Origin of the sequence: Mycolicibacterium doricum, assembly GCF_010728155.1 — a bacterium.
Lineage (GTDB): Bacteria > Actinomycetota > Actinomycetes > Mycobacteriales > Mycobacteriaceae > Mycobacterium > Mycobacterium doricum.
In genome coordinates this window covers 1,082,404-1,137,889 of record NZ_AP022605.1, presented here as the reverse complement: position 1 = coordinate 1,137,889, position 55,486 = coordinate 1,082,404, and the positions used below count along the sequence as shown (strand labels likewise).

The window sequence follows — 55,486 nt, the reverse complement described above, 5'->3', positions numbered from 1 at the left end:
CTCGAGCAGGACCGTCATGCGCATCACAGGGTGCCGCCGGTGTAGTCGAGTACGCGCCGGGCGGTCGCGACGACCAGCCCACGGCGGCCAATGCTTGGAAGTTGTCCGTCCCCGGCAGCCGATGTCGATGAGCCGTCTCGCCGACCTTCTCGGCGTCGAAAACTCGTCAATCTGGAAGCAGCGGCCCCAAGAGTGCACGGGTCGTCGGCTTGCCTGAGCCGTTGGGCGCCGTGGCGCCATACGATCACCGCCCCGACGCCAATGACTAGAGCACCCAGAAGCATCAGGATCCTCACCGCCCGCAGGGCAGGTAGATGAGCTGTGCATTGACACCTGGATGACCTAATCGCTGACACAACGAGCTGCGGCCTCTCACCGAGGCCCTACTGACATCGACTGGGAAAGTCCACTGACACGGTTCGGGAAAATCAGCTCACCGCACTGACATGCCGGTGGGAAGTCTCACCCACCCGCCGAAGCCGAAGCCTGCTACTACGATCAACTAGACGCCAGCCAATCGGCCGGCTCACACAACCCCGGGGGTGCATGAAACTCGGGACGGTTCACTTCCCATGTGCACCCACGGGCAGTCTCAGCTGTCCGTTGCCACGCATGGCGTGCTGCGTCGACAGACCAGCTGAGATGGAATTCCGTGGCGGCTGCGGTCAATTCGTGAGAACGGCTCCGTGGGTGGTGAACAGCGGCGCCTTGACGACGAACAGGAAGGCGAGCAGACCGATGACGGCGATCGCTGGGGTGAGGCCGATAGCGGCGGCCAACGCGCCGATCAGCACGCCTTCGAGCGCGATTCCGGTGTAGGCTATTCGGTTGAGTTTGCCCAGTGCTCGTTCTTCGTCTCCCGCGTTGACGCCGTGGCCGACAGATCCGGTGCAGAAGGGATGAAGGTTGGCCAGGCCCAGACCGGTGACGGCCGAAGCCACCGCCAGAGCGACGCTTCCGGTGACAGAATGAGTCACGATTCCGGTGATTCCGGCGATAACGAACAGGCCGCTGATACGGACCAACCATACCCGGTCCAGGTGTCGGCTCAGCGGCCCGAACCCGAGTCGTCCGGCGCAGACGGAGCCGATGAACAGCGTCAGCGCGAGGCCGGCCGAGGTCAGCGACGCCCCGGAGTGCACGGCGAGAATGGCGAGCCAGTTGGTGAGCATTCCCTCCAACAGCAGCGCGGAAAAACTCATCGCCGTCAACCAGCGCAGCGACGGCGGATACGCCACCCTGATCCGCTCCAGCAACCCAGTCGCCCAACTGGTTCGACGCGGAGCGACGGATGGGTGTGGTTGCGGGGCCGGCTCCACACCCATTGGCGCCGTAGCCAAGTGGAAGCGGCGGAGTATGACGAATACTGAGGCGGTGCCGACGATCCCGACTGCGGTGAGCGTGATGAAGCTGTGCAGCAGCGGGATACGCCCGGCTGTCAGGAGCCCGAAGCCGGCGCCGAGGGTGCCGCCGACTGCCTGGAATCCTTCCAGCGGTGAGAGCAGACCGTTCGCCCGGGCGTGTGTGGTCCCGGCCATGTGGATCTTCTCCAGGCGGACCGCGAGGACGTTCTGGCCGATATCGAGCAGAGCATTGAATACTCCGGCCATCAGCAGCCAGGCGACGGTCGCCCACAGCCCGATTCCCATCCCGGCCAGCCCGATACCGGCCAGATAGAGCCCGGCGGCGATGGGCGCGGCGCGGGCCGCTCCGACACGGCGCACGATTTGCGGGGCCACGAGCATCGTCGCGGTGAGCCCGACGACGAATCCGATGCGGGCAAACCCCATCTGCGCGTCCGACAGGTCGTAGCGTTGTTGGAGTTCGGGCAGCCGCGACGCCAGTGCGGCGTAGCCGAGCCCGTTGAGCAGGAACAATCCTAGTGCGGCCCACACCGTCGGTTGCCGCCACAAGGCGCCGTTCATTCTGTGGCCCTTCAGGAGGCGTAGCGTCGCTTACCGACAGCGGTGCCGAGGTTTTCGATCGGAACGGCGACTCCACGCCACGTCGCGGAAGCTTGTGCCGCAGCGACGGTTCGAATCAATGTCATCTCCGCGGCCTGCTGTTCGGCTGGGGCCGACCCGGCTGTCAGGGCATCGATAACCGCTTGAGCCTGTAGCAGGTGGCACTGCTGTGTGGACGGCAACGGGTCGAGCTTGCGCGCAGGCGATCCGTCCCGAGAGAACAGCGTGGGTGGATTTCGGTTCGCCCACAACTGATCGTGGGTGGTCGGGAGCTGGACATGGATGGAACCGAGGGTTCCGTAACATGCGATCCCGCAGTCGTCGACTGCGTCGACGTGCGGTTTGTCGTAGGCGACGTGCGCCTGCAATTCGACGCCCTTATCGTCTCGAACGGTGAGCCGGGCCACGTCCTCGCTCCTCCAGCCCGGACTGATCCGCCAATCACGCGCCTGAACGACAAGCTGGCCAGGATCGAGGAATTGCAGTGTCTGCGAAAGCAAGTGTGGGACAAGGTCTCCGCGAACACCTAAGCCGCGACGCGTGAACTCCCGTCGTGAGGCGGGATGCCCGGCGCGCCGCAGCCACCATGCGTCGACCCAATACAGGTCTCCGATCAACCCGTTGACGATCTGTTCACCCAACTTCGCGAGCATGAAGCGGCGCTGATAACCAACAGCCAGGAGCAGCCCGACCTTGTCGGCGTGCGCGAATAGGTCTTCGGCAAGCGCCACGTCGTCAGTCAGCGGCTTCTCGCACAACACATTCCAGCCGCGATCCAGACATTCGACCACCACCGGTCCGTGCGCGAAGTCGGGAACACACACCACCGCCAGGTCGATCCCATCCTGATCGATATCCGCGGCCTGCGGATACACGGCGATCTCGGGATGCGCAAGCCGGAGTCGTTCCGCCTTGTTCGGGTCAACTTCGACCAAAGCGACAACCTCTGTCGAGGGCAGCGCCAGTAGAGCTTCGAGATGCCGGGGAGCCACGGCCGAGGAAGCCCCCACGATCGCGACCCGCCTGATTGTGTCGGTCACTTCTTCTCCTCGATGGCCGCACATACCCCTTGCAGCCCTTGATGTTTCGGGTAGAGAACAGCCACGGGCCTCAGGGCCACAGGCCGGAGAATCAGCGTGTTACGGCCAACTGAGGGGCTCGCATTCGCAGAACGTCGGTAGCCCGACCGAAGTGTTCCGGGAAGTCGCGATCCAGAAGCACCGCATGCTCGAACGCGATGGTGCTGTTGAAGAGCGCATGCGCATTGGACAGGTCGAAGCGCCGCGGATCCAGCGCCTCGTAGAACTCCTCCGACCAGCGATTGGCCGGATCGGCCTGTGGCTGATAGACATCCGTCTGGTCCAGCGGCTCGTACAGCCTGGTCACCTCGCAGTTCACCAGATACCGGTAGCCGTCGATGATCTGCGTCAACGACAGGCCGCCGAACCCGGCGAGCGCGATCCGGCCCAAAACCTTGTAGGTCACCTGCTGATCCACAAACGGTTGCGCCGCCATCGGAATCACGCCGTCCAACGTGGCCATCGTGGCCTCGAGTTCGATCAGCACGTCTTGTTTGACCGGCAGCTGCTCGAAATAGAAGCGACGCAGCTGTGCTCGCAGCAGGGCGGCCTGCACGGAGCTCAGCCGTTCATTGCCGGATTGGAAGGGAACTGACTCGCCGAGTCTGCGGCCGCAGGTCGTGATCGAGACCAGCTGGTCGACGAGCCATGGGTGACGTGTCGTCACCATCCCGCCTTCGCCGGAACCGATCGACTTCGATGATTGAAACGACCAGGTTCCGAAGTCGGCGACCGACCCCGCCGGGTATCCCCGGATCACTCCGCCGTGTGCATGCGCACAGTCCTCGATCGAGATCACACCGTAGTCGTCACACAACGATCCGATCGCCGGCGTATCAACCATCCGGCAGTACAGATGCGGAAGGATCACTGCGACGATCTCGCGGCCCTGATCAGCCGCCAACGCCTGCTCGACTGCGGCAGGGTCGACCACGCCGGTCAGCGGGTCGACATCGACCATCACCGGTATCAGTCGACGGTCGATCGGCGCGCCCAGCGTTGCCTGCCACGTCATGCTGGGCACCAGCACCTTGCCGCCCGGCACAATCGGGCGTTTGCCGAGCCGCTCCGCCCCGACGGCCGCGGCCATCAGGGCGACGACGATCGCGCGGGTGCCGTTGGCGACCGGCACCGCATGCGACGCACCCTGGAAATGCTCGAACTCCGCGGCCAGCCGTGCCTGCTCCACCCCCAGGCCTTCGCTGACGGCCGTCCGCACCTCGACGCCTGGCAGCACCGGTTGCCCACCTGTGCTGTCGAGTCCCCATCGACCCGACCGCAGCACGGGGACAACGAACTCTTCGTCGAGTTCACCGACGACCGGCGTGCTCGGGGAGGTCCCTAGATCGCGCACCGGCGGCCCGAGAACGGACGAGATATCTACTGATTCAGCCAAGACAAACCCCTCCACCGCGATGGTCGATCGACAGCACGAACTCCCAGCCGGGAGTTGACAACCCGGGCCATCAACCGCGAAACCTGTTGAACAGCAGCACCTTTGGCGCGATCTTGGACACGCTTCCCACGAGCGCAGGGTGGGCACACTGAAACAGCGGGTTAACAGTATGCGTACGTTCTCGTTACCTGACCGAACAGTCGCGCCCATCCTCAAAGGCCGATGCGGTCGGTTTCGAGTGCGGGGCTGTCGGCAAGTTTGAGCCAGATGACGCCGGCGATGATGACGGCCAGGAACACCGCCTGGATCAGGGTCAGCGGTTGATCGAACAGGTAGACGCCCAGGACTGCGGAGCCGACCGAGCCGATGCCGGCCCACACGGCGTACCCGATGCCCACGTCGATGGTCTTGAGAGCGAGGCTGAGGAAGAACAGCGTCAGCAGGAAGAACACCACCGCTACGAGTGACCAGCTCAGTACGGTGAACGCTTGGCTGCCTCCCACGCTGAGCGCGTAGCCTATCTCAAACATTCCGGCGAGCAGGAGCATGAACCAGCCGAAGCCCTGTTTCGTGTCGTTCTCGCGTGTCGATGCCATGCCGTAAGCCTTTCTGCATGATAGGACTTGGGGAGTTGACTAGCGGGGTCTAGGCAGCGCCGCTAAGGCGCAGTCCAACGACACCCCCGATGACGAGGACGATCCCGAGAACCTTCTTCCAGTTCAGCTTTTGGCCGAACAACACCGCGCCCAGGACGACGATTCCGACGCTGGCGATGGAAGTCCAGATCGCGTAGCCGACGCCGACGTCGAACGTCAGCAGGGCGAGGCTGAGGAAGTAGGTGGCGATGCCGCCGCTGATGAGGGTGGCGACGGTCCAGCCCGGTCGGGTGAAACCGTGCGCGTTGCTTGCCGAGATGGCCACGGCAACCTCGAAGATCACCGCGATCCCCAAATAGAGCCAGTGCATCGGAGTTCTCCTTTCGTGCTTTTGCAGGCAGGTTGTCAGCCGGAGCTGTGTCGGTCCAAGCTGTGTCGGTCGAGGTAGCGTTCAAAGGGCTCCAACGCGGTGCTGACGGGAAGGGGCGTGACGATGTCGGCGACGTGGGTCCGGTCGATGCCCAACGCGGAATAGCTGCGGCGGTAATCGAAGCCCCATCTGGCGACTGTGTCACTGTCGACAGCAACATAGATCCGTCTGATGCGATGCTCGAGCGCGAACTCGTAGCACAGCCCGCAAGGCTCGCCGGTGGCCAGCAGCGACATGCCGTTCAGATCGGCGAGCCCGCGCTGCCGGAGCATGGCTCGCATCGCGACGATCTCGGCGTGCGCGCTGGGGTCTCCGGTTTTCTGAACCTGGTTGACGCCGTAGTCGGAGACGTACCCGTCGTCGGTGAAGACAAGGCCGACGAAAGGTAGTCCGCCGGAGCGGACGTGGGCAATGCTGAACGCGACCGCGTCCTCCATGAGCCGGGTCAGCTGGTCAGGCGACCAGCTCATGAGATGGCCGCCGTGCGGGCAAACTCGTCCACCGCGGCTTTGAGCTGAGTCGCGTCGTGGACGCCGGACAGCAGACGGTCACCGATCAGGAAGCTCGGCACCGCCTGGACCCCAACCTGCCGGACTGCGTAGGTCAGGTCGTCGGCGTGGCGGTCGGCTCGTTGCCGGCTGGTCAGGGCGGCCTCGACGTCCGACCGGGCTAAGCCCACCGAGGCCGCCACGTCGATGATCACCTCCTCTCGCCCGACGTCGCGATCGTCCTGGAAGAACGCCGCGAACATCGCGTGCGAGTACGCTTCGGCGAGCCCGCGCTCGGCCGCCAGCTGCAACACAAGAAACGCCTTCTCCGTGCGCGGCTGCGGGGAGATCGTGGGCAGTGAGATCGGCACCCCCAACCGGCGCGCCATCGGATACACCGACCTGTTCCACACGGTCGGCAGGTAGTCGTCCTCCGGCCGAAGAGTCGGTACCGGGTCGGGCCTCAACTCGAACGGCCGGATGTCGGCCACGACGTCCCGGTCGCGCTTGAGTTCCTCGATCGCTCCCTCAGCCAGGAAGCAGTACGGGCACACGTAATCCACGAATACGCTCACCTTGGTGGTCATCGACCTCAACTCCTAATCACAATATTTATGTACATGCATGTTCTTCACTGCATGTCATTGGCATGTTTGCGTTACCGTTCCTTGGTGTGATTACGCCCAGAGGTGTGCACCGATGGCCGCGAAAGCCATGCTCAGCTGCCGAGGCTCCAATGCCGGGCCGAGGGCGGCCACGTCGTCGAGAGTCTCCACGACCTTGGCCTCGAAGGGCTCGCGCAGCTCCTGCACCAGATCCAGACCCTTCTCGGTGATCACCGCAAACACGCCCCGACCGTCGTCAGGGCACGTGTCGCGGTAAGTGAGCGACTTGGCCTCCAGCCGTCCGAGAAGCCTGGTCACCGAACTCTGGTTCAAACCAACCTGCTCGGCCAGATCGTGGATCCGCAGCTCGCGCTCCGGCGCTCCACTGAGCAGAAGCAGGGCCCGATACTCTGTCAAGCCAAAACGGCAGGTGTCTGCAAGCCACTTGCCGAGTCTGGCATCCACGGCCGCGGCGAACATGCTGATCTGCGACCAGGACAGACTCACGTCGCGGGCTGACGACCCCACCCCGCTCAGTGACTCCATGTACATACAACAACCCTAACATAGGCGGGGCCTCCCGTCACGCGCTAGCGAAGAGGCGGCCGTAGCCGGCGATCCGTCCCCGAATCACCGACCCTTGCAGACACGACCAGACAAGGACTTGGTTGGCGGTCAGGACCGTGACACCCAGCTTCCGCTCGGCCTGATTGATCGCACCGACGGCTCGCTGACCGTTGCCCGCGACGAACACCGCGCGCGCTCGCGTACGCTCTACCAAGCCGCGGATCGCTCCGGCCATCTTGGCAGGCGTGATCGCCTGCGGCCCACCCTCCGGCCCGCAGGGAGTTACCGAGATCACGTCGAGGCCCTGATCGGCGAAGTACGCGGTGCCGGCCTCGCACAGTTCGTCGTCGAACCACGACGGGGCCATGACCGCGATTCGCTCGAGTTGCAGCGCCTGACTCGCCGCTACCGCCGCGGTGCCCGTGGTGGCGAGCCTGACCCCGTGACTGATGTGGGCCAAGCGGGCGAGGAGTTCATTCTCGCCGGCGGCACCTACCTTGAACGACGAACTGGTGAACGCCAGCCCGATCGCGTCAAGGGGGGCACTGGAAAGGCTGGCGACGGTCTGATCGATCACCTCGGGCTGGATGAACTGCAGAACCGGGTCGTGGGCAATCTTGTCGTCGATGTGCCCACCCGGATGCATCGGCGAGAAATCCACTCGGGCCCCGTGAACGGTGGCCGAGTGCCCGGCGAGAATGGCTTGAGCCTCGGCTTCCGGACCGATGTCGGCGTGCGGGGTGACGAGCCCGAGTTTGAACTTCGCGTCCCATCCGTCGGACTTCCACATCAGTCGGCGCTCCTTGCGCAGTCCTGCCCCGCCGGGGCGCGCAGCGCGTGCGACGCGGGTGTTCTGCCCGACGCCACGACCATGCGCGGGTGCTTCTCCCGGATCACCCTCAAGATCTCACGCATGTCCGGGTTCGGATACCAGCGTTCCCTCCCGCGGTACTGCATCCGAGAGCCACCGCGATAGGGCTGGCGCACCGAATCCCTATGCGGGTCGAAACGCAGCACCTCGATTCCGTACAGACCGCACAGCAACGCGTTGAAGATTGGGGCGGCCTTAATCCACCGCCCGTTGAGGTAAATCCGGGCATACCAGTGCAGGAATTCCGCGCCACCCACGAGCTCCAGCATCGCGCTGTCGGCGACGTGATTGGTCACGCTGTCCGAGCAGAGGATCGCCGGCACGCCAAGCTTGCGGCAACCGGTGACGAACAACAGGCTCTTGTGCAGGCAGAACCCGACCCCGTGGGTGGCCACAGCCGAGGCGCTGAGCTGCTCATGCAAGGGCACGTTGAAGACGTTGTAGTCGATGCCATCCCGCACGGCGTCATGGAGCCGTTCGACCGCCCCCGCCATATGCGGTGCCCGATAGCAGCCGGCATCCTCCACAAACAAGCGCACGGCCGAGTGGTGGTAGTCGAGCACGGCCGACGCAGCTGTCGCCTCTTCGATGTCGAGCGTCATGTTTTTACCCCCATGATGGTTGCAATCTTGGTGCGCAGGACGTCGTTCGAACCGGAGTAGATTGCCCCCGGAACGGCGTCGAGAAGGTCTGCGCAGTAAGGCTCGGTGGTGAGGTAGCCGTTACCTCCCCGGATGCGGATGCTGTCAAGCGCGCACACCGCATGCGCCTCGCTGATAAAGATCTTCGCGGCCGCCACGGGTATCGTCACGTCGCAGAACCCGTCGATTCTGGCGGCGACTGACTCCAACAACGCTGCCCCCAGCTCGATCGCGATCTGGGAATCCACGAGGCGGTTGGCCACCAGCTGGTTCTTCCCGATGGGCGCACCGAACTGTGTGCGGTGGTTGACGTAACTGACCGACTCCTGCACGGACCGTTCCATCTCGCCGATGTTGGCCGCGAACGCCAAGAGGGTCTCCCGCTTCATTACCTGGTCCATGATCAGCATCCCGGCTCCGGGGTGCCCGACGCGGTTGGCCTCGGGCACCTCGACCTCGTCGAAGCGCACCTCTGCGATCGGCGAGCTGCGCAAGCCCGCGGTCGGCATCGGCGCAGACACCTCGACCCCGGGCCATCCCGTCTCCACCAGCAGCGCCGACACGCTCTCCGCGCGTCTTTCACTCTCTGTCTTGGCGTACACGACCAGCGTGGAAGCGATCGGGGCGTTGGTGATGAAGCGCTTGGCCCCGCTGAGAACATAGCGATCACCTCGCCGGGCGGCCGTGGTGGACATGCTGAGCACGTCCGAGCCGGCACCGGCTTCAGTGATCGCGTGGCCGCCGATCGCCTCCCCGGATAGTGCCGCAGGCAGGTAGCGTTCTTGCAGCTCCGTTCCGGCGAATGCCTGGAGGGCGAAGATCGTGCTGGCCAGTTGCGTCACCGCCGAAAAGGTCAGACCCCGGTCGGGGCTGGCCTGCCCGAGTTCACGCAGGCGGGTGGTCGCCTCTACGAGCCCGTGGCTGCGTGCCGACGGTGCAAGCACTCCGAAGAGCCCGGCAGCCGCAAGCTCCCTCCACACTTCGGGACAGAACTTCTCGCGTGCCCCGGCAGCTCGGTCCTGCTCGCGGAGATGTTTCAGCAGATGCCGCCACCGTTCTTCCTCCATCGCTGCCACTCCCTCAGTACGAGCTGAAGCTGGCGTCGGAGAGGATGTGCTGCTCATCTCCGCGGATGGGCGGGGTGAACACGCTGATCAGTTCCATATCCTCGTGCTCGCACGCGCGCAGATAGTGGCGATCGTGTTGGTCGAGGGCGTAAAGAACGCCGGGCCTGAGCTTGATGATGTTGCCTTCGAGGTCCGCGACGCTGCCAGACCCCTTGATGCAATAGCAGGCCTCGAGGTGACGGCGGTACTCGAGCTTGGATTCGGTGCCCGCACGTACCAGGGTGTGCGCAAGCGCAAATCCCATGTTGTCCGAATCGACCAGCAGCCGGTGGCTTGTGCCGCTTCCCCACTCTACAGGCGTGACGTCGTCCTTGGATCTAGCGAACATTTTCTTATTCCCCTTTCTCCAACTGTGTGTCCGTTCGGTGTGCATCGATGAACTCCGCGATACTGAGCGGGGTTCTGAGTTGTTCAGGATCGATCGCCAACGAATTGATCGGAACGCGAAATGTCCGACCACACCATCCGAGCAGCTGCACGGTACTGACGCTGGTAAGAATCCCGGTAGCGTTGAGATCGATATCCTCAGGGAGCTCGTCCGGTCCGATATCGGGGGCAAAGGTTTCCGTGATGTACCACTTGACATCATTCAACGTCGCCATAGTCATGCCTTTTCAACTTCGGCCATAATGCGCTCAAGATTCGGTTTTCCATTGCCGTTGAGCGGAAAGGGCTTGTCGAGCAGGTGCAGCCGATTTGGGATCGCATAGGGAGGTAGTCGACGGCTCAGCGCGAGACGTAGTGCCATCCCGGACACCTGCAGCCCATTGACGGGTTGCGAGCAGGCCAGGTGAAGTTCGTCGCCCGCGACTGAGGAGCTGATCCAGGCGCACGCGGCCCGCACGGGGCCGATAGCCGAGGCAACCTTTTCGATCTCGTCCAAGTTGATGCGCTGGCCACGGAGCTTGACCGTGCGGTCGGTGCGGCCGAGATACCGCAACTGATCGCCAACACGCTCTACCCGATCTCGCATGGGGTAGAGCGCTCGCTCGCCCCATGCCTCAGCCAGCGGTTCGATCTCACCACCCGAGATGTAGCCCTCGGCCATCCACGGGGTTCGCACCAGCAGCTCGCCGGGTAATCCGTCCGGGCAACGATCCCAAGGTTGTACCGAAACCCCATAATCCAGAAAGACCTCACACCCTGCGATGGGGAGCCCCAAGGGCACGTCGTCTGCGGTCGCGAACGTGGCCGCCGCTGCTGTGTAGATCAGGCAATCGTTAACCTCGGTCGACCCGTAGACATTGTGGAACCGCGCCTTGGGAAACAGAGTGGCGGCAGCCCGACGCGTCGCGGCTGCCGCCACTCCGCCCGTGACGATGACGTCGCGGACACCGCCGAACGACCTGCCCTCAACGGCGTCGACAACGACATCAAGCGTCGAAGGAACCGTCTGGAGGAACGTCACGCCGTGATCGCTCAACAGGCCGGCGACGTGCTCGCGTTCTTGAAACCGTCGCGGATCTGCGGCGACCACCACACCGCCGGCAGCGAGCACAGCCCACGTGTCGAGCAAGGAGACATCGAAATTCCAGGGGCTCAAACTCAACGACACCGTGTCGGCCCCGAAACCGAAAAATCCGGCACCCCAGCTCATAAACCGCTCGATCCGAGACACCGCAAGGGCAACGATCTTTGGATGGCCCGTCGACCCCGACGTCGGCAGCGCGAGAATGCCTTCCCCTCCATCGGCTCCTGCCGTGCGCGCCCGAGTCACCAGGCCGAGCTGTTCCCGTACCTCGTCGACATAGTCGCCACCGCTGGCCTCCGGGACCAGCGCCACCACCTCGCCCCGTCCCAACCGACCCACAGCGAAGCTGAGCAGCTCAGCATCCTTGGCCGCCCGCAGAACCACTGGCCCCGACTCGGACCCTAAGATCCGCTCACCAGCGGCGAATCCGCCGATGACGCGGTGTACCGCACCACTGACGTCACCGATCACCAGACCTGCGCCGTCCAAACCCATTCTGATTCCCCCATCGCCGACACAGCCGCGGTCTACGGGCGGTCACGGCCACTGTTCCGACTGCGAATCGATCCAAACGTAGGTTAACCGCATGCATGTGCATACAAGGGGAAGCCCAGTTTAAGGGTGGGTGCATTGTGCCTTGATTGCCGTAGTTGGCCCCGCGCGCTCAAACCACACCTCGCCGCCCATCTCTGGCCTGGAGAGTCGTGCTCGCCGACGAAGACCGCACCGCACCGCCCGAGAGCCCGCGGAATCAGCCGCAAATACCTCTTGTGGCGATGAAGGGGCGGGGCCTCCGCTCTCGTAGCGTTCCCGGCGGATGCGGGGGTGTTCACGTTCCACAAATCATGGGAGGCCCCTATGAAACGAGTATGACGGCAAGCAATTCGTTGGGATCGATCTGCATCGGCAGCGGTCGGTGATCGTGCGTCGGACACTGAGTCCGGTGAGCACGTCTCGGCGGTCGAGGACGCCGGCGCGCCTCCTCGCGGGCGATGCTCGACGCCTTGCTGGCCGGCGAAACCGATCCGGCGGCCATGGCCGAGCTCGCCAAGAAACGGATGCGGGTGAAAGTCCCGCAGCTGACCGAAGCACGCGTTTCTGACCCGCATGCACCTGGACTTGATCGACCAGCACACTGCGGCCATCTGAAGTCGAAGTCACGCCAGACCCGGCAGCGCAGGAAGGATGATCGTGGCACAGTCAGCCCGAAGTTGTGAGAAGCCCGCTACACCAACTGGATCGCTCTGCACCGAATGGGAGGTGGACCAAGGCATCGCATCTCGGGTCGTCTACAAGCCGGAACGGCATCCTGTCGGATGCACGGCTTGCGTCCATATCAGCGCGATTCAGGTCGAAGACGGCAGCTTCGAAACCGCTCACGAAGCTCCACACATATACCTCGATTGCCACCCCGACTCCGGACTAACAATTGAAAACGCGCGTGCTCTCGCGCCGATACTCATCGAGTCCGCCGCTCAGCTCGAGGGCTGGATTGAGATATTCGGTGCCGTCACCAATCCCGGAGCCAACCGATTATCGATCCTTCGCTGCCGCGCATCAGCATCACCGAACTGCGCCGACATTTCAGCCGGATCATCGGTGAAGCGGGGACACTGCCCGGCATAGACCACCCGGTCACCGATCCGCAGCACGCTGCGCTGGCCGTTCACCGGACCTCACCCGCCGCTACTTCCGCCAGATCCGCCGCCACTCGCGCCACTTCTGAGGATTCCCGCGGGATTGTCAGTAGCATTTCCCGTTTCGATGTCAGTGCTTGCTTCTTCGTGATCGAATACATGCGTTCGAGTACCCAGCGAGGTGTTGGGAGGCCAGCTGGTGGTCGATGCGGGCGCACGGGCGCTGCGGCATGCTGCTGCGAACCGGCTTGCGGCGTTGGACGAGCGCGGTGAACTGACGAGCGATCATGTGCGGTTGAGCGCGCAAACATTGGCCGTCGCCGAACGAACGGTGTGGCGCTGGTTGGCGACGCGCCGGGCCGGGGTCGGGCCGGTGCCACGACGACGGTTCCGACTCGATGATGAACTACGGGTGCGCCTGGCGTACTGGCACGGCAATGTAATGGCGCTGCATCGGGAGTTGGTGGCCGCCGAGAAGGGCGGTGGCTCACCGGCACCGAGCAAGTCTGCGTTGTATCGCGCGGTGGAGGCCGATATCAGCGCGGGCGATCGCGCCGGGCTCCGTGCCGGGGAACGGGCGCGCAGGAGATTCGACGTACAACGGCCCCCGTCGCACCGCAATGCGGCATGGGAGGCCGACCACGTCGAGGCGCCCGTCCAGGTCGACGCGGACGGGCGACTGGTCAAACCGTGGGTGACCTGGTTCATCGATGCCGCCCACGACGTGATCCTCGGTGTGGCGGTGACGCCGCGAACCCCGAACCGGGAGAGCGTGCTGGCGGCACTGCGGGCAGCGGTGATGCGGCGGGAGCCGTACGGACCGGCCGGGGGCCTGCCTGCGGCGGTGCGCATCGACCGGGGCAAGGACTTCCTGTCCCGCACCGTCACCGACGCACTGGGCGCGTTCGCGGTGCGGGTGGACGACCTACCGGCCTACGGTGCGCATCTGAAGGGCACGGTGGAGACGATCAACGGTGCAGCCGAGAGGATGCTGTTCGCAGCCCTGCCCCGTTACACCCACCGGCAGACACAGGTCAGCGGCGCCCCGGTCGATCCCGACCAGCCGCCGCTGTCGTTCGAGGCGTTCACCGCCGAGGTGCTGGGCTGGGTGCGGTGGTGGAACACCGAACACACCATTGCCGAACTCGGTGAACGAACGCCGATGCAGTCCTGGGACAACGACCCGACCCCGATCCACGACGCCGACGAGACCCGATTGTGGATGTTCACCCTCGAAGACGACCGGAGAAACCGCACTATCACCACCAAGGGCGTCGCGTTCGGCCGCGGCCGCCACTACATCGCCGACTGGATGGTCGGGTTGGTCGGGACCGGGGTGCGGATCCGGTACATGCCACACCACACCGGCGAAATCGAGGTGTTCGACGCCGCCACCGGCACGCATCTGGGCACCGCGGTACTCGCCGATGCCGCCTCTGCCGAGGACCGCGCCCGGGTGTTGCACGCCCGCACCCGCAAGGCGCGCCGGTTGCGGTCGGATCTGGCCGCGGCTGAACGGGAGCGGCGGGTCCGGTATGCGGCGTCGACGGTGCCGGAACCGGCGAAGCGGCTCGATGCGCTGACGACGGCCGAGGCCGCCGCGGTCCTGGCCGACGAACACGATGCCGACATGGTGCGGTGGGCGCGACCGGATCTGATTCCCCTCGACCCGCCGCCGGCGAACTGGCGACTGCCGGTGGACCCGAACGAGCATGCACAACCCAACCGAAACGGGGACCGCCGGTGACAAGGACACCCCGCAACCCGGGCCCGGATGTCGATGGCGCCCAGGCCGATCACTTCCTCGGGCTGCCCGGGGCGCATATCGTGGCCACCGACGCGCTGATGTTGACCCGCGACAACATCGCCGACGTCATCGAGGCCAAGGCGATGATGTGCGTGCACGGCGACGCCGGCGTGGGAAAGACGTTGTCGGTCAACGCCTCGCTGCGGACACGGTGTGCCGGGTGCAGTTCCGGGCACGGCCCACCCCGCGCGATATCCGGCATACTCTCTTCGACGCGCTCGGCGTCGCCGGAGTGCCACCGCTGCGCCCAATCGAGTTCGACCAGACACTCAAGACCGTGTTATCTGAGCGGTTTCGGGTGCTGGTCTGCGACGAGGCTCAGTGGATGTCGCGGGAATGCTTCGAATACTGGCGGCACCTGTGGGACGACCGGCGCACCGACATCGCGATCGTGTTCGTCGGCGGCGGCGATTGCTACCACGTGCTCTCCCGCGAACCGATGCTGTCCAGCCGGGTGTACGTGTGGCAGGAATTCCGTCGCATGACCCCCGAACAGGTCCTGCGGGTGATTCCGGCGTTCCACCCGGTGTGGGACCACACCGATCCGGACGTCCTGTCCTTCGCCGACGCGCACGCCGGCCACGGCAACTTCCGGTCCTGGGCCAAGCTGACCGCGCACACCGTCCGCGCACTGCAACGCCTCGACCGCGACCGAATCGACCGTGAGGTGCTGGGCTCGGTATTCGCGAAAATGTCCGGCCGCAGTGGGTGACATCGCCTACACCGACGTGCAGGCCGGGCACGGCAACTTCCGGGCCTGGTCGAAGATCACCTCCCACGTCGTGAGGGGCCGGGCCCGCCTGCAGCGCGACGTCGCGGGACCGGGACGTTCTGCGTGGGTGTTGCGCCGGCTCGGCGGCAGTGCCTGACCGGCCTGACCAGGCTGACCGGCCGGGCCGGCCGGTGGTGCGGGTGCTGCTGGATCCGGGTGATGAGGTGCGGGTGAGCGTGGGCCTGCTGCAGCGTCACGACCCGGCCGGGGGCCTGGTGGTCGTGCATCCAACCCCGGGGCTGTGCGGCCTGGCCGCGCTCGCCCATGACGTGCTCGCCGCGCTGGGGCGATCGATCTGCCGGCTGAAGGCCGAACGGCTGGTCGGGTCCGCGCGGGCTGGGCGGGCGGTGGTGGCGTGGCTGCTGGCCGACCAGATCGAGGACCTGGTGGTGCTGCGCGCCGACCGGCTCTCGGCGGCCGGCTGGGACTGGCTGCTGGCGGTGTGCCGGCGCAGCGGCACCCGTCTTGTGCTGATTTGCCACGTCCACGCCGTCGCACCGGCCCTGGCCGACGTCCTGGAGGGCACCAGCCACGAGATCCTCACCGACCTGGGCACGACCCTGCCGGGCCGGCCGGGCCGGCCGGGTCGTGCGCCGGCGGCGATCCACTCCGTGCTGGCGCCGGCGCCGCAGGCCGTCGATCTGCCGCTCTACGCCAACGAGCAGATCCACACCTACCGCAGCGCGGCGCCAGCGGCGATCGGCCTGCGGGGGTTCCTGCAGACCGACGCGGTGTACCAGCAGGGGCGGGCCGCGGCCGGCGCCTGGTTGGACACCCACCTCACCGGCGCGTGGAAGGTTCTCGACATCGCGCAGGTGCAGCTGTTTTTGACCGAGCTCGTGCAGGACAGCCCGACCCGCAATCACAGCCTGGCGCGGCTGCGGGGCGCCCAGGGTGGTTTCCGGGCCCGCAGCTTCGACCTGAAGCTGCCCCCGGGACAGCTCATGGTCACCGGCCAGCTGACCGGCCCGGGCCTGGACGGCGGCGCCGCTGGCCTGAGCGTGGCGGTCCTGCAGCGGATCCGGGCCGGTGTCGCCCACCCGACGATCGGGGCCGGGATCGCGCTGAGCCTGCTGACCCAGCTGCCGATCCTGTTCCTGCACAGCCTGCCCTGGGAGGCGCTCTCACCGGACAACCACGCGCTGCGCCTGACCTGGTTCCCGCAGTACGCCACCCTGGTTCCGAGCAAGTTCACGATTCGCCGGCATCACCCGATCACGGCCGTCTTCCCCGTCCCGCCCGCCGTCCGGCCGCTGCTGCAGGCGGTCCGCTGCTTCGCCGCCGAGTCCGACAACACCACGGGGCGGCTGTTCGCCTCGACGAGTTTCACCTTTGAGCGTATCGGCGCGGCCGCGGCGCACTGCAAGATCACGCTGCCCGATCAGCACCGCCACCGGGCCGCGAATCTCCTCCAGACCTGGCAGTCACACGTTACTTGCACGTACACCCCGTACTTGGGCAGCAAGTTCGACACCAGGTTCATCGCGGATCAGGCCTTCGCTCCCAACCCACACGTGCAGGCCGCCTCGGCGTAGGGCTCGAGCAGGACGGTCATCGTCATCACCAAGGGTGCCGCCGATGTAGTCGCGTACGCGCCACGCGGTCTCGACGACCAGCCCACGGCGGCCAATGCTGGAAGTTGTCGTCCCGGCAGCCCATGTCCATGAGCCGTCTCGCCGACCTGCCCCACGAGTGCACGGGTCGTCGGCTTGCCTGAGCCGTTGGGCGCCGTGGCGCCATACGATCACCGCCCCGACGCCAATGACTAGAGCACCCAGAAGCATCAGGATCCTCACCGATCAAAAAACCGAAGAGGTTCAGACTTTCCTTGGTGATCGATGGGTTGCTATGGAGAGCATCCTTCCTTCCGAAGCCGGCAGGTGGATTCCACCGACAGACCTTGTCGATATCCTCGAAAAGTAGTATTTCTTCGCCAACTAGACTTCATCCTCGGGTCGATCGAGTCCGACGATCCGGTTGGAGAGCACGTCCTTGATCGCAAAGGGGCCGAGCTTGCCTTCACGGTGCGATGCCCAGTGCTATCGCTGAGCCACAACCGATTGGCAGATCCCTTCAGCGGCGCGTTTTCACTTGCGAGCGGGTGGACCCTTTCCGGCAGATAAGCCGTCAGCAGCCGGACGAGAAGCGGAGGCGGCGAGGCGGGCGGGCATCAAGTAAGATCAACCACGATCGGGAAGGGAATCCCGTCGGTCGCGATTTCACCGGGAAAACATGGAGACGAACCGCTCAGGGTAGGTGCGTAGGCCGGGCGCCCGGCCGCCACGATCTGCAGTCGGTAACCGTCTGGGCCGTAGCCGAACTCGTTCGGCGTCCTGAAACCCTCGCGCTCGTAGACGTACCAGCCCCAACTGCGCCAGATATCGCCCGTGCGCCTGATCATTGCATCGAGGTTCGTCCCCGGCGGAAACTTGAGATCGCCCGAGGTGTGAAACCGGGTTGGGGCGCTCTTTGGATCTTCGGGCTCATCTTCGCACCAACTGTTGTGACCGGCGCTTCCGTAGCGTGTCGCGTCGAGCACCGTGCCCGCCGGAAGTTCACGCAACGTGCGCGTCAAGTAGTCCATCAGCGCGTCTTGCGCCTGCTGTTGGCTTTGCGGCACAGCGTCTTTCGGATTCCATCCGAGTGGCGGCGGCGGAGCAGATGTCACAGGCGGACCTCCAATATCGGTAGCGCCGGTGGGCACGGGCGGGCCGAGCGGGCCGAGCGGGCCGTCGTCGCTGCAACCCGCGAGCAGTGCGACCAAAAGCACGAGGTTTGAGACACGTCGAAGCGCATCGGGGAATCGCTTGCCGGTACCAGGACGTTCGCCGGTCATGGCACGACCTTTGGTGGGGGCATCCCGGCAATGATGGCACCCATGTTGGCGAGTGCGGGATTGCCCTCGTCCCAGTAGCTGTTGTGTGCGCCCACAGACGGCAGATTCAGAATGGGCGGTCCAGTTGAAGGGCCTGGTGCGGCTGCCAGCTCGACGGAACCGAAGCCGTCCCATGTCGGATTCGGCCCCAGGGAGGCACCGGCGACGAGGTGAATGATGTCGTGCTGGGCGCGCGTGGCGTAGACCTGGCCGCCCGGATCGAGGTTGAGTTCCGAGGCATGGCCCACCATCATGCCCGGACTGCCGACACCGATGACGTTCTCGACGGCCAGGTGGTGATCACTGGCACCGGCGGCGCCGACCAGGGTTGAGCCGTAGCTGTGGCCGATCACCGTATCGATGGCAGGTGGGACGCGGTCACTGTGGGAGGCCTGCACGCCGTCCAAGTAGGACTCGAGCGCACCGGCGCCGCCGGTCGCGTAGCTGGAATCGGCGGCTTGGCCGAGGTCCATCGGCCGGTCATAGCCCATCCAGGTGGTGACGGAGACATCAGCGCTCGTCAGGCTCGGATCGGCGTCAAGGGCGGCGTTGAACATATCGAGGGACTTGCCGTCACTGCCCGTGAAGGCGACCATGTCCTGTCCGGTGCCGGGGACCAGCGTTGCGTTGCGGATCGCGGTATCCGGGTTGCCGATAGACACGGCGGCATGGCCTTGGTCGTCGATGAGGCCGAGGAAACGCGGTACGCCGTCATTCCGGTTCAAGGTGTCCGTCACCGCTTGGTAGCCGTCGAGTTTGTGGGTAGCGCTGTCCCACTGCTGCTTCCAATCCCGCCACTGGCGGTAATTCTGGTAGTCGCCCTTCGGGTTGGGCACCGCGCCGCTCGCCCAGGCGGGGTGCTCTGCCCGTAGCCGGTCAACCTCGGCTTGCGTGGACTGCGTCAGCTCGCCGAGGTGCCGCTCGTTGAAGAGGTTCCGGTCAACAAACGGCATGCCCGGATGGTTGCCGATGCTGTGGTCCTGCCGGTACAGGTACTCCTTTTGTTCCAGCGACAGCTTCTCCCACAGATCGTTGAACTGCTGCGGGTCTTCGGGAAGTGGCCGCGAGAGCGCGTCCTGCAGTGCCGGGTCGTTGGTGTGCGGAGAGTCAGGTATCGGCGCATCGCCGGTCGCCATGGCGATCGCCTGGCTCAGTTCCTGGTCGGCGCGCACCGCGTCCGCCAGGATGGCATCGAGCCGCGGTTGCAGCTGCATTTGCTTGAGCATGACTTCCATTGGGTCAGCGCCTGCCGCGCCCGGCCCCGGCTCGATGGTGTTGCTTACCGGAACGACCACCATGCCAAGGCTTTCCGCCTCTGCGCGCAGCTGCGCGAGGTCCGTCTTGACCTGCTCGTCGTCGTCGGCGGCTCGGCCCGCCGCCTGGGCAACCGCCAAAGCCTCTTGCCCGTGCGCGTCGAGGTCCTTGCGCACCCCATCGACCGCTTCCTTCGCTGCCGCCGACGCATCGCCGCCCCAGGTGCCGAACGCAGGCAACTCGGCAATGCCGTCGGCCGCCTCGAATGCCGCCTCGGCCCGGCTACGAGTGGCATGGAAGACTTCGCGCACGTCGCCGGCGTCCCAGCGGTCAATCTCCTCGACAGAAATGGTCATGGTCAGGGCCGGCAGCTACAGACCGAGATTGTCTGCGGTCACCTGGTCGCCCACGCCAGCGATACGTGCTGCGTTGTGCGCATCGGTTTGCGCGTAGCCGAGCGCGGCCGTCCGCATCGCCTCACTGAGCTCGACGAACCGGCCGAAGAGCGCCGTCGTGTCAGCTTGCCACTTGGTCAGCGCACCGGCGAGTGCCGTTGCGGCCTGCGCCGGTACACCGACCTGCGCCGCCTCGACGCGGCTATCGGCGGACCCATGCCGTAACCATAACTCGTCGCCATGGGCATCGACCGTGGACGCCGACACGTGAAGGTCCTCGGGTACTACGCGAACTGCATTCGGCAATTGACCCCTCCCTCATGCCGAGCAAACCGTAACTTCAAGATAAGAGTACCGGCGAGCGCACGGTAAGAAGTACGACAATATCCGGGTGCCTTACCCCAGGACTCCTGACATGGAGCCGGTGCCCGGTCGGTAATTCTGTGCTCTGATCTGCTCATTTCCGGTGTGTCACGGCGCGGTTCCCGCCCGCGATGTCCAATAATAGATAGACCGATTCGGCGACTTCGAGAGTGGTGGATGATGGCCGTGATGACCACGCAGCCGCCCCTGCCGTTGGCGCCGGGCGACGCGCGCCCGGTCGGCACGGCCGCGGCGATGGTCGAGGACGACGACGGCGGCCGGGTGTTCGTGCACGGCAATCTGGCCTACGCCTGGGACGCCGGCGACACCGCGGCGCGCCGGTTCGCGGCGGTGTCGCTGATCCGGATCAAGGCCGCCACCCAGCTCGAGGCCGCCGAAGCGTTCGCGGTGAAACCGGCCACCGTGCGGCGCTGGGACACCCAGCTCACCGATTCCGGTGTGGCCGGGCTGCTCGCCGAACGCAAAGGGCCCAAACGCAGGTCGAAACTCACCGCCGACACCGTCGCGGCCATCCACCGGCTGCGCGGCGGCGGGGCGTCCTACCGCGCCATCGCCGCCGAAACCGGCGTGTCTAGGGGCAGTGTCCGCAACGCGCTCGTGCTCACCCATGGCGGCCCCCGTACCGAGGAACCGTGCCTCGCAACGACTTCCGATGCCCCTGTCGAGCGCGAGCCCGAGCCCGAGGCGGAGGTCGAGGCGGAGGCCGAGCCCGCGGTGGAGGCCGAGGCGAAGGCCCAGGCGAAGACCGAGGCGAAGGTGGAGACGGGTTGCCCCGCAGAGGTTCCCGATGATCCTGCGCGGGTGCCGGTGTTGGCGGATCCGGTCGACCGCTCTGGTGAGCGGGCGTTGGCGGCGTTCGGGTTGATCGGCTACGCGGCACCGGTGTTCACACCGTGTGCGCGGGCCCCGCTGGCCGGGCTGCTGCTGGCGCTGCCCGCGTTGACGGCGACCGGGCTGCTCGAGTGCGCGCACACCGTCTACGGCGATTTCCCGAACGGGTTCTACTCGCTGGATACGATGTTGTGCGAGAGCGTGTTCCGCGCCCTGCTCGGCGAGGCTCGCGCGGAGGGCGCCACCCGGATCGACCCGTCCGCGCTGGGTCGAGTGCTCGGTTTGGACCGGGCGCCGGAGGTGAAGACGATCCGCCGCAAGATCGGGCTGCTCGCCCAGGCGGGCAGGGCCGGCGACTGGATCGCCGCGACGGCGGCCAGGCATGTGCAGGCCCGGCCCGAGCAGGTGGCGGTGTGCTATGTCGACGGGCATGTGCGCGCCTATCAGGGCACCCGTAAGATCGCGAAAACCCATGTGCCGCGGTTGAAGTTCCCCGCCCCGGCCACGGTGGAAACCTGGGTCGCCGACGCCGCCGGGGACCCTTTGCTGGTGGTGATGGCCGAACCCGCCGCCTCGCTGGCGTCGGAGCTGCGCCGGTTGATCCCCGAGCTGCGTGCGCTGGTCGGCGACGACCGCCGCGTGCTGGTCGGGTTCGACCGCGGCGGCTGGTCCCCGACCCTGTTCGCCGACCTGGACGCGGCCGGGTTCGACACCCTGACCTGGCGCAAAGGCGCCACCGCCGACATCGCCGAGCACGAGTTCGCCGAGCACACCCACACCGACGAGCACGGCCGCACCCACACCTGGCGCCTCGCCGACACCGGCGTCGAGCTGGCCATCGCCGAGGGCCCACGCGCGGGTGAGGTGTTCGCGATGCGGCAGATCAGCCTGCACGACGCCGCCGCGGCCCGCCAAATGCACATCCTGACCACCCGCGCCGATCTCCCCGCCGCCGAGATCCGTTACCGGATGGGGTCCCGCTGGCGCCAGGAGAACCACTACCGCTACGGCCGCATCCATTTCGACCTCGACTCCCACGACACCTACCGCGCCACCGACGACGACGCCAACCGGATGGTGCCCAACCCGGCCAAGAAGCCCGCCTACCGCGCCGTCGAAAAGGCCCGGCGGGCACTTGATCTGGCCGAAACCGCCAGCGACGCCGCGCTGCTGGCCGCCCACTCGCCGCAACCCGGAACCTCGGTGGTGCTGACCAACGAGATGATCAACACCATCAACGCCGACACCCACGCCGCCGAAGCCGCCCTCGACGCGGCGCTCGCCGCCCACCAGGCGATCCCGGTCCGAGTCCCGCTGTCTCAGGTCAACCCCGGCCAGCAGGTCCTCGACACCGAAACCAAACTGATCCACCACGCCATCCGCATCGCCGCCTACAACACCATGCGATCGCTGGCCCGGGCGATCCTCACCGACACCGGCTACACCCGCGCCGACGACGAAGCCCACACCCTGATCCGCACCGCGCTGGCCGGCTCCGGCGACATCATCCCCGACCACGACACCAACACCCTGCACATCCGACTCGACCCGCTGCCCGCACCCCGGCACACCGCCGCCATCGACGAACTCTGCGAACTGCTCAACGACACCCACACCGCCTACCCCGGCACCGGCCTGACCCTGCGCTACAGCATCAAATTCCACCGACGACCGCACACCAATTACTGAGCTATGTCAGGAGTCCTGTACCCGTGAGCGCCCAGGGCGAGCAACTTACCGAACACGACACGTCGAAACTCGCCGCGGCGCCGGGGATCGTTATTACGACACCTGGCTGCACTCAGGCAGATCTGGCAATCCATGACAACAGGTTGCCGATCCGCGTATTTGGGTGTGCACCCGAACGTTTCGCGATCGCAGGGTTGAAGTCAAGATGGAATTGCACGGATGAAACGAAACGGTACCTGTCAGCGAGTGAATTTCGCCGACACGCATTAAGGCCCAAGTGAGAGCAGCACTGTGTTTTTGGCGCTCTCGCGTACCTCAATTCGGCTGATTCGGACGCGGCCGGATGTCTCAACTTCGACGATGGGCGTCACGGCGTCATGTATCCACCTAGCCGAACCTTCGAGGCTTGTGTCTTCCATCACGCGCAGGTTGGCCGCCCCCAACGACGCTAACCGCTCGAACTCTTCTCGCAATGGGTCGTCCTGGGCGACCAGGACCGTGTGGTCGAACTGCATCTCCAACAATGCCTTGATCGACTTCATCGAGGAGAAGTCGATGACAACGCCAGCACGATCCAAGTTAGAGGCCTGGAACTGGATTTCGACGCTCCGGGCGTAACCGTGCAGCGACCGTAGTCGCTGCGAGCCACGCCAATTAACAATTAACGGTACAAGGGGGCGCCATTTTCATGACACCGGAACAAACCGTCAAACTCATAAACATACTTACCAAGAAACGCAACGAATTGCGTATGAGCGTCAACGAAGTTGCACGTCAGGCGAACGTCGACCCAGGAACGGTCTGGCATATAGAGCAGGGCATGATCGCCAAACCGCGAATGGAAAGCCTAGTAGCGATCGCACGAGTGCTCGACATCAACACCGTAGACCTATTTACTGCAGTGGGCTGGCTGACCGCCGATGAGCTGCCATCTCTCAGCACCTACCTGAGGGCCAAATCCGGCCAGCTTTCCGATGCTGCAATCACCGACATCGAGCGCTACGTCCACCGGACGCAGTACATCTACAGCCTCGCCGACAGTCACGCTCGCACCTCGTCGGCCGCTCTAAGGCTCTCGGGGAACCGCAATCAACTTCCGCCCCACACGCCGCCGACATCAAGAAGGAGAAATGAGCATGAGCCCGACGAATGACCCGATGGACGTGACCAAGGCCGTTCTTTATCTCCGCGTGTCTAGCAAGAAACAGATGGACACAGCGGTCGACATCGACCCCGACGGCAACTCCATTGCCACGCAGCGCGAAGTCAGTACCCGTAAGGCAAACGACCTTGGCGCCGATGTCGTCCGGGAGTTTGTCGAGCCGGGTGTCTCAGCATCCACGATCGAGAAGCGCCAAGCCTTCCAGGACATGCTGACATTCCTGCGAGAAAACCCGTGCGCTACGTCATCGTCTACGCCCGCTCACGCGCCTTCCGCAACTACATCGACGCCGCCATCACCAAACGGCTCCTCGACAAGCTGAACGTCAAACTCGTCTCTGCGCGAGAGGACTTCGGCGACGGCGTCTACGCCGACATGATGGAGGCCGTCACCGACATCTTCAACGATGTCCAGAACAAGCTCAGCGGTGAAGACATCCGAATCAAACTGCAGCACAAAGCCATCAACGGCGGTACTACGGGAAGAGCCCCAATCGGCTACCTCAACACCAGGACCGTAATCGAAGGGCGACAGATCAACACCGTCAGCCTCGACCCCGACCGTGCCCCATTGGTATTGAAAGCCTGCGAGCTTTACTCGACCGGCGACTACTCCATCGAACGGCTGACTGCCACGATGGCCGACCTCGGCTTGACCAGCAAGCCAACCGTCCGCTGGCCTGCAGGCCGACCGATGTCCGATACGCAAATGCACCGGATGCTCGGCGACCCCTACTACGCCGGCTTCGTCGTCTACAAAGGTGACATCTACCCCGGACGGCACGAACCGATCATCGGCCAGGACCTCTTCGAGCGTGTTCAGGAAGTCCAGCAGGCGCGCAGCGGACGCGGCACCCGCGACCGCATCCTCAACCACTACCTCAAAGGACTGCTGTTCTGCCAACGCTGCCGCGACCACGGCCGAACATCACGGCTCATTTTCACCGAAGCCAGAGGCCGCACCAGACGCTACGGCTACTTCCTTTGCCGCGCACGACAAGACGGACTCTGCGACCTGCCGCACATCGCCGTCGCGCGAATCGAGCAGGCCGTCGTCGACCACTACATCAGCTTCCAGCTTGGCGAGGACTTCGCCACCGAGTGCCAGGAGAAACTCGACGCCGCGCTCGCCGAAGCCCAAGGCAGCGAGCGAGAAGCGCATGCCGCCCTCACCCGGCGCATCAACGAACTGAATGACAAGGAGTCGCGACTAATCGACCTCGCTGCCGACGGCACACTGCCCGCCGCGAAGATCAGAACGAAACTAAACGATATCAAGATCGCCCGCGCCCGCGTCGAAGCAGGTCTCACGACAACTGCCGAACAGCTCTCCGTCGGCGCAAGTGTCCTCCGTGACGCCCTCCACCTCGTTGCGGACACCCACGATCTCTACCAGAACGGCAACAGCCAGATACGCCGCAATCTCAACGACACTTTCTTTCAGAGGCTCTACATCGACGACTGCGAAGTGACCCATGACGTACTCAAACCGCTCTTCGACGATATCGCCGAAGCGAAGAAGGTGATGACCGCCGTCGCGGCGGATACCGGAACCACGGCCCCCGTCGCGTCCCAGCGAACCAAGAACAACAAAACGGCCCCACCCGGACTCGCTGGCATTCTTTTGGCCAGCGGTTCGAGTAAGGCCGATCTGGTGGAGCTAAGGGGATTCGAACCCCTGACCCCCACACTGCCAGTGTGGTGCGCTACCAACTGCGCCATAGCCCCGTAAGTCGTGCCCACCGAAGTTACACCACGACGGGTGGCCGCTCAAAATCGCTGGTCACGGCACTTCGCCACCGGCCTCCGGTCCCAGCGGGCGGACTGGTGTGTGCTCGGTGAACGACCGCGGACGGGTCTCGGGCGCGAAGATCCAGCCCACCGCCGCCACACCCAGGATGACGCCGCTGATCAGGAACGCCCAGCCGAACGAGGTGTACTGGGCGATCAGGCCGACCAGCAGAGAGCCGCCGATCGAGCCCAAATCGGCCATCATCTGGAACGTCGCAACGGCGGTGCCGCCCCGCAACTTGTTGCCCACCACGTCGGCGACGGCGGCCTGCTGCGGCGAGACGAACACGCCCGTGGCAGCGCCCGCGATGGAGGCGGCCGCCAGGAAGACCGGCATCGACGTGGTGAACCCCACCAGCGCGGTCGACACCGCCGCCAACGCCAGCCCGAAGATCAGCAGCTTGCGGCGCCCGAGGCGGTCCGAGAGGTACCCGCTGGGGATGACGACGGAGATGTTGCCCACCGCGAACGCCGTGAGCGCCAGACCGGCCGCTCCCGGCCCACGGCCCAGCACCTCGACGACGAACAACGGCACCAGCGCGATCCGCAGGCCCAACGACGTCCACCCCGTCGCGAAGTTGGAGAACAGGGCCGCCTGATACGCCCGGTGTCGGATCACCGCCCGGAACGGCACCGGCGTCCCGGCATCCTCGTCCGCCCGGGCGACCACCACCGAGTTGCGCAGGCTGACGAAGACCACAACCGCGGCGACCAACAGGGCCGCCCCGTAGATGACGAACGGCGCCGACAACCCGAAGCCGGCGGTCAGACTGCCGAGGATGGGGCCGCCCACCGAGCCGACCATGAACCCGGACGAGAACAACCCCGCGACACGTCCCCGCGCGTCCGGGGGTGATATCCGAATCATCAGCCCCAGCGACGACACCGTGAACATCGCCGAACCGATCCCGCCCAGCGAGCGGAACAGCAAGAGCTGCCAGTAGGTCTCGGCGAATGCGCACGCCGCCGTCGACAGGGCGACGATGATCAGGCCACTGACATAGACCCGCCGCTCCCCCAGCCGCTGCACGAACAGCCCGGCCGCAGGCGCCGCGACCAGTCGCATCACCGCGAAGGCGGTGATCACGAACGTCGCCGCGCTGATGCTGACACCGAAGTGCCGTGCGTACTGCGGCAGCACCGGGGCCACCACTCCGTAGCCGAGCGCAACGACGACGTTGGCGACGACCAGTACCCACACTTCGCGCGGCAGCCGCGGTTTCGTCGTCTCCGGACAGTGGCCCTCCGTACGCGAACTCACGCACTGACCCGCTTCACGAAATGACCGCCGCCACCACGTCACGCGCAGCCGCCTGCACCTCGGCGAGGTGCTCAGGCCCCTTGAAGGACTCCGCGTAGATCTTGTACACGTCCTCGGTGCCCGAAGGCCGCGCGGCGAACCACGCGTTCTCGGTGGTCACCTTCAGCCCACCCAGCGGCGCGTCGTTGCCCGGGGCAGCCGTCAGCTTTGCCGTGATCGGCTCTCCGGCCAGCTCGGTGGCGGTGACCTGCTCCGGTGAGAGCTTGGCCAGCCGTGCCTTCTGCTCGCGGTCGGCCGGCGCGTCGATGCGCGCATAGGTCGGGGCGCCGTACTTCTCGGCGAGTTCGGCATATCGCTGCGACGGCGTCGAACCGGTCACCGCGAGGATCTCCGAAGCCAGCAGCGCCAGGATGATCCCGTCCTTGTCGGTGGTCCACACGGTGCCGTCGGTGCGCAGGAACGACGCCCCGGCACTCTCCTCGCCCCCAAAACCGATTGTGCCGCTGATCAAGCCGTCGACGAACCATTTGAAGCCGACCGGCACCTCCTGCAGTGTGCGGCCCAGACCGTCCACCACGCGGTCGATGATCGACGAGCTCACCGCGGTCTTGCCCACCGCGGTCGACGACGGCCAGTCAGGCCGGTGGGTGAACAGGTAGTCGATCGCCACGGCGAGGTAGTGGTTGGGATTCATCAATCCACCGTCGGGCGTGACGATGCCGTGCCGGTCTGAGTCGGCGTCGTTGCCGGTGGCGATCTGATAATCGCCGATCTTCCCGATAAGAGACGCCATGGCGTTGGGGGAACTGCAGTCCATCCGGATCTTGCCGTCCCCGTCGAGGGTCATGAACCGCCACGTCGCGTCCACCAGCGGGTTGACCACGGTGAGGTTCAGATTGTGTCGCTCGGCGATCGCGCCCCAGTAATCGACGCTGGCGCCGCCGAGCGGATCGGCGCCGATGCGGACCCCTTCGGCGCGGACTGCGTGGAGGTCGACCACATTCGGCAGGTCCGCCACGTAGGCATCGAGGTAGTCGTGCCGCTGCGCGGTCTGCAGCGCCCGGGCCAGAGGCATCCGTTTCACGTCGCGCAGACCGTTCCGCAGGATCTCGTTCGCCCGTCTGGCGATCGCCCCGGTGGCGTCGGTGTCGGCGGGCCCACCGTTGGACGGGTTGTACTTGAACCCGCCGTCGCGGGGCGGGTTGTGTGACGGGGTGACGACGATCCCGTCGGCGAGATCGGTGTCCCGGCCGCGGTTGAACTTCAGGATGGCGTGGCTGACGGCCGGGGTGGGTGTGTAGCGGCCGGCGGAATCTATCATCGCGACAACGTCGTTGGCGGCCAGCACCTCGAGCGCCGAGGTCCACGCCGGCTCCGACAGGGCGTGGGTGTCGCGGCCGATAAACAGCGGCCCGGTCACGCCGTGGGCGGCGCGGTACTCGACGATCGCCTGCGTGGTCGCCAGGATGTGTGCCTCGTTGAACGCCGCGTCCAGGCTGGAACCGCGGTGCCCCGAGGTGCCGAACGCCACCTGCTGGGCGACGTCGTCGGGGTCGGGATGCACGGCGTAGTACGCCGTCACGACCTGCGCGACGTCGATGAGGTCTTCGGGTTGCGCCGGCTGCCCGGCGCGGGGGTTGGCCGCCATGATCTCGATTCTGCTCCCTTACGACGTGGCGCTGTCCGACGACCGGACGGTATTCCCGCCATACTCTCGGTCATGCTTCGATTCGACGGTCGGGAATTGGCCGCGGTTTTCGTCGGCGGAGCGCTGGGCACACTGGCGCGGGCGGGGTTCGAGGAACTCGCCGCAGCCGACCCGGGCCGGTGGCCGTGGCCAACCTTCACGGTCAACATCGTGGGGGCATTCCTGCTCGGCTACGTCACCACGCGGTTACTCGAGAGGCTGCCGGTGTCGAGCTACCGCCGTCCGCTTCTGGGCACCGGCCTGTGCGGGGGCCTGACGACGTTCTCGACCATGCAGGTGGAGACGGTGCGGATGCTCGAGCACGGCCACCTCGGGCTGGCGGCCGGCTACACCGTGGCCAGCCTGGCGGCCGGACTGGCCGCGGTCGTGGTCGCGACCGCGCTGGTGAGACGGGCACGCCTCCGCCGATGATCGTGTGGGCGGGGGTGATGCTCCTCGGCGGGGCGGGCGCGGTGTGCCGATTCGTGCTGGACCGCACGGTCACCGCGGCGATGGGGCGACCGTTTCCGTTCGGCACTTTGGCGGTCAACATCAGCGGGGCCTTCGTCCTGGGGTTCCTCGGCGGTCTGGCGCTGAGACCGGAGCTGGCACTTCTCATGGGCACGGCGTTCATCGGGTCGTACACGACCTTCTCCACCTGGATGCTGGAGACCCAACGCCTCGCCGAGGAGCGCCGCGGCTGGCCGGCGGCCGCCAACGTGGTCGGCAGTGTCGCCGCCGGCCTCGCCGCCGCGGCGGTGGGTCTGTGGCTCGGGAGCCTGCTGTGAGCGGCGACCTCCTGCAGATGACCGTCTACGTCGGCGAACGTGCGCGCAGCGGTGACCGGTTCACCGCAGATGCACTACTCGACGTGTACGACGCCGAGCCGGTGGCCCACAGCATCGTGGTGCGCGGGATCGCGGGATTCGGGCCACGGCACGAACTGCGAAGCGATGTCACGCTCACCGGGTCGGAGGACCCCCCGATCGCGGTCACCGCAGTCGACACCGCCCCGACGATACGCGCTCTGGCGTCGCGGGCGGTCGAACTCGTCCCTCGAGGACTCGTCACGCTCGAATCGGTGCAGTCGGCGGACGGGCCTCTACCCGGTGGGCCGTCGGTCAAGGTGACGGCGTACGTGAAACGTGGTCACCGGACGTCAGGAGTGCTCGCCTACGCCGCCGTCTGTGACGTGCTGCATCGCCACGGGTTCCACGCCGCGACGGCCCTCCTCGGGGTCGACGGCACCGCGGGCGGGCGCAGGCAGCGTGCCGCGTTCTTCAGCCGCAACGTGACGGTGCCCGCGGTGGTCGTCGCCGTGGGCCCCTGCACGCGGGCGGTCGAGGCGCTCGACGAAGTGCACGGCACACCGGGTGTGCAGATGGTCACCGTCGCGGCGGTGGACGTATGCAAGCTCGACGGCACGCTGGTCTCACAGCCGTCGGCTGTCGCGGGCAATGATGTTCTCCAGAAGCTGACGGTGCAGACTTGCGCGTCGGCGCTCTACCACGGTGTGCCGGTACACCGGGCGCTGGTCGCCCGCCTTCGCGAAGTGCACCAGAGCGCCGGGGTCACCGTGCTTCGCGGAGTATGGGGCTCGCAGGGCGACACGGCACCGCTCGCGGACAGTCTGTTGCGCGTCGGCCGCCGTGTCCCGGTGTCGACGATCGTGGTGGACACCCACGAGCGGATCGCGGCCGGATTCGCGGTGGTCGACGCCCTGACCGCGCAGCACGGTGTGGTCACCGTCGAACCGGTGCCAGCAGCGGTGTCCATCGACAGCGGCGTCCGCCAAGGCGCGCTGTGACCTTCACCGACGGACGCGCGGCGCGCCCGACACCACCAGCGCCGCCGAGGTCCACGGGACGACGTCCCGCGCGACCGCGGCGATCGGCGTACCCGTGGCACGCACCATCCGAACCGCCCCCACACCGAACTTCGGGTAGCACTTCTCGCGCACCCGGCCAGTACGCCGTCAGTCGGGGTCGGTCAGCACTGCCTCGAACGCCACCCGGTCACCGCGGTACACGGCGCGAACGGCTTCGATCGGCACGCCCTCGGTATCCAATGAGCGCCGGTCGAGCAGCAGCATGGGCATGGCCGTGGTGGATTCGAGCAGATCCGCTTCACGGGGTGAGGGCAGCACGGTCTCGATCCGTTCGACCGCCGAAGCGAACCGCACGCCACCGGCACGGATCGCGGCATACAGCGATGTCGTAGGGTCGAACGTCCTTCTGAGATAGCCGAACCGGTGATTGGGCAGGTACGTGCTCTCCAGCCCGATGCGCTGCCCGTCGGCCAGCAGCACCCGCTCGAGATGCATGATCGGCTCTCCCGCTGGAACCGACAGCGCTGCAGCCAATGCCGGGCTGGCTTCGATGTCCTCCCAGGTGACAAGCAGACGCCCGGGGACTCGGCCCATCCGAAGCGCACCATCGGTGTAGGACTTCAACGAAAGCGGCTGGGTCAGCTTGGGCCGAGACACCACGGTACCGCGTCCGCGGCGCTCGATGCGCCCCTCCACCAGGAGCTCGTGCAATGCCTGCCGAACGGTTTCCCGTGCCACCCCGAAGCGGACGGCGAGCTCGCGCTCTGCGGGCACCGGGTCACCCTCCTGCAGGTCGGCGAGCATCTCGTCGAGCGCCGTGCGGACCACGTATGGCTTCGGCAGTCGGGCTGCTCCACTCATATCGATTGCTGTTGGCCTACAACCCGTTCCACAAGAGTAAGGATATCCCCACGTCGTGATCGGCGCGGTCCGGGCCACCGCACAGTCGGCTGTGCCGCAGTTCGTGCAGCGTGGCGGCGAGGGTCAATTCGTCATCGGCGTTGTCCTCGATCGCGCGTGCGCCCCGATTGCAGGGCGTGGCCCAGTTCGTCGACGGCCTCCCCGTCCCAGACTCCTCGTAACGAGCACAGCAGATCTGCGGTCTCCTGTCGCACCGGCATAGATCGGAGTGTATTCGCATTGGTCTATACCAATTTTTCACCTTCTGTTCGTGCTCTCAATACCCACGGGTCGAGGCGCGGTAGCCATGGCCAAGAAAGGTCCGGGACGTGCGTGTAACGGTCATCGGGGGCGGCATCCTCGGCACCACCCACGCGCTCGAGGCGATCCGCCGCGGACACGACGTCGTCCAGCTGGAACGCGAAGCCCAGGCGCGTGGCGCGACAGTGCGCAACTTCGGCCTGGTCTGGCTGTCCGGCCGGGCGGCCCACGAACTCGAGGCCACCCTGCGCGCCCGTGAACTGTGGGAGAAGCTCGGTGCCGACGTGCCCGGGGTCGGATTCCGGCCCGCTGGCTCGCTGACTCTGTTGCGCACCGGCGGTGAACTGGCCGTCGCCGAGGAAATGGTCGCCCGGGCGGACGCCGAGTTGCGTGGCTTCGCGCTACTGGACCCCGAACAGGTCGCAGCGCTGAACCCCGCCTTGCGAGGTGAGTACCTGGCCGGGCTGCGCTGTTCGACCGACGCAGTTGTCGAACCGCGGCAGGTGCTGCCCGCACTGCGCGAGCACATGGCGGCCAGCGGCCGGTACCGGTTCATGGCGGGCAGCGAGGCGCGTTCGGCCGACGGCGCTTCTGTCGTCGACGATCACGGCCGCCGCTACGACGGTGACGTGGTCATCGTGTGCCCGGGTGCCGCGCATGGCGGCCTGGTGCGGGAGCTCGCCGGTCCGCTGCCGGTGCGCCGAGTGCGGCTGCAGATGATGCAGACCGAGCCACTCGGGGAGCAGCTGACCACGGCCATCGCCGACGGCGACAGCTTCCGCTACTACCCCGGCTTCGCCGGTGCGGCACTCGAGGCGTTGCAAAGCAACGAGCCCCAGGACACCGTCGCCGACAAGCACCGCATCCAGCTGCTGTGCGTGCAACGACTACACGGCGGCTTGACGATCGGCGACACCCACGAGTATGACGAGCCGTTCGACTTCGACCTGGACGAGTCGCCGTACGCATACCTGATGGACGTCGTCGAGGGATTCCTCGGCCGCCCGTTACCTCCCGTCGTTCAGCGCTGGGCGGGCGTTTACAGCCAGAGCACCGACGCAGCCCCGCTGGCGTGCCGCACGTCGCCGGCGGACAGCGTGTGGGTCATCACGGGTCCCGGCGGCCGGGGCATGACGCTCGCACCCGCACTGGCCGAACAAACCGCCGACCTCATCAACCTCTGACCGAGAGCCGAGGCGAAACTGTGCAGCCCAACCACATTGAACTTGCTGTTATCGATATGGCCGGCACCACCGTCGCCGACGACGGACTCGTGGTCAGCGCCTTCGAGGCGGCGGCCACCGCGGCGGGATTGCCCGACTCCGGAGCTGAACGAGACGACGCCCGCCGATACCTGCTCGACACCATGGGGCAGTCGAAGATCTCCGTCTTCGAGACGCTTTTTCGTGACCAGAAGCGGGCGCAGCGCGCTAATGCCGCGTTCGAGCTCGCGTACGCCGAATTCATCGACAGTGGCCACGCCGCACCGATCGCCGGTGTGGAGGAGGCGATCACGCGACTGCGCGATGCCCGGGTGAAGGTCGCCCTGACCACCGGGTTCAGCTCGGTCATCCAGCAGAAGCTGCTCGCCGCGCTGGGTTGGCAGTCGCTGGTCGACCTGGTACTCGCACCCGGCGACGGTGTGCGCGGCCGTCCGCATCCCGACCTCATCCTCACCGCACTGATGCGGCTGCAGGTCGACGCCGTCTATGAGGTCGCTGCGTTGGGCGACACCACCAGCGACATTGAAAGCGCCCGTCGCGCAGGCGCTTCGGTGGCTGCCGGCACGCTCACCGGCGCCCACAACGAACGGGAGCTGCGAGATGCAGGAGCCACCCACATCGTCGGCTCCGTCACCCAATTCGCCGACCTCATCCTGCAGCGTCGTTGATCCCTATTCATCTCGGTCCAGAAGGAGGCCCCACAATGTATGTACCTGGGTATGTACCTGGTCAACAGAGCAGAACACCCCAATGTGAGAGCGGACGCCGGTCACGACGGCTGATCCCCGCGGTGCTGACGGCGATCGCGCTGCCGCTTGTGTCGTGCAGCGGCTCGGACGCCGGCACGCCTGCCGACGCCTCGGCGCCCGCGGACGTCACCGCCGCCAAGGAGCAGGCGAAGTCGTTCCGAACCGCGGGCATGCCCGACGACTGGATCAACTTCGGCGAGTTCTATCAGTCGGTCTGTGACACCTACGAGCTGGGCTGCAACGGCTTTGCGGTCGAGGCCAAGAACCGCACCGACACCGACATGAGTTCAGCTGAGGAGATCGCCGCCTTCAAGAACGAGACGACCAACGCGCCGATGTGCTCGGATATCGGCATCGCCTTCGGTCAGGTGGCCGAAGAGGAGGGCGTGTTGCTCGACTACATGCCCGAAGCGGCCGCCGAACTACCGGACGCTTACAAGTCCGCCACCGGTGGATGGGTCGCCACGGCCGTGGGCGTCATCTCCATCATCACCAACACGTCGGTGGTGCCCAGCCCGCCGAAATCCTTCGCTGATCTGCTCAAGCCCGAGTACAAGGGGAAGGTGTCCATGTCGAACCCCATCACCTCAGGAACCGGGCAGGCCACCGTGTTCTCGACCGCCGCGGCACTGTCGACCACCAAGGGTGAATTCGACCTGGACGCCGCGATCGACTACTGGGCCGAGTTCTTCCGGCTGGGTCAGCGCAACGACGCCGAATACTCGGCCGCGGCATTCGAGCGCGGGGAGACGCCGATCCGGCTCGCCTACGACTTCGTCAACATCCAGACCGCCGATCTCGTCAAGAACAAGGGCATCGGCGTCGACATCACGATTCCGGAAGAGGGCGGCGTCTGGTCACCGTCGGCGACGATGTGCAACAAGAAGACCGAGGACCCCGATCTGGCGAAACTCGTTCTCGACCATACGCTTTCCGACGAAGGTCAGCTGGTCTTCGCCAGGGTCGGCGCCCGCCCCGTTCTCTACACCCTGGGCAAGCTCGAGGTCCCGGAGGAACTAAAGGCATCGTGGCTGCCGGAAGCGGAGTACGTCAACGTGGCGGAGTATCCCGGCGATGAGTGGCCCAACCCGTCCGTCGTCGCCGAGCGCTGGGAGAACGAAGTGCTCACGGAGGCCGGATGACACCTGGGCCGGTCTCCGAGGCTGCTCGCCGGCGGCTGGGCGAACTACGATCTGCGATGACGCAGTGGGCACCCGCCGTGCCGTTCATCCTGACTGCCGGAGTGCTGTTGGTCGCGGCGGCGTGGTGGCTTGTTCGCCTCAGCTTTTCCGGGCCCGACGGCGGTTGGACGCTGGAACCCTGGCGCGACATCTTCACCCAGCAGATCACCCGCGACGCGATGGTGCGCTCTTTTGCCCTGGCAACACTCGTGGCGACGATCTGCACGGTCGCCGGCTCGGTGCTTGCCTACCAGGTGGCGAGCCTGGGCCGCCACGGCCGCGCCGGCTCGCAGGCGCTGCTCAACGTCGCCGCCAACTTCGGCGGCGCCTCGTTGGCGATCGCCATGGTGTCGACGCTGGGAGCGGTCGGGTTCGTCCGGCTGCTCCTGCAGGACTGGTTCTCCTACACCCTGGGGCTCAACCTGTACTCGTTCTGGGGGCTCGTCGTCACCTACGTGTACTTCATTCTTCCGCTCTACGTGCTACTGGTGCTGCCGGCGATGTCGGTGATCCGACCTGAATGGTGGGAAGCGGTGCAAACCGCCGGTGGTGGGCGCTGGTATTTCTGGCGCCGTGTCGGCGTTCCGGTGCTCTTTCCGTTTCTACTGTCCGGATGGGTGCTGACCTTCGCGTGGTCGCTCGGTCAGTTCTCGGTTCCGTATGCCTTACTCGGTGAGACGTCGACGAGGTTCTTGATCACAACGCGACTGGGCAACTTCTTGTTCTCTGCCACCGGCGGTGGCAACAGGTTCGAGCGGGCAGCGGCGCTGGCGGTGTTGTTGATGGTCATCTCGGCGGTGGCGCTCGTCCTCTATCGGATGATCGCCTCCCGCATGCTGGCGCGGCTGGAGGGGGCGCGATGACGACAACCGCTCCGATCGCCGTGTCCGCCCACATCCCTCGCGTTCGGGTCAGCACGCGTAACTGGCCGAAGTGGACCCTGCTGGGAGCGTGGGGAGTCTTCCTGGCGCTTCCCGTGGTCGCCACGCTGCTCTACTCGGTTGCGACGGTCTGGCGCAATCAGGCTTTCCCCGACGGCTTCACCCTGCGGTGGTGGATCGACACACTCAGCGAACCGCGTGTCGTGTCGGCATTGCTGAAGTCGACCTGGCTGGCCGCGGTGACGGTGGTCATCGTCGCGATACTCGTTCTTCCGGCGCTGTATTGGGCATACGTGCGCAATCCGCGCATCCGCACGGTGATGCAGTTGTGTGCGCTGCTGCCGTTCGCACTGCCGTTCGTGGTGCTCGCGTACGGCATCAAACGCCTGGCCGGCGCGAGCGAGCTGACCCAGCCGTGGGAGTCGAGCGTCCTTCTCGTCGTGCTCGGCCACGTGGCGCTGGCGTTCCCGTTCTTCCTGTGGCCGGTCGACGGTTCGATGGCGTCGGCCGGGGCGCGCCGGTTGTCGGAGGCGGCTGAAGCATCGGGGGCCTCGCCGTTTTCAACCCTTGTCCGCGTGATCATTCCGAACATTCGCACAGGGATTATCACCGGATCTATCCTCACGTTCGCCACCTCTTTCGGGGAATACTCGATCGCTCGGGTCATCACCGGCAACTCGTTCGAGACGCTGCCGGTCTGGCAGGTGGCCGCGCTCGACGACACCCGCGGGAATCCCAACGGCGTTGCCGTCATGGCGATGTTCACCTTCGTGCTCATGTTCGTCGTGTCGGTGCTCCTGGCCCGAGCGAGCCAGGGGGAGCCGCTTCGTCTGCTGCCGGGCATCGATGATCGGGCCAAATAGCAACAAGAGGAGGAGCCGTGCCAAGCGCAGTACGAATCGAAGCGGTGAGAAAAACCTACGGGGCGACGGTTGCACTCGACAATGTCTCGCTCGACATCGAAGAGGGCCAGATGGTGGCTCTGCTCGGGCCGTCCGGGTGCGGCAAGACCACGTTGCTGCGCGCCATCGCGGGCCTCGACGGCATCGACAGCGGCGTCATCCGGATCGGGGACCGCGACGTAACGAGCACCCCGGCACGGCAGCGCCCCATCGGCATGGTGTTCCAGCATTACGCCCTGTTCCCCAATATGACGGTCGCCCAAAACATCTCGTTTCCCCTCGACATCAGGAGACAGCGGCGCGCGGCGCGGTCCGCGAGGGTGGCCGAGCTCCTGGAGTTGACCGGAATGACCGACCTGGCCGGACGTTATCCGAATGAGCTATCCGGCGGCCAACAGCAACGCGTCGCCCTGGCACGCGCGCTGGCCCCGGAACCCGACGTCCTGCTCCTCGACGAACCGCTCGCGGCGCTCGATGCCACGATCCGGAACGGCCTGCGCGACGAGATCCGGCGCATTCAGCACCGCATAGGCATCACTGCGGTTTTCGTCACGCACGACCAGTCCGAGGCAATGGCCGTCGCCGACCGGGTGGCGGTGATGGACGGTGGCCGCATCCTGGAGGCGGCCCCGCCGGCCGAGATCTACGACCGGCCCGTCTCCCGGTTCGCCGCTACGTTCGTCGGATCCCGCAACGCGATCGAGCTTCCCATCGACCCGGACCGCATGGTCCGCTGGGGCGAGGCCTTCGCGGTCCCAGCGCCGCAAGGCGGCAACGGTAAGGCGCTCGCGGTCTTTCGACCAGAGGATGTGCGGATCACCGAGCACGGGGGGATGGCCGCGGCGGTCGATGTCGTCGTCTTCCTCGGCGCGATCAGCCGTGTCTACGTCACGGTGGACGGGCACACGCTCCACGTCGACCTGCCGTCTCCCGAAGCCGCGGCGTTCTCGCACGGTCAACGGGTCGGGGTGGCCGTCGCGCCGGACGCCGTTCGCGTGTTCGCCGCATGAGTCTGGCGGTCGTCTTCGTCATCCTCGACGGGGTCGGTGCCCGCCAAGTCCGTCCGGAGACCATGCCCGCACTGCACGCTCTGGCAACGGCAGGGGCGTGGCGCCCTGACGGCGCGCAGGCGGTGCTGTGTTCGGCGACCTACCCGAACATTCTCACACTGGTGACCGGGAGGTCTCCCGAGGTGCACCGGGTGTTCGCGAACCCCCTTGTCGGACCCCAATTTGTCGGACATCAATTTGTCGGACATCAATTCACCGCTGATGCGTACGCACCGACGTTGTTCGAGCTGGCAGCGTCGAGCTCCTCCGAAGTGGTGGTCGGGGACCAACATCTCATCGACGTCGCCGGAGCCCGCTCCGCGGGCCGGCATTGGCCGCCCGATGGCACGCTTCCACCGTCGGCGATGCGCGACGAATTCGGTTACGCCGCCGACGAGGAGGTCTTACCGCGGGCCGTCGAGGCCGCGGAGAGGCGGTCGGACCTGCTCGTCGTGCACCTCAACGGTCCAGACACCGCTGCCCATCTCCACGGACCCGAAAGCGCACGTGCTGCAGACGCATACCGGTCGGCGGACGCTACCGTGGCTAACCTCGTCGAGGTGCTGCGGCCCCGCTGGGACGAGCTGGTGGTGCTCATCACCTCCGATCACGACCAGGAACCGGTGGACGACCAGCGGCGCATCGACCTCGCCCGCCTGGCCACCACGCGCGGAGTTGATGCCACCGTGTACCACGAAGGGACGGCCGCGCTGGTGATCGGCGGGGATGCCGGAGACGATCGCTGGCTGGCCGGCGTTCCGGGGATCGAACGATCCTGGCTGTGCGAGCCGGGCCTGCGTATGGTCGCGTCCACCCCGCATGCCTGGTTCGCGTCGGCCACCCAGTCGAGTCGCCACGGCGCTCACGGCGGTCCCAGAACTCGAGACCAGGTAGCCATAGCCACCGGCGGCCACCCAATGGTTTCCGAGATTGCGGATAGGTGGCGCCGTCGCCGCCCTCACGCAGAGGACTGGACGGGACTGATTCTCGCCGCGCTGCGCGACGGTAGCTAGATTTCAAACCCGTCACCCGTGGCTATGCGGATGCGCCCCGCGCAGTGAAGCTTCACGTGGTCAGCTGTTACCAGTACGGCGAACCCGGTTGGCCCACGCTGTCGGATTACACCCGGGGATACGACCGCGGTCTGGCCGACGAACGAACGGCCCTGCGCCTGAATGCCGCCGCAGGAGGGTCGGGATCGGCACAAATCTTCTTCAGCGTCGACTCTTCTTCAGCGTCGATGAGGATATCGAAGACGACACCTGGAACACCGTCGCGGTCGAGTGGTTCAGAGGTGTCAACTTCAGAGGTATCAACTCGGTGCTGGGCGTTCACCGCACCGGGATCTACGGGCATTCCTGCGCGGGTGCGTCGGCGATCACCGACGGGGTGATCGGCCGGTCGACCACGCCGGATCACTGGTGGGCATGGCAGACCAAGGCATGGTCCGCCGGCGAGCGCTAGCCCAGGGCGGTGCTCTATCAGTCGGTCGTCGCCGCCGCGGCCGCATCCCGTCGTCCCCAGATCGGGTAGATGGCCGACGCTGGTCAGCGCCGCACCCGTCTGCTGCACACCGGCCAGGCGCCCCAGCCCTGCCCGGCCTGTGTCAGTTCGGCGATGGCGATCTGCTCTTCGCGGGTGGCCAGGTCGGCGCGCGGCGCGTAGCGCAATCCGCCGAAGCTCTCCCAGGTGCTCTGGGTGAACTGCACACCGCCGTAGAACCCGTTGCCTGTGTTGATGGCCCAGTTGCCGCTGGATTCGCAGGAGGCGAGCGCGTCCCACGTGGCGCTGTCGTGTACCGGCGGAACGGTGGTGCCCGGTTTCGCGCCGACCCGCTGGACCTGCGGCCGGGCCGGGGTGACGATGCTGCGAGCCAGCACCTGTCGGCCGGTCACCCGGCCGTTGACCGTCGAGATGGCGAAGGTGACGTCCTGGGTGCCGGCCGTACCGGGGTCGTCGACGACGCGGCGGCTGATGTTGATCGAGGGGTCGTGGATGCGGCGCAGCGGTGCAGGCAAGGGCAGGCGTTCGGAAACCTTGTGCACCCGAATGCGGGTCACCACGATCTGCATCCCGGCGACGACGGCCGTCGCTGCCGGAGGCATGACCCTGTCGGTCTGCTGAAGCGGCGCGCCGGCGGCTTCGAGGAGCCCGCCGACGGTCGCCGCCGCCAGCCGTCGCTCGCTGACGACACCGCCGTCGTTGATGCGCACCCGCTTCGGGGTGACCACCGGCAGCGCCATACCGGCCACCGGGACGCGACTGGCACGTGAGGCGGTAACGGGCGCCACGTCGTGCATCGACAGCTGTTCGAGTGCGTCGCCGACGGTCAGCGCGGTCGTCCACACCTGCTCACCGGGCTGTCCGTCGACTGAAACCTGCAGTGGCCGAGCACGCCTCAACACGATCGTGTCGGCCGCGCGGACCGACTGGTTGGCGGCCGGACTGATCTCGTCGTGCTCGCCGACGGCATAGCCGTTGTCCCGCAGCACGTCGATCACCCGCGACTTCATCGTCGACACCGTCGTCGAGACCCCGTCGACCGAAAGCGTGACCCGCTTGGTCGCCGCCACGGTGTAACCACCCGCGCACATCAGCGCCACCAGCACCGCGCCGGCCAACGCACGCCGCACATTCGAGGTTCCCGCGGAAGGATCACGGCACGTCGCGTCCTCGGCGGTGTCGGTGCGTTCGGCGTCGGCCAACAGGGCCAGAACTTCCTCCGCCAGTGCGCCCCTGGTCGTGCCCTCCAGCGCGATCCGGCCCAACCGGTCGACACCCGCGCTCTGACAACACAACAGTGCCTGCACGAACAAGGGCAGCAAAGCGGCCAGGTGCCGCCTGCGAAACCGCGCGATCGCACGATGGTGCGGGACCTGGCCCACCGCCAGCCACCGAAAGCAAGGATCGTCGAGGCACTTTCGTTCGAGTTGCCGTGACGAACACACCCCGCTGGCGTACCCGTAGAACAGAACGGCGACCATCAGGCGCGGGTCACAGGGCGTTTCGCCGCACTGTCCGGCGTCGGAAGCCCGAATGCGGCCGAGGTCGGGATGTCCGTCGACCAGTACAGCGATCAACCGGGACAGGTATTCGGCCGGCATCCCCCCGTCCAGCGACGGGGGCGAGTCGTACCCACGGCGGTCAGCGGATCCGCCAAACGCCTTGTCCACCAAGGTCACGGTGCTCATCAGCGACCCATCATGCCTCCGATCCGGCGCTGAGTCGCTCACCCCGCCCGGCGTGTTGTATGGCGAGCCACGCGGTACCGCACGGCCGCCACGGCAATACCACAGGCGAAGATCGAAAGCGCCATTGCCAGTACCCAATTGCCGGACCGTCCGAATGTGGTGGTGTGCGATCCGAGCGGGACGTCCACCACCAGCACGCCGCTCTCGGTGGCGGCGTACCAGCCGAGTTGCCGTCCTCGTGCGTCGAAGGCAGAACTGACACCTGACAACCCGGTGTGCACGGCCGGGTGCCCCACCTCAGCGGCGTGTACAGCGACCATGCTGGCCAACTGCGGCTGCGCCCAACTCCCTTGGTAGGTGGAAGTGGAGCTCTGATACACCAGCAACTGTGCGCCGCGAGCCACCAGTTCACGGGGAAGATCGGAGAACGTCGTCTCGAAACTGATCAGCGGCCCGAGGGCGAGGTCTTCGGTGTACAGCACGATGATTCCGCTGCCGCGCCGTCGGTCTTCCGCCGCCGCCTTCGTATGCCGGGTGGCCCAACCGAACAGCGGCCGCAACGGAACGTATTCGCCGAACGGCACGAGCCGCGTCTTCCGGTACGTGCCGCGAATGCCCCCGGGTCCGATGAGGACCGAAGATTTGGAGATTCCCCCGGTGCGATCACGGGCGTCGACGTTGACGACCAGGTCCGCGCCGACCCGGCTGGACAGGCCCGCGAGACGCGCCACGGCGTCCCGGTCGCCGGTGAGGTCGACCCCGACGCTGCTCTCACCCCAGACGACCAGGTCGAGCCGCCGGCCACGCAAGTCCTCGGTCAGCGCTTCGCCGGCGGCCTGACGGGCGACGGAGTCCTCGATATCGCCCGGTTGCACGAGCGCCACCCGTACCGTCGAACCGGTCGGCGGCGCAGGTCCCAACCAGAAGCATGCCGGTCCGAGGGCCGCACACGCCAGTGCGACCGCAGCCGCGACCAGGCGTACGGGCAAGTTCCGGTTCACGATCACCCTGGCCACCGCGGTGTTCGCGGCGACGATCAGGAAGCTGGTGAGCCACACGCCGCCGAGCGATGCGGAGGCAAGTGTGACCGGTTGATTCCACTGCGAGGCGCCCAGAATCGCCCACGGACCGCCCAGGCTCGGCCAGGAGCGGACCGCTTCAGCGACCACCCAGGCGCTGGGCAGCACCGCCATGGCGGCGAACGTCCTGCCGACCGTATGCGGTGGTCCGCGCAGAAGCAGAAACGCGGCCACGCCCCACGGTAGCCACAACGCGCCGAGTCCGATGGCGAGCACCAGCAGCAGCGGGCCGGCGCTCGGCAGCAGCCAGTACTGGGTGGCCAGTATGTAGCCGGCCATGCCGCACCACGCCCGAAGAGCCGCCGTCCGGGCGGTGGGCGCGGCGCGGACGACAAGAAGCAGTGGGACGATGCCGATCCAGGCCAACCACCACCACGACGGCGCCGGAAACGCGAGCGCAGGCAGTGCGCCGACGACGAGAGCAGCCGCGAGACCGACCCAAGACGCGTTCACACCGCACACCGCTCAAGGGTCACATTCCGCCGACGTCTTGTCCGATATCGCTACGGTGATCGACCATGCGGCTTGACCGCGCGGGCACGCTTGGGTCACTCGGACTGCACATCGCCGATCAAGCATGTTGCCGAGACGGTGATCTTGCTGTTAATGTCCATTAACATGTCTGAGTTTTTCGATGTGATCGTCGTCGGTGCCGGGGTCTCCGGCATAAGCGCTGCCTGGCACCTGCAGGATCGCTGCCCCGACAAGAGCTATGTGGTCCTCGAGCGGAGATCAGACCTCGGTGGTACGTGGGACTTGTTCAAGTACCCGGGCATCCGGTCGGACTCCGATATGTGCACCTTCGGGTTCCGCTTCAAGCCATGGCACTCCCCGAGGTGGACTGTCGATGCAGCGTCGATCAAGAGCTATCTGCGCGAAGTGGTGACCGAGAACGGAATCGATCAACACATCCGGCTCGGCACCGAGGTGCTGTCTGCCGACTGGTCCGACGCCGACAGGCGCTGGACTATCAGGACGCTTCAAAACGGACAAGAGACCGAGTTCCAGGCCGGGTTCCTCTTCATGTGCAGCGGCTACTACAACTACGACGAGGGTTATCGCCCGAAGTTTCCCGGCGAGGAGAATTTCGGGGGGACAATCGTGCATCCCCAGCACTGGCCCGAAGACCTCGACTATGCGGGTAAGAACGTCGTCGTCATCGGCAGTGGCGCTACTGCGATCACTCTCATCCCGTCGTTGATCGACTCGGGCGCCGGCCACGTAACGATGCTGCAGCGGTCACCTACATACATCGGATCGCTGCCGAACGTCGACCCTATCGCCGCACAACTTATCAAGTGGCTACCGACCGACAACGCGGACTTCGTCAACCGTTGGAAGAACATTTTGTTCGCGGTGGCGCAGTATCAGTTGGCGCGCCGCTTCCCGGGGGCTATGCGCAAGGCGATGATCGCTATGGCTAAGCGCCAGCTACCCGCCGGCTATGACGTGGACAAGCACTTCTCGCCGAAGTACAACCCGTGGGACGAACGGGTGTGCCTGGCGCCGGACGGTGACTTCTTCACGGCAATCCGAAGCGGCAAAGCAGATGTGGTCACCGATACCATCGACCACTTCACCAATACCGGGATCAAGCTTTCGTCGGGTGATGAGTTGACCGCCGATGTGATCGTGACGGCAACCGGTTTGAACATGCGGCTCTTCGGTGGCACCAAGATCGCGCGGAACGGCCAGGCTGTCGACCCCGCGAAGTCGATGACCTATAGGTCCATGATGCTGTCAGACGTGCCAAATATGGCGTTCACCATGGGTTACATCAACGCGTCGTGGACCTTGAAGGCAGATCTGGTGTCAGAATTCGTCGCTCGCTTACTCAATCATATGGACGCACACGGCTACGACACCGTGGTGGCCCCCCACCCCGGCGAAGATGTCGAAGAACGGCCCTTCGCCGATTTCGCACCCGGCTACTTCCAACGCGCTATGGATCAGTTGCCGAAAGCGGGATCTCGTGGGCCATGGCAGGTCAAACACAATTACCTATTCGACATCCGCAAAATCCGCCGAGGAAAAATCGACGAAGGATTGCAATTCACGACCCGAAAGTCGAAACAGGTACCGGTTTCCGTCTGAGCCTTCAGGCCGAAGGGGAAGGTCGCGGCGGCGGCGTTGTCGACAGCTGCTCGCCAGTGGTGCGCGCCCGCGGTCCCGGCCGCGATGTTGATGAGATGTTGACAGCAAGAAAGCTGGTCAGAGTCTTAAGGCTCTGACCAGTTTCTTCTGTTGTGGAGCCGCCGGGAATCGAACCCGGGTCCTACGGCATTCCCTCAAGGCTTCTCCGTGCGCAGTTCGCTATGCCTCTACTCGGATCTCCTGATCACGCGAACAAGTCAGGATGACGATCCCAGTCGCTGTTTGATGTCCCTCCAGGTCCCGCGACCGGACCTGAAGGTGGGTCCCTCTAGATGACGCCAGGGTCCGGGCCGAGGGCGCTCCCGGTCTGACGGACTAGCTTCGCTTAGGCAGCGAGAGCGTAGTCGCGCTGATTGGTATCGGCGCTTAATTGGTTGCAGCGACGCTTGCGGTGGTCTCTTGCCTGCACCGGCACGCTTCCCTTGATTCGATGCGCGAAGTCGAAACCGTTCAGCCCCTCGCATCCCTGCCGGCCTTCAGCAGGAAGATCAATGGTACGCCAGATTCAACGTCGTCCTCCACCCCTTTGTTCCGCGGGTCGCGGGCGCGGAACGGCCTCTTCGCGGGGCAAATCGGCTAACCTCGCGGCGATCATCGCGACGGCACCGACCGCCATGGCCATGCCGACGGCCTGCCAGGGTGTCACCCGTTCCCGCAGGACCACGATCGCCAAGAGCACCGTCGCCACCGGGTAGAGCGACATCAGCACACCGGACAACGACAACAGCGATGCCTGCAGCGCGAGCAGCATGGCCACGTTCGCGCCGGTGTCGAGCACACCGGCAAGCACCGCCAGCTTCAGCGGCACCCCGGTCGGCGCCTTCACCTGTCTGGTTCCGACCGCGATCCCCCATCACCAGCACGGTCGCCGCCACTCGCGCGAACACCAGCGGCCAGAGCCCGGCCGCGTGCGGCGCCTGGTCGACCAGCACGAAGTTCATCCCGAAAGCAATTCCCGACCCGACGGGCAACGCGGCCACGAGTACCGCGGTCAACGGCGACACCACAGAGATCGGGCCCGCGCCCAGAACGGCGTAGAACCACCACACGCCGAGGCCTTGCGCGAGTCCGCTCAGCGCGCCCCAGAAGAGCGCTCCTCGCGAGATCTCCCCGCCGCAGCCACGGCCAACACCGCGAGCAGCACCATCGCGATCGGGTAGGAGATCAGCACCACCCGTAGCGCAGCGACCCTTCGCGCGGCGATCGCACCGACGAAGTCGCTGACCCCGTAGCCGGCCGCCGAGGCCAGCGCGAAAACAATCCCTATCAGGACATACCTTTGGCCCGGCGGCCCAGCTCGCGGACGACTTCGCGCTCGGCGTCGCGACGTGCCAGGTCCTGGCGCTTGTCGTGGGCCTGCTTACCCCGGGCCAGCGCGAGTTCCACCTTGACCTTGCCGCCGGAGAAGTACAGCGACAGCGGCACCAGCGTCAGGTTGCCGTCGCGGATCTTGCCGACCAATTGATCGATCTGCTTGCGGTGCAACAGCAGCTTGCGGTTGCGCCGCGGCGCATGGTTGGTCCACGTGCCGTGGTGATACTCCGGGATGTGCAGATTGCGCAGCCAGATCTCGCCGTCATCGACGGTGGCGAACGCGTCCGCCAGCGACGCCTGCCCGTCGCGCAGACTCTTCACCTCGGTGCCCAGCAAAGCGATACCGGCCTCGTAGGTGTCGAGGATCGCGTAGTTGTGCCGGGCCCTACGGTTACTGGCGACGATCTGGTTGTTGGGGTCCTTCGTTCCCCCGGCTTTCCCGGCCTTCTTTGCTGCCACGATTTACTTTCGCACGTACAGGCGCAGCGTGACGTACGCGGTCACGCCGGCCATCGCCACGCCCACAAACAACAGGACCGGTGCGATGTACAGAATGTCCGCGAAGTCGATCCGGGCGATCAGGTTGGCTTGGTAGAACTGGTTCAACGCGTTCTCTAGGAAGGCCGCCCGCACCACCACGAGCCCGGCGATCGCGATGACGACGCCGATCAGGGCGGCGAGCATCGCTTCCAGCAGGAACGGCAGCTGCGTGTACCAGCGGCTCGCACCGACCAACCGCATGATGCCGACTTCGGTGCGGCGCGTGTAGGCGGCCACCTGCACCATGTTGGCGATCAGCAGCACGGCACCGATCGCCTGGACCAACGCCACGGCGAACGCGGCGTTACTCAAGCCGTCGAGCACCGCGAACAATCGGTCCACCAGGTCCTTCTGGTTCTGCACCCCCTGGACGCCGGGTTGCCCGACCATCGCCCTGTCGAACTCCTGGTGTTGCTCCGGATCGACCAGCTTCACCACGAACGACGCGGGGAACGCGTCCTTACCCGCAACGTCCTTGTACTGCGGGAACTTGCGGATCGCGTCGTCGTAGGCGTCGTCGCGGTTGAGGAACACGACCGACTGGACGTCGTTCCGCTCCTCCAGTTCGGTCCGCAGAGTCTGGCACGGGTCCGCATCGCAGGTCGGATCACTCGCCGAGACCTCCGGGGTCAGGAACACCTGACTCTCCACCCGGTCGAGATAGATGTCCTTGGAGTTGTCGGCCAATCGCACGATCAGCAGACCCCCACCGAGCAGACCGATGGAGATCGCGGTCGTCAGGATCATCGCCACCGTCATCGTGACGTTGCGACGAAGTCCGGTCAAAACCTCATTGATCAGAAATCCGAAGCGCACTTAGCGATCCATTCCGTAGACACCGCGCCGCTCGTCGCGGACCAGTCGGCCCAGCTCCAGTTCGAGCACGCGTTGGCGCATCGAGTCGACGATGTGATGGTCATGAGTGGCCATCAGCACGGTCGTACCCGTGCGGTTGATGCGCTCCAGCAGGTCCATGATGTCCTTGCTCGTCTCCGGATCCAGGTTCCCGGTCGGCTCGTCGGCCAGCAGTACCAGCGGCCGGTTCACGAACGCCCGGGCAATTGCCACCCGCTGCTGTTCGCCGCCGGACAGCTCGGCCGGAAGACGGTTGGCCTTCCCCGACAGCCCGACCATCTCGAGCACGTCGGGCACCACCCGGTTGATCACCTCGGACCGTTTCCCGATGACCTCGAGCGCGAACGCGACGTTCTCGCACACCGTCTTCTGCTGTAGCAACCGGAAGTCCTGGAACACGCAGCCCATCACCTGCCGCAGGCTCGGGATGTGCCGCCCAGGCAGTTTGTTGACGTGGAACTTCGATACCCGGATGTCGCCGGACGTCGGGGTGTCCTCGGCGAGCAGAAGTCGCATGAACGTCGACTTGCCAGAACCGGACGGCCCGATGAGGAACACGAATTCACCCTTGTCGATCTTGAGCGACACGTTGTCCAGCGCGGGTCGCGCCGAGGACTTGTACTGCTTCGTCACGCGGTCGAGGGTGATCATCACGGCTCGCCAGTGTAGCGGGGTGTCCGCGTGCGACCGGTTACGGCGGTGGCAGCGGCAGGCCGGGTAGGGGCTGCGGTCCAGCTGGGGGCGCCGGAGTCTCGGTGACGGTCCGGGGGGGCAGTAAACCGGGGCCGTCGGGGTCGATCACCGTCGTCGGCGGCGTCGGGGTCGGCGGGGTCGAGGTCGGCGGGGTCGAGGTCGGCGACGTCGGGCTGGTCGTCGTGGTCTCCGTCGGGCTCGTGGTCGTCGGCGCGGTGGTAGTGGACGTGGACGTCCGCGGGGCGCGCCACGTGGTCGTTGCCGGGGCCTCCACCTGGGTTCGTGGCACCCAGGTGTAGTCGGGGTCGGGCACGAATCCGGGTGGCACGACCTGCTGCGTGGGATTCTGCGGCGGCGGCTCGTAGACCTGGTAAAGCCAGAAGAGCGCGACGAACGCCACGAGGAGGCCCACCGTGGACGTCCGCACCCGGCCGCCCGGCATGTACCGCGGCCACGCTCGCTGGTCGTTCTGCACGTAGTGCAGGAGTCGCCGGAGGTTCACTGCCTCGACTCCGAGCGGCTCTGCGGTGGAGCTTCACCGTGACCGGCGATCGTGTCCACCTTGGGGGTGTGGTCCTTGGTGGCGATGCCGGCCCTGTTCAGTACGGCGATGATCCGGATCCGCAGACGCCGGCCGACTTCGAACTGCTTGCCGGGCAGGGTCCGCGCCACCATCCGCAGGTTGACCGTGTCGACCCCGATGCTCTCCACGCCCATCAACTGCGGAGTGTCGAGCAGCAGCGCCCGCAGCTTGGGATCGTCCATCGAATCCTCGCCGACCTTGTGGAGCAATTCGTTGACGGCGTTGAGGTCCACTGTCGTGGGCACCGGGATGTCGACGACCGCCCGCGCCCAGTCCTTGGACATGTTCAACGACCGGACGATGTTGCCGTTGGGGACCGTGAAGACCTCGCCTTCGCTGGTCCGCAGTTTCGTCACCCGCAGTGTGACCTCTTCGACGGTGCCCTCGGCGGCGTCGTTCGCGCCGATCATGTTCAGCTGCACCAGATCACCGAAGCCGTACTGGCGTTCGGTGATGATGAAGAACCCGGCCAGCAGATCCTGCACGAGCTTCTGGGCGCCGAAACCCAGCGCGGCGCCGAGGACGGCGGCGGGCGCGACCAACGAACCCACGGGGATGTTGAGCACCGCGGTGATCTGCATGCCGACGACGACGAACAGCACCGCGATCGACACCCAGGAGATCACCGACGCCACCGCCTGGCGGTGCTTGGCGCTCTCCGAACGCACCAGCTGATCGCTCTCCTGGTACTCCGCGTCGATCCGTCGCGTCACCCGACGGGCAACCCAGTTGATGAAGCGGGCGGCGAGCAGCGCGCCGATCACCAGGAGTGCGATCTGCAGGCCCCGGGTCATCACCCAGATGCCGATGTCACCGTGCCAGAAATTGTGCCAACCCTCGGCGAATCCGATTGCCAGCGGCGCACTACTGGTCATCGCGCCGGTTTCGCCAGCGGATCCCCGCTTCGAGGAATCCGTCGATGTCACCGTCGAGCACGGCGCCGGGATTGCCGACCTCGTACTCGGTGCGGAGGTCCTTGACCATCTGATAGGGATGCAGCACGTAGGAGCGCATCTGATTGCCCCAGGAACTCCCGCCGTCGCCCTTGAGCGCGTCGAGCTCGGCGCGCTCCTCCTGCCGCTTGCGTTCCAGCAGCTTCGCCTGGAGCACCCGCATCGCGGCGACTTTGTTCTGCAGCTGAGACTTCTCGTTCTGACACGTGACGACGATGCCCGTCGGGATGTGGGTGAGGCGGACTGCCGAGTCGGTGGTGTTCACCGACTGACCGCCCGGCCCGCTGGAGCGGTACACGTCGACCCGGAGGTCCGTTTCGGGGATCTCGATGTGGTCGGTGGTCTCGGTGACCGGCAGCACTTCGACGTCGGCGAACGACGTCTGGCGGCGGCCCTGGTTGTCGAACGGGCTGATGCGGACCAGCCGGTGTGTGCCCTGTTCCACCGAAAGGGTGCCGTACGCGTACGGCGCGTGCACCGCGAAGGTGGCGCTCTTGATGCCGGCCTCTTCGGCGTAGGAGGTGTCGAACACCTCGACCGGGTAATTGTGCTGTTCGGCCCACCGGATGTACATCCGCATCAGCATCTCGGCCCAGTCGGCGGCGTCCACGCCACCGGCGCCGGACCGAATGGTGACGACGGCTTCGCGTTGGTCGTATTCGCCGGACAGCAGGGTGCGGACTTCCATCGCCTCGATGTCCACCCGCAGCTTGGCGAACTCCGCGTCGGCCTCGGCGACCTCCTCGGCACCACCTGCTTCTGCAGCAAGCTCGTAAAGCACCGGAAGGTCCTCGACCCGCTGCCGGAGTTCCTCGACGCGGCGCAGTTCACCCTGCGCATGGGACAGCTCGCTGGTGACCTTTTGGGCGCGGCTCTGGTCATCCCAGAGGTTCGGATCGGAGGCCTCTTGTTCCAGCTTCTCGATACGGGACCGCAAATCCTCGACGTCGAGCACTCGCTCCACCGTCGTGAGGGTGGCGTCGAGGGCGGCGATGTCGGCTTGGCGGTCAGGATCCACGAAGATTGAGGGTACCGGCCGCGCCATGACGGGTCGCCGGCCTACCCGCGGCGCGGACGAGTTCGTCTCGACTTGCCGTCGACGCGCAGCCGTCACGTTTAGAGTCGGACGGGTAACCAGCTCGACCGCGTCGGGACAGCCCCTTGCGCGTGGCCGGGCAGCGACAGAAGGCACCCTCACATGCCCCAGAAGCGCCCATATCACGTGGCGATCGTCGGTTCCGGCCCGTCCGGCTACTTCGCCGCTTCCTCGTTGCTCAAATTCGCCGACAGCGACGACGCGGACCGCGATGTGCGCGTCGACATGCTCGAGATGCTGCCCACTCCGTGGGGTCTCGTGCGCTCCGGTGTGGCGCCGGACCACCCGAAGATCAAGTCCATCAGTGCACAGTTCGACAAGACGTCAGGTGACCCGCGTTTCCGCTTCTTCGGCAACATCGCCGTCGGCGAGCACGTCCACCCCCACGAGTTGGCCGAGCGCTACGACGCGGTGGTGTACGCGGTGGGTGCGCAGTCCGATCGCTCGCTGAACATCCCGGGCGAGGATCTGCCGGGCAGCGTCGCGGCCGTCGACTTCGTCGGCTGGTACAACGCCCATCCCCACTTCGAGCAGATGGGGCCGGACCTGTCGACGGGCCGGGCGATCGTGGTGGGCAACGGCAACGTGGCCCTCGACGTCGCACGCATCCTCGTCACCGATCCCGATGCCCTGGCGCGTACCGACATCGCCGACCACGCGCTCGAGTCGCTGCACCGGCGCGCGGTCGAAGAGGTGATGGTGATCGGCAGGCGAGGTCCACTACAGGCCACGTTCACCACCCTGGAACTGCGTGAACTGGGCGACCTCGAGGGTCTCGCCGACGTCGACGTCATCGTCGACCCCGCCGATCTCGCCGACATCACCGATGAGGACCTGGAGGCGGCCGGGAAGACCGTCAAGCAGAACATCAAGGTCCTGCGCGGGTACGCCGAACGGCCGCCGCGCGGAGCGGGCCGCCGGATCGTGTTCCGGTTCCGCACGTCACCAATCGAGATCAAAGGCCGGGAGCACGTCGAGTCGATTGTGCTGGGCCGCAACGAGCTCGTCACCGACAACGGCAGGGTGGTCGCGAAGGACACCGGCGAACGGGAGGAACTGCCCGCGCAATTGGTGGTCCGGGCGGTGGGCTATCGCGGGGTGCCGACGCCGGGTCTGCCGTTCGACGAGCGCAGCGGGACGATCCCGCACACCGACGGCCGCATCGAGGGCCGGCGCAACGAGTATGTGGTCGGCTGGATCAAGCGCGGACCGTCCGGCGTGATCGGCAGCAACAAGAAGGATTCGCAGGCGACCGTCGACACGGTCGTCGCGGACCTGCGTGGCGCCACCTTGGCCGACCTCGGTGACGACCACTCCGACCGGCTGGTCGAATGGCTGTTGTCCCGCCAGCCGAAGTTGGTCACCGACGACCACTGGAAGCTGATCGACGATCACGAACGATCAGCCGGACAGACAGCGGGCCGGCCGCGGGTGAAGCTCACGAGCGTGGCGGAACTGCTGCGCATCGGGCACGGCTGAGTCGAGGTCAGCCGAGCGGAACCTCGGGCGGTTCGGGTGGGGCGAAGTTCCAGTTGTCCGGGTTCTTGGGCGAGTACACGACGGGGAACAACGCGCCCATCGAGGGCCAGTTGTTCACGTCGACGGCCATACGTTGGTAGACGACGTGCTCGTTGACCGTAGGGCCGTTGATCACCCCCGAGATCGTGACGAACTGCTCCCCCGTCACGTCATCGGGCCTCGGGCTGACGCCGGTGACCAGCAGGGTGCCCTGTGCCAGCTCCCCTCGCGGACCTCGGCCCCGCCTCATCCACGGGACGACGAAGAGCGCGAGCACACCGATCAACAACAGGAGCACAGCGAATTCCCACACACGGCCATGGTAGGACTTGCAGGCATGAGCACCGGTTCTCCCGGCGTTGCCGACGACCTGGCGTTGGCGTTGCGGCTCGCCGACCACGCCGACGCCGTCACCGTCGACCGGTTCCGCGCAATGGATCTGCGCGTCGAGACCAAACCCGATTTGACGCCGGTGACCGACGCCGACCGCTCCGTGGAAAGCGATATGCGCCGGGAACTCTCCGGGGAACGCGGCGACGATCCGATCCTCGGCGAAGAGTTCGGGGGCACAGCGGTTTTCAGTGGCCGCCAGTGGGTGATCGACCCGATCGACGGGACGAAGAATTTCGTCCGCGGCGTCCCCATCTGGGCCACCCTGATATCGCTGCTGGACAACGGGGTGCCCGTGGTCGGCGTGGTCAGCGCACCCGCCCTGCACCGACGCTGGTGGGCGGCCGACGGATTGGGCGCTTTCGTTGCGGTTGCCGGAGAGTCGCCACGCAGGCTCGCGGTATCCAAGGTCGCCGAATTGGACTCGGCCAGCCTGTCGTTCTCCAGCCTGTCCGGATGGGCGGAGCGAGGTCTGCGGGATCGCTTCATCGACCTCACCGACGCCGTGTGGCGCGTGCGGGGCTTCGGCGACTTCCTGTCGTACTGCCTGTTGGCCGAGGGTGCGGTCGACATCGCGGCCGAACCTGAGGTGTCACTGTGGGATCTGGCCGCAATCGACATCCTCGTGCGAGAAGCCGGTGGCACGTTCACCAACCTCGGCGGCACAGCCGGTCCGCACGGCGGCAGCGGGGTCGCATCCAACGGACTGCTCCACGGGGCGGTGTTGGCCCACCTCTCGGGTTAGAACGAGTGTGAACTAGATAACACCGCGCGCTAACCTTACTCCTGAGTCAGATATGGTCGTGGCAATCGCCCCGACAAAGTGAGGCAGCCGGAATGACCAACACCCTGCCGTCCAAGAACGGCACCTCAGCCCGCGCCAAGCGCACCGACCGCGAAAGCGCCGTGGGTCTGCAGCGACACAGGCGGACACCGACCGACATCGGATTGGCGCTGATCACCCCGCTGGTGGGCCAGGAGTTCCTCGACCGGTACAACCTGCGTGACCCCTTCAACAGGGGCCTGAAATACGGCGTCAAGCAGGTGTTCTCCGCCGCGGGCGCATCGACCCGGCAGTTCAAGCGGATTCAAGGCCTCGGCAAGCAGCCCACTCGCCTGACCAGCGCCCCGAAGGGATCGGACCACTTCGACCTCACTCCCGACGACGACCAGAAGATGATCGTCGAGACCGTCGAAGAGTTCGCCGAGGAGGTCTTGCGCCCGGCCGCTCACCACGCCGACGCCGCGGCCAGCTATCCCCCGGACCTGATCGCGAAGGCCGCCGCACTGGGCATAACCGCGGTCAACATTCCCGAGGATTTCGACGGCATCGCCGAACACCGTTCGACGATCACCAATGCGTTGGTGGCCGAGGCGCTCGCCTACGGCGACATGGGACTGGCGTTGCCGATCCTGGCGCCCGGCGGAGTGGCGGCGGCGCTCACCCACTGGGGCAGCGCGGACCAGCAGGCCACTTACCTGCCGGCTTTCGCCGGCGAGAACGCGCCACAGGCATGTCTGGCGATCGCCGAACCGCGCCCCCTGTTCGATCCGACCGCGTTGAAGACCACGGCGGTCCGCACCCCGGGCGGCTACCGGCTGACCGGGATCAAATCGCTGGTTCCCGCCGCCGCGGATGCGGAGCTCTTCGTCATCGCCGCGCAGCTGGACGGCAAGCCCGCGATGTTCGTCGTCGAATCAGCCTCCGAAGGGCTGACGGTGACACCCGACCCGTCCATGGGTGTGCGCGCGGCCGCGCTGGGCCGGGTGGAACTCGACAATGTCGCGGTGCCGCTGGGCAACCGGCTCGGCGAGGCCAGCGCCACCGATGAGGACTACCGGGAGGCGATCGCCCTGTCCCGGCTCGGTTGGGCCGCACTGGCCGTCGGCACATCACATGCCGTGCTCGACTACGTGGTGCCCTACGTCAAGGAGCGCCAAGCGTTCGGCGAGCCGATCGCCCACCGCCAGGCGGTGGCGTTCATGTGCGCCAACATCGCGATCGAACTCGACGGGCTTCGCCTGGTCACCTGGCGCGGCGCGGCGCGCGCCGAACAGGGCCTGCCCTACGCCAGGGAGGCGGCGCTCGCCAAGCGGCTCGGCACCGACAAGGGCATGCAGATCGGCCTCGACGGCGTCCAGCTGCTCGGCGGCCACGGATACACCAAAGAACACCCGGTCGAACGCTGGTACCGCGACCTGCGCGTGATCGGTGTCGCCGAGGGCGTCGTGGTTCTGTAGAAGACTTCTCGAGAACGGATTTTCGTCATGGCAATCAACCTGGAACTTCCGAAGAAGCTGCGCACGGTCATCGAGACGGCCCATCAGGGCGCCGCGGAGATGTTGCGGCCGATCTCGCGCAAGTACGACCTCCGCGAGCACGACTACCCGGTCGAACTCGACACCATGGCCAGCCTGTTCGAGGGCGTCTCCGAGGCCAACACCATGTCGCTTGCGGGCGCCGACGCCTTCCGCAGCGCCGTCCGGGGCCCGAAGGAAAACGTCAACGGCGGCAACATGTCGGCGGTTCTCAGCGCCATCGAGGTCAGCTGGGGTGACGTGGGATTGACGCTGTCGGTGCCGCGGCAGGGCCTGGGCAACGCGGCTATCTCCAGTGTCGCGACCGACGAGCAGCTCGAACGGCTCGGCAAGGGGGTGTGGGCTGCCATGGCCATCACCGAACCCGGCTTCGGTTCGGATTCCGCGGCGGTATCGACGACAGCCCGGCTCGAGGGCGACGAGTACGTGATCAACGGCGAGAAGATCTTCGTCACCGCCGGGTCGCGCGCCAGCCACATCGTCGTCTGGGCCACGCTGGACAAGTCGCTGGGGCGGGCGGCGATCAAATCCTTCATCGTGCCGCGGGACCATCCGGGCGTGACAGTGGAGCGGCTCGAGGACAAACTCGGCATCAAGGCGTCCGACACCGCGGTGATCCGCTTCGACAACGCCCGCATCCCGAAGGACCAGCTCCTCGGCAGTCCGGAGATCCAAGTCGAAAAGGGTTTCGCCGGTGTCATGGAAACCTTCGACAACACCAGGCCGGTGGTGGCGGGTATGGCCGTCGGCATCGGGCGCGCCGCACTCGAGGAACTGCGCAAGATCCTCACCGACGCCGGCGTCGAGATCTCCTACGACAAACCCGCCCACGCCCAGAGCGCAGCCGCAGCGGAATTCCTTCGGTTGGAAGCCGATTGGGAGGCCGGATACCTGTTGACCGTGCGGTCGGCCTGGCAGGCCGACAACGCAATCCCGAACTCCAAGGAAGCGTCGATGTCCAAGGCGAAAGCGGCCCGGGTGGGCAGCGACATCACCTTGAAGGCGGTCGAACTGGCCGGCACCGTCGGGTACTCCGAGCAGTCCCTGC

Annotated in this window: 57 protein-coding genes, 1 tRNA gene, 1 other RNA gene and 4 pseudogenes (1 of these 63 cut by a window edge); 25 read left to right on the top strand and 38 right to left on the bottom strand. The window is 66.1% G+C overall.

Annotation, left to right across the window (positions count from 1 at the left end; genetic code table 11):
- Positions 1–665 precede the first annotated feature (665 nt).
- The 14 genes from G6N07_RS05655 to G6N07_RS05590 form a co-directional block, all read right to left on the bottom strand.
- Entirely contained in the window at positions 666–1,925 is a 1,260-nt protein-coding gene (locus tag G6N07_RS05655) for an MFS transporter (RefSeq protein WP_085191960.1), read from the bottom strand.
- Positions 1,926–1,936: 11 nt separating this feature from the next.
- Positions 1,937–3,004: a Gfo/Idh/MocA family protein gene (locus G6N07_RS05650; RefSeq protein ID WP_163784118.1), complete on the bottom strand. Its 1,068-nt coding sequence runs from the start codon at positions 3,002–3,004 to the stop codon at positions 1,937–1,939.
- Positions 3,005–3,095: 91 nt separating this feature from the next.
- Entirely contained in the window at positions 3,096–4,439 is a 1,344-nt protein-coding gene (locus G6N07_RS05645) for a DegT/DnrJ/EryC1/StrS family aminotransferase (protein WP_163784114.1), read from the bottom strand.
- A gap of 212 nt (positions 4,440–4,651) precedes the next feature.
- On the bottom strand, positions 4,652–5,035 hold the full coding sequence (locus G6N07_RS05640; protein ID WP_197913016.1) for a DMT family transporter: 384 nt from the start codon (positions 5,033–5,035) through the stop codon (positions 4,652–4,654).
- A 49-nt stretch (positions 5,036–5,084) separates the two neighbouring features.
- On the bottom strand, positions 5,085–5,405 hold the full coding sequence (locus tag G6N07_RS05635; RefSeq protein WP_085191963.1) for a DMT family transporter: 321 nt from the start codon (positions 5,403–5,405) through the stop codon (positions 5,085–5,087).
- A gap of 35 nt (positions 5,406–5,440) precedes the next feature.
- Complete coding sequence (locus tag G6N07_RS05630) at positions 5,441–5,902, bottom strand: tRNA-specific adenosine deaminase (RefSeq protein ID WP_235849826.1); 462 nt, start codon at positions 5,900–5,902, stop codon at positions 5,441–5,443.
- A gap of 29 nt (positions 5,903–5,931) precedes the next feature.
- A complete protein-coding gene (locus G6N07_RS05625; protein ID WP_085191965.1) occupies positions 5,932–6,540 on the bottom strand; it encodes a DsbA family oxidoreductase in 609 nt (202 codons plus the stop codon).
- A 90-nt stretch (positions 6,541–6,630) separates the two neighbouring features.
- On the bottom strand, positions 6,631–7,038 hold the full coding sequence (locus G6N07_RS05620) for a MarR family winged helix-turn-helix transcriptional regulator (protein ID WP_235849827.1): 408 nt from the start codon (positions 7,036–7,038) through the stop codon (positions 6,631–6,633).
- Between the two features lie 103 nt (positions 7,039–7,141).
- Positions 7,142–7,915 (bottom strand): maleate cis-trans isomerase family protein, encoded by a 774-nt coding sequence (locus tag G6N07_RS05615; protein WP_085191967.1) that lies wholly within the window; start codon positions 7,913–7,915, stop codon positions 7,142–7,144.
- The gene (locus G6N07_RS05610; protein ID WP_085191968.1) at positions 7,915–8,598 is read right to left on the bottom strand and encodes a transglutaminase-like domain-containing protein; all 684 of its coding nucleotides are present in this window, start codon (positions 8,596–8,598) and stop codon (positions 7,915–7,917) included. The genes G6N07_RS05615 and G6N07_RS05610 overlap by 1 nt, the downstream gene beginning before the upstream one ends.
- Positions 8,595–9,704, bottom strand: coding sequence for an acyl-CoA dehydrogenase family protein (locus G6N07_RS05605; protein ID WP_163784112.1), 1,110 nt, complete (start codon positions 9,702–9,704; stop codon positions 8,595–8,597). The genes G6N07_RS05610 and G6N07_RS05605 overlap by 4 nt, the downstream gene beginning before the upstream one ends.
- A 13-nt stretch (positions 9,705–9,717) precedes the next feature.
- Complete coding sequence (locus G6N07_RS05600) at positions 9,718–10,092, bottom strand: ectoine synthase (RefSeq protein WP_085191970.1); 375 nt, start codon at positions 10,090–10,092, stop codon at positions 9,718–9,720.
- A gap of 4 nt (positions 10,093–10,096) precedes the next feature.
- Positions 10,097–10,366 (bottom strand): acyl carrier protein, encoded by a 270-nt coding sequence (locus tag G6N07_RS05595; protein WP_163784111.1) that lies wholly within the window; start codon positions 10,364–10,366, stop codon positions 10,097–10,099.
- 2 nt (positions 10,367–10,368) lie between these two features.
- Positions 10,369–11,730 carry an AMP-binding protein gene (locus G6N07_RS05590; protein WP_085191972.1) on the bottom strand — a complete coding sequence of 454 codons (1,362 nt, stop codon included), beginning with the start codon at positions 11,728–11,730 and terminating at the stop codon, positions 10,369–10,371.
- Positions 11,731–12,227: 497 nt separating this feature from the next.
- On the opposite strand from G6N07_RS05590, the gene G6N07_RS05585 reads away from it, so the two are divergent.
- On the top strand, positions 12,228–12,452 hold the full coding sequence (locus G6N07_RS05585; protein WP_085191973.1) for a hypothetical protein: 225 nt from the start codon (positions 12,228–12,230) through the stop codon (positions 12,450–12,452).
- 258 nt (positions 12,453–12,710) lie between these two features.
- Here G6N07_RS05585 and G6N07_RS05580 read toward each other — a convergent pair whose 3' ends face one another.
- On the bottom strand, positions 12,711–12,905 hold the full coding sequence (locus tag G6N07_RS05580) for a hypothetical protein (RefSeq protein ID WP_133055552.1): 195 nt from the start codon (positions 12,903–12,905) through the stop codon (positions 12,711–12,713).
- Between the two features lie 190 nt (positions 12,906–13,095).
- Between G6N07_RS05580 and G6N07_RS05575 the strand changes: the two genes are divergently transcribed.
- The 4 genes from G6N07_RS05575 (at position 13,096) to G6N07_RS05560 (ending at position 16,986) form a co-directional block, all read left to right on the top strand.
- Positions 13,096–14,619: a TnsB C-terminal domain-containing protein gene (locus G6N07_RS05575; RefSeq protein ID WP_308214548.1), complete on the top strand. Its 1,524-nt coding sequence runs from the start codon at positions 13,096–13,098 to the stop codon at positions 14,617–14,619.
- A 220-nt stretch (positions 14,620–14,839) separates the two neighbouring features.
- Positions 14,840–15,391: an AAA family ATPase gene (locus G6N07_RS05570; RefSeq protein ID WP_235849829.1), complete on the top strand. Its 552-nt coding sequence runs from the start codon at positions 14,840–14,842 to the stop codon at positions 15,389–15,391.
- A complete protein-coding gene (locus G6N07_RS05565; RefSeq protein WP_163784108.1) occupies positions 15,384–15,548 on the top strand; it encodes a hypothetical protein in 165 nt (54 codons plus the stop codon). The genes G6N07_RS05570 and G6N07_RS05565 overlap by 8 nt, the downstream gene beginning before the upstream one ends.
- Positions 15,541–16,986: a hypothetical protein gene (locus G6N07_RS05560; protein ID WP_133055553.1), complete on the top strand. Its 1,446-nt coding sequence runs from the start codon at positions 15,541–15,543 to the stop codon at positions 16,984–16,986. Before G6N07_RS05565 ends, G6N07_RS05560 begins: the two co-directional genes overlap by 8 nt.
- A 635-nt stretch (positions 16,987–17,621) precedes the next feature.
- Here the strand turns inward: G6N07_RS05560 and G6N07_RS05555 are convergent.
- The 3 genes from G6N07_RS05555 to G6N07_RS05545 are packed head-to-tail and all read right to left on the bottom strand — an operon-like array spanning position 17,622 to position 20,242.
- Positions 17,622–18,287: a hypothetical protein gene (locus G6N07_RS05555; RefSeq protein WP_085191976.1), complete on the bottom strand. Its 666-nt coding sequence runs from the start codon at positions 18,285–18,287 to the stop codon at positions 17,622–17,624.
- Positions 18,284–19,936, bottom strand: a complete 1,653-nt coding sequence (locus tag G6N07_RS05550) for an alpha/beta hydrolase (protein ID WP_085191977.1) — start codon at positions 19,934–19,936, stop codon at positions 18,284–18,286. Before G6N07_RS05550 ends, G6N07_RS05555 begins: the two co-directional genes overlap by 4 nt.
- A 15-nt stretch (positions 19,937–19,951) precedes the next feature.
- Complete coding sequence (locus tag G6N07_RS05545) at positions 19,952–20,242, bottom strand: hypothetical protein (protein WP_085191978.1); 291 nt, start codon at positions 20,240–20,242, stop codon at positions 19,952–19,954.
- A gap of 285 nt (positions 20,243–20,527) precedes the next feature.
- Between G6N07_RS05545 and G6N07_RS05540 the strand changes: the two genes are divergently transcribed.
- Entirely contained in the window at positions 20,528–22,879 is a 2,352-nt protein-coding gene (locus G6N07_RS05540; RefSeq protein WP_133055554.1) for a putative transposase, read from the top strand.
- A gap of 266 nt (positions 22,880–23,145) precedes the next feature.
- Here the strand turns inward: G6N07_RS05540 and G6N07_RS05535 are convergent, their stop codons facing one another.
- The gene (locus G6N07_RS05535) at positions 23,146–23,505 is read right to left on the bottom strand and encodes a 6-pyruvoyl trahydropterin synthase family protein (protein ID WP_404822152.1); all 360 of its coding nucleotides are present in this window, start codon (positions 23,503–23,505) and stop codon (positions 23,146–23,148) included.
- Positions 23,506–23,567: 62 nt separating this feature from the next.
- Between G6N07_RS05535 and G6N07_RS05530 the strand changes: the two genes are divergently transcribed.
- From G6N07_RS05530 to G6N07_RS20180, 3 genes and pseudogenes are all read left to right on the top strand, one after another.
- On the top strand, positions 23,568–24,032 hold the full coding sequence (locus tag G6N07_RS05530) for a helix-turn-helix domain-containing protein (RefSeq protein ID WP_085191981.1): 465 nt from the start codon (positions 23,568–23,570) through the stop codon (positions 24,030–24,032).
- Entirely contained in the window at positions 24,010–24,363 is a 354-nt protein-coding gene (locus G6N07_RS20685; RefSeq protein ID WP_318652443.1) for a recombinase family protein, read from the top strand. Before G6N07_RS05530 ends, G6N07_RS20685 begins: the two co-directional genes overlap by 23 nt.
- Positions 24,276–25,046, top strand: a pseudogene (locus tag G6N07_RS20180) (recombinase family protein); the annotation flags it as partial. The gene G6N07_RS20685 and the pseudogene G6N07_RS20180, both read left to right, overlap by 88 nt.
- Here G6N07_RS20180 and G6N07_RS05515 read toward each other — a convergent pair.
- The 5 genes from G6N07_RS05515 to pgm all read right to left on the bottom strand — a co-directional run bounded on the left by G6N07_RS05515 (position 24,969) and on the right by pgm (position 28,740).
- Complete coding sequence (locus G6N07_RS05515; protein WP_163784104.1) at positions 24,969–25,202, bottom strand: hypothetical protein; 234 nt, start codon at positions 25,200–25,202, stop codon at positions 24,969–24,971. The pseudogene G6N07_RS20180 and the gene G6N07_RS05515 overlap by 78 nt on opposite strands.
- Before the next feature lie 102 nt (positions 25,203–25,304).
- On the bottom strand, positions 25,305–25,517 hold the full coding sequence (locus G6N07_RS05510; protein WP_163784102.1) for a hypothetical protein: 213 nt from the start codon (positions 25,515–25,517) through the stop codon (positions 25,305–25,307).
- 175 nt (positions 25,518–25,692) lie between these two features.
- Positions 25,693–25,768 (bottom strand) — tRNA-Ala (locus G6N07_RS05505).
- Between the two features lie 55 nt (positions 25,769–25,823).
- Positions 25,824–27,092 (bottom strand): MFS transporter, encoded by a 1,269-nt coding sequence (locus G6N07_RS05500; RefSeq protein WP_085191982.1) that lies wholly within the window; start codon positions 27,090–27,092, stop codon positions 25,824–25,826.
- A gap of 13 nt (positions 27,093–27,105) precedes the next feature.
- A complete protein-coding gene (gene pgm / locus G6N07_RS05495) occupies positions 27,106–28,740 on the bottom strand; it encodes a phosphoglucomutase (alpha-D-glucose-1,6-bisphosphate-dependent) (protein ID WP_085191983.1) in 1,635 nt (544 codons plus the stop codon).
- A gap of 72 nt (positions 28,741–28,812) precedes the next feature.
- On the opposite strand from pgm, the gene crcB (G6N07_RS05490) reads away from it, so the two are divergent.
- The 3 genes from crcB (G6N07_RS05490) to G6N07_RS05480 are packed head-to-tail and all read left to right on the top strand — an operon-like array spanning position 28,813 to position 30,586.
- The gene (gene crcB, locus G6N07_RS05490; protein WP_085191984.1) at positions 28,813–29,211 is read left to right on the top strand and encodes a fluoride efflux transporter CrcB; all 399 of its coding nucleotides are present in this window, start codon (positions 28,813–28,815) and stop codon (positions 29,209–29,211) included.
- A complete protein-coding gene (gene crcB / locus G6N07_RS05485; RefSeq protein WP_085191985.1) occupies positions 29,208–29,567 on the top strand; it encodes a fluoride efflux transporter CrcB in 360 nt (119 codons plus the stop codon). The genes crcB (G6N07_RS05490) and crcB (G6N07_RS05485) overlap by 4 nt, the downstream gene beginning before the upstream one ends.
- Positions 29,564–30,586 carry a DUF190 domain-containing protein gene (locus G6N07_RS05480; protein WP_085191986.1) on the top strand — a complete coding sequence of 341 codons (1,023 nt, stop codon included), beginning with the start codon at positions 29,564–29,566 and terminating at the stop codon, positions 30,584–30,586. The genes crcB (G6N07_RS05485) and G6N07_RS05480 overlap by 4 nt, the downstream gene beginning before the upstream one ends.
- A 3-nt stretch (positions 30,587–30,589) precedes the next feature.
- Here the strand turns inward: G6N07_RS05480 and G6N07_RS05475 are convergent, their stop codons facing one another.
- Both G6N07_RS05475 and G6N07_RS05470 read right to left on the bottom strand, forming a co-directional pair.
- The gene (locus G6N07_RS05475) at positions 30,590–30,739 is read right to left on the bottom strand and encodes a hypothetical protein (RefSeq protein WP_163784100.1); all 150 of its coding nucleotides are present in this window, start codon (positions 30,737–30,739) and stop codon (positions 30,590–30,592) included.
- 15 nt (positions 30,740–30,754) lie between these two features.
- Positions 30,755–31,468 (bottom strand): GntR family transcriptional regulator, encoded by a 714-nt coding sequence (locus G6N07_RS05470; protein ID WP_085191987.1) that lies wholly within the window; start codon positions 31,466–31,468, stop codon positions 30,755–30,757.
- Positions 31,469–31,836: 368 nt separating this feature from the next.
- On the opposite strand from G6N07_RS05470, the gene G6N07_RS05465 reads away from it, so the two are divergent.
- From G6N07_RS05465 to G6N07_RS05430, 8 genes and pseudogenes are all read left to right on the top strand, one after another.
- A complete protein-coding gene (locus G6N07_RS05465; protein ID WP_085191988.1) occupies positions 31,837–32,952 on the top strand; it encodes a TIGR03364 family FAD-dependent oxidoreductase in 1,116 nt (371 codons plus the stop codon).
- Positions 32,953–33,008: 56 nt separating this feature from the next.
- Entirely contained in the window at positions 33,009–33,659 is a 651-nt protein-coding gene (locus tag G6N07_RS05460) for a phosphonatase-like hydrolase (RefSeq protein WP_235849830.1), read from the top strand.
- Positions 33,660–33,781: 122 nt separating this feature from the next.
- Positions 33,782–34,882, top strand: a complete 1,101-nt coding sequence (locus tag G6N07_RS05455; protein WP_235849836.1) for an ABC transporter substrate-binding protein — start codon at positions 33,782–33,784, stop codon at positions 34,880–34,882.
- A complete protein-coding gene (locus G6N07_RS05450; RefSeq protein WP_085191991.1) occupies positions 34,879–35,784 on the top strand; it encodes an ABC transporter permease subunit in 906 nt (301 codons plus the stop codon). The genes G6N07_RS05455 and G6N07_RS05450 overlap by 4 nt, the downstream gene beginning before the upstream one ends.
- Complete coding sequence (locus G6N07_RS05445) at positions 35,781–36,665, top strand: ABC transporter permease (RefSeq protein ID WP_085191992.1); 885 nt, start codon at positions 35,781–35,783, stop codon at positions 36,663–36,665. Before G6N07_RS05450 ends, G6N07_RS05445 begins: the two co-directional genes overlap by 4 nt.
- Positions 36,666–36,682: 17 nt before the next feature.
- The gene (locus tag G6N07_RS05440; RefSeq protein WP_085191993.1) at positions 36,683–37,714 is read left to right on the top strand and encodes an ABC transporter ATP-binding protein; all 1,032 of its coding nucleotides are present in this window, start codon (positions 36,683–36,685) and stop codon (positions 37,712–37,714) included.
- Positions 37,711–38,766, top strand: a complete 1,056-nt coding sequence (locus G6N07_RS05435) for an alkaline phosphatase family protein (RefSeq protein WP_085191994.1) — start codon at positions 37,711–37,713, stop codon at positions 38,764–38,766. Before G6N07_RS05440 ends, G6N07_RS05435 begins: the two co-directional genes overlap by 4 nt.
- Positions 38,766–39,214 (top strand): annotated as a pseudogene (locus G6N07_RS05430) (glycoside hydrolase domain-containing protein); the annotation flags it as partial. The gene G6N07_RS05435 and the pseudogene G6N07_RS05430, both read left to right, overlap by 1 nt.
- Positions 39,215–39,300: 86 nt before the next feature.
- Here the strand turns inward: G6N07_RS05430 and G6N07_RS05425 are convergent.
- From G6N07_RS05425 to lnt, 3 genes and pseudogenes are all read right to left on the bottom strand, one after another.
- Positions 39,301–40,386 (bottom strand): resuscitation-promoting factor, encoded by a 1,086-nt coding sequence (locus tag G6N07_RS05425; protein WP_235849843.1) that lies wholly within the window; start codon positions 40,384–40,386, stop codon positions 39,301–39,303.
- A gap of 198 nt (positions 40,387–40,584) precedes the next feature.
- A pseudogene (locus G6N07_RS20680) lies at positions 40,585–40,857 on the bottom strand (transposase); the annotation flags it as partial.
- 125 nt (positions 40,858–40,982) lie between these two features.
- A complete protein-coding gene (lnt, locus tag G6N07_RS05420) occupies positions 40,983–42,476 on the bottom strand; it encodes an apolipoprotein N-acyltransferase (RefSeq protein WP_235849838.1) in 1,494 nt (497 codons plus the stop codon).
- 165 nt (positions 42,477–42,641) lie between these two features.
- On the opposite strand from lnt, the gene G6N07_RS05415 reads away from it, so the two are divergent.
- Complete coding sequence (locus tag G6N07_RS05415; RefSeq protein ID WP_085192033.1) at positions 42,642–44,117, top strand: flavin-containing monooxygenase; 1,476 nt, start codon at positions 42,642–42,644, stop codon at positions 44,115–44,117.
- A 150-nt stretch (positions 44,118–44,267) separates the two neighbouring features.
- Here the strand turns inward: G6N07_RS05415 and ssrA are convergent.
- The 8 genes and pseudogenes from ssrA to prfB form a co-directional block, all read right to left on the bottom strand.
- Positions 44,268–44,635: a transfer-messenger RNA gene (ssrA, locus tag G6N07_RS05410) on the bottom strand.
- Between the two features lie 125 nt (positions 44,636–44,760).
- Positions 44,761–45,351, bottom strand: a pseudogene (locus G6N07_RS05405) (EamA family transporter); the annotation flags it as partial.
- A 92-nt stretch (positions 45,352–45,443) separates the two neighbouring features.
- Complete coding sequence (smpB, locus tag G6N07_RS05400) at positions 45,444–45,950, bottom strand: SsrA-binding protein SmpB (protein WP_085191996.1); 507 nt, start codon at positions 45,948–45,950, stop codon at positions 45,444–45,446.
- A 3-nt stretch (positions 45,951–45,953) separates the two neighbouring features.
- Positions 45,954–46,847, bottom strand: a complete 894-nt coding sequence (ftsX, locus tag G6N07_RS05395) for a permease-like cell division protein FtsX (RefSeq protein ID WP_085191997.1) — start codon at positions 46,845–46,847, stop codon at positions 45,954–45,956.
- Positions 46,848–47,537, bottom strand: a complete 690-nt coding sequence (gene ftsE, locus G6N07_RS05390) for a cell division ATP-binding protein FtsE (protein ID WP_085192034.1) — start codon at positions 47,535–47,537, stop codon at positions 46,848–46,850.
- 40 nt (positions 47,538–47,577) lie between these two features.
- Positions 47,578–48,021, bottom strand: coding sequence for an Rv3103c family proline-rich protein (locus tag G6N07_RS20165; RefSeq protein WP_275990676.1), 444 nt, complete (start codon positions 48,019–48,021; stop codon positions 47,578–47,580).
- Between the two features lie 56 nt (positions 48,022–48,077).
- A complete protein-coding gene (locus G6N07_RS05380) occupies positions 48,078–49,037 on the bottom strand; it encodes a mechanosensitive ion channel family protein (protein ID WP_085191999.1) in 960 nt (319 codons plus the stop codon).
- On the bottom strand, positions 49,027–50,133 hold the full coding sequence (prfB, locus tag G6N07_RS05375; protein WP_085192035.1) for a peptide chain release factor 2: 1,107 nt from the start codon (positions 50,131–50,133) through the stop codon (positions 49,027–49,029). The genes G6N07_RS05380 and prfB overlap by 11 nt, the downstream gene beginning before the upstream one ends.
- A gap of 180 nt (positions 50,134–50,313) precedes the next feature.
- On the opposite strand from prfB, the gene G6N07_RS05370 reads away from it, so the two are divergent.
- A complete protein-coding gene (locus G6N07_RS05370; RefSeq protein ID WP_085192000.1) occupies positions 50,314–51,690 on the top strand; it encodes an FAD-dependent oxidoreductase in 1,377 nt (458 codons plus the stop codon).
- A 7-nt stretch (positions 51,691–51,697) separates the two neighbouring features.
- Here the strand turns inward: G6N07_RS05370 and G6N07_RS05365 are convergent, their stop codons facing one another.
- The gene (locus G6N07_RS05365; protein WP_085192001.1) at positions 51,698–52,042 is read right to left on the bottom strand and encodes a hypothetical protein; all 345 of its coding nucleotides are present in this window, start codon (positions 52,040–52,042) and stop codon (positions 51,698–51,700) included.
- Between the two features lie 24 nt (positions 52,043–52,066).
- Here G6N07_RS05365 and hisN point away from each other — a divergent pair, with 24 nt between their 5' ends.
- The 3 genes from hisN to G6N07_RS05350 form a co-directional block, all read left to right on the top strand.
- Positions 52,067–52,864 (top strand): histidinol-phosphatase, encoded by a 798-nt coding sequence (hisN, locus tag G6N07_RS05360; protein WP_085192036.1) that lies wholly within the window; start codon positions 52,067–52,069, stop codon positions 52,862–52,864.
- Between the two features lie 92 nt (positions 52,865–52,956).
- Positions 52,957–54,360, top strand: a complete 1,404-nt coding sequence (locus G6N07_RS05355) for an acyl-CoA dehydrogenase family protein (RefSeq protein WP_085192002.1) — start codon at positions 52,957–52,959, stop codon at positions 54,358–54,360.
- A 27-nt stretch (positions 54,361–54,387) separates the two neighbouring features.
- Positions 54,388–55,486 carry the 5' portion of an acyl-CoA dehydrogenase family protein gene (locus G6N07_RS05350; protein WP_085192003.1) on the top strand. It continues 116 nt past the right edge of the window, so 1,099 of the gene's 1,215 nt are visible here — the first part of the coding sequence; its start codon is at positions 54,388–54,390; its stop codon lies off the right edge, out of view.

What these genes read in the sequence shown, in the direction of transcription:
- G6N07_RS05655 (WP_085191960.1), bottom strand. Translation starts at nt 1,925, where the DNA reads ATGAACGGCGCCTTGTGGCGGCAACCGACGGTGTGGGCCGCACTAGGA.
- G6N07_RS05640 (WP_197913016.1), bottom strand. Translation starts at nt 5,035, where the DNA reads ATGGCATCGACACGCGAGAACGACACGAAACAGGGCTTCGGCTGGTTC.
- G6N07_RS05635 (WP_085191963.1), bottom strand. Translation starts at nt 5,405, where the DNA reads ATGCACTGGCTCTATTTGGGGATCGCGGTGATCTTCGAGGTTGCCGTG.
- G6N07_RS05630 (WP_235849826.1), bottom strand. Translation starts at nt 5,902, where the DNA reads ATGGAGGACGCGGTCGCGTTCAGCATTGCCCACGTCCGCTCCGGCGGA.
- G6N07_RS05625 (WP_085191965.1), bottom strand. Translation starts at nt 6,540, where the DNA reads ATGACCACCAAGGTGAGCGTATTCGTGGATTACGTGTGCCCGTACTGC.
- G6N07_RS05620 (WP_235849827.1), bottom strand. Translation starts at nt 7,038, where the DNA reads ATGTTCGCCGCGGCCGTGGATGCCAGACTCGGCAAGTGGCTTGCAGAC.
- G6N07_RS05615 (WP_085191967.1), bottom strand. Translation starts at nt 7,915, where the DNA reads ATGTGGAAGTCCGACGGATGGGACGCGAAGTTCAAACTCGGGCTCGTC.
- G6N07_RS05610 (WP_085191968.1), bottom strand. Translation starts at nt 8,598, where the DNA reads ATGACGCTCGACATCGAAGAGGCGACAGCTGCGTCGGCCGTGCTCGAC.
- G6N07_RS05605 (WP_163784112.1), bottom strand. Translation starts at nt 9,704, where the DNA reads ATGGAGGAAGAACGGTGGCGGCATCTGCTGAAACATCTCCGCGAGCAG.
- G6N07_RS05600 (WP_085191970.1), bottom strand. Translation starts at nt 10,092, where the DNA reads ATGTTCGCTAGATCCAAGGACGACGTCACGCCTGTAGAGTGGGGAAGC.
- G6N07_RS05595 (WP_163784111.1), bottom strand. Translation starts at nt 10,366, where the DNA reads ATGGCGACGTTGAATGATGTCAAGTGGTACATCACGGAAACCTTTGCC.
- G6N07_RS05590 (WP_085191972.1), bottom strand. Translation starts at nt 11,730, where the DNA reads ATGGGTTTGGACGGCGCAGGTCTGGTGATCGGTGACGTCAGTGGTGCG.
- G6N07_RS05585 (WP_085191973.1), top strand. Translation starts at nt 12,228, where the DNA reads ATGCTCGACGCCTTGCTGGCCGGCGAAACCGATCCGGCGGCCATGGCC.
- G6N07_RS05555 (WP_085191976.1), bottom strand. Translation starts at nt 18,287, where the DNA reads ATGACCGGCGAACGTCCTGGTACCGGCAAGCGATTCCCCGATGCGCTT.
- G6N07_RS05550 (WP_085191977.1), bottom strand. Translation starts at nt 19,936, where the DNA reads ATGACCATTTCTGTCGAGGAGATTGACCGCTGGGACGCCGGCGACGTG.
- G6N07_RS05540 (WP_133055554.1), top strand. Translation starts at nt 20,528, where the DNA reads ATGACCACGCAGCCGCCCCTGCCGTTGGCGCCGGGCGACGCGCGCCCG.
- G6N07_RS05530 (WP_085191981.1), top strand. Translation starts at nt 23,568, where the DNA reads ATGACACCGGAACAAACCGTCAAACTCATAAACATACTTACCAAGAAA.
- G6N07_RS20685 (WP_318652443.1), top strand. Translation starts at nt 24,010, where the DNA reads ATGAGCATGAGCCCGACGAATGACCCGATGGACGTGACCAAGGCCGTT.
- G6N07_RS05515 (WP_163784104.1), bottom strand. Translation starts at nt 25,202, where the DNA reads ATGCGCTTCTCGCTCGCTGCCTTGGGCTTCGGCGAGCGCGGCGTCGAG.
- G6N07_RS05510 (WP_163784102.1), bottom strand. Translation starts at nt 25,517, where the DNA reads ATGGGTCACTTCGCAGTCGTCGATGTAGAGCCTCTGAAAGAAAGTGTC.
- pgm (WP_085191983.1), bottom strand. Translation starts at nt 28,740, where the DNA reads ATGGCGGCCAACCCCCGCGCCGGGCAGCCGGCGCAACCCGAAGACCTC.
- crcB (WP_085191984.1), top strand. Translation starts at nt 28,813, where the DNA reads ATGCTTCGATTCGACGGTCGGGAATTGGCCGCGGTTTTCGTCGGCGGA.
- crcB (WP_085191985.1), top strand. Translation starts at nt 29,208, where the DNA reads ATGATCGTGTGGGCGGGGGTGATGCTCCTCGGCGGGGCGGGCGCGGTG.
- G6N07_RS05470 (WP_085191987.1), bottom strand. Translation starts at nt 31,468, where the DNA reads ATGAGTGGAGCAGCCCGACTGCCGAAGCCATACGTGGTCCGCACGGCG.
- G6N07_RS05460 (WP_235849830.1), top strand. Translation starts at nt 33,009, where the DNA reads ATGGCCGGCACCACCGTCGCCGACGACGGACTCGTGGTCAGCGCCTTC.
- G6N07_RS05450 (WP_085191991.1), top strand. Translation starts at nt 34,879, where the DNA reads ATGACACCTGGGCCGGTCTCCGAGGCTGCTCGCCGGCGGCTGGGCGAA.
- G6N07_RS05445 (WP_085191992.1), top strand. Translation starts at nt 35,781, where the DNA reads ATGACGACAACCGCTCCGATCGCCGTGTCCGCCCACATCCCTCGCGTT.
- G6N07_RS05435 (WP_085191994.1), top strand. Translation starts at nt 37,711, where the DNA reads ATGAGTCTGGCGGTCGTCTTCGTCATCCTCGACGGGGTCGGTGCCCGC.
- G6N07_RS05415 (WP_085192033.1), top strand. Translation starts at nt 42,642, where the DNA reads ATGTCTGAGTTTTTCGATGTGATCGTCGTCGGTGCCGGGGTCTCCGGC.
- ftsE (WP_085192034.1), bottom strand. Translation starts at nt 47,537, where the DNA reads ATGATCACCCTCGACCGCGTGACGAAGCAGTACAAGTCCTCGGCGCGA.
- G6N07_RS20165 (WP_275990676.1), bottom strand. Translation starts at nt 48,021, where the DNA reads ATGCCGGGCGGCCGGGTGCGGACGTCCACGGTGGGCCTCCTCGTGGCG.
- G6N07_RS05380 (WP_085191999.1), bottom strand. Translation starts at nt 49,037, where the DNA reads ATGACCAGTAGTGCGCCGCTGGCAATCGGATTCGCCGAGGGTTGGCAC.
- G6N07_RS05370 (WP_085192000.1), top strand. Translation starts at nt 50,314, where the DNA reads ATGCCCCAGAAGCGCCCATATCACGTGGCGATCGTCGGTTCCGGCCCG.
- hisN (WP_085192036.1), top strand. Translation starts at nt 52,067, where the DNA reads ATGAGCACCGGTTCTCCCGGCGTTGCCGACGACCTGGCGTTGGCGTTG.
- G6N07_RS05355 (WP_085192002.1), top strand. Translation starts at nt 52,957, where the DNA reads ATGACCAACACCCTGCCGTCCAAGAACGGCACCTCAGCCCGCGCCAAG.